54 protein-coding genes and 1 pseudogene (1 of these 55 cut by a window edge) are annotated in these 56959 nt (G+C 58.1%); 16 read left to right on the top strand and 39 right to left on the bottom strand.

Annotated features, from left to right (window positions below; genetic code table 11):
- The 6 genes from ASD46_RS23370 to ASD46_RS23345 form a co-directional block, all read right to left on the bottom strand.
- Positions 1-846, bottom strand: the 5' portion of a protein-coding gene (locus ASD46_RS23370) for an HAL/PAL/TAL family ammonia-lyase (RefSeq protein WP_060642832.1). The gene continues 645 nt to the left of window position 1, outside the view; 846 of the gene's 1491 nt are visible here — the first part of the coding sequence; its start codon is at positions 844-846; its stop codon lies off the left edge, out of view.
- A 79-nt stretch (positions 847-925) separates the two neighbouring features.
- Positions 926-1669, bottom strand: coding sequence for a histidine utilization repressor (hutC, locus tag ASD46_RS23365; protein ID WP_060642899.1), 744 nt, complete (start codon positions 1667-1669; stop codon positions 926-928).
- A gap of 104 nt (positions 1670-1773) precedes the next feature.
- Entirely contained in the window at positions 1774-2688 is a 915-nt protein-coding gene (locus ASD46_RS23360; RefSeq protein WP_003518329.1) for an ABC transporter substrate-binding protein, read from the bottom strand.
- A gap of 61 nt (positions 2689-2749) precedes the next feature.
- Positions 2750-3427, bottom strand: a complete 678-nt coding sequence (locus ASD46_RS23355; protein ID WP_035200037.1) for an ABC transporter permease — start codon at positions 3425-3427, stop codon at positions 2750-2752.
- Positions 3424-4074 (bottom strand): ABC transporter permease, encoded by a 651-nt coding sequence (locus ASD46_RS23350; protein WP_013762184.1) that lies wholly within the window; start codon positions 4072-4074, stop codon positions 3424-3426. Before ASD46_RS23350 ends, ASD46_RS23355 begins: the two co-directional genes overlap by 4 nt.
- Positions 4071-5183, bottom strand: coding sequence for an ABC transporter ATP-binding protein (locus ASD46_RS23345; protein WP_013762183.1), 1113 nt, complete (start codon positions 5181-5183; stop codon positions 4071-4073). The genes ASD46_RS23350 and ASD46_RS23345 overlap by 4 nt, the downstream gene beginning before the upstream one ends.
- Before the next feature lie 503 nt (positions 5184-5686).
- Between ASD46_RS23345 and ASD46_RS23340 the strand changes: the two genes are divergently transcribed.
- The gene (locus ASD46_RS23340; protein ID WP_003518333.1) at positions 5687-5890 is read left to right on the top strand and encodes a cold-shock protein; all 204 of its coding nucleotides are present in this window, start codon (positions 5687-5689) and stop codon (positions 5888-5890) included.
- 61 nt (positions 5891-5951) lie between these two features.
- Here ASD46_RS23340 and ASD46_RS23335 read toward each other — a convergent pair whose 3' ends face one another.
- The 16 genes from ASD46_RS23335 to ASD46_RS23260 form a co-directional block, all read right to left on the bottom strand.
- On the bottom strand, positions 5952-7709 hold the full coding sequence (locus ASD46_RS23335) for a putative bifunctional diguanylate cyclase/phosphodiesterase (RefSeq protein ID WP_236775900.1): 1758 nt from the start codon (positions 7707-7709) through the stop codon (positions 5952-5954).
- A gap of 66 nt (positions 7710-7775) precedes the next feature.
- Entirely contained in the window at positions 7776-8762 is a 987-nt protein-coding gene (locus ASD46_RS23330; protein ID WP_060642830.1) for a GlxA family transcriptional regulator, read from the bottom strand.
- A gap of 299 nt (positions 8763-9061) precedes the next feature.
- Entirely contained in the window at positions 9062-9367 is a 306-nt protein-coding gene (locus ASD46_RS23325) for a putative quinol monooxygenase (RefSeq protein WP_060642898.1), read from the bottom strand.
- A gap of 139 nt (positions 9368-9506) precedes the next feature.
- Entirely contained in the window at positions 9507-10112 is a 606-nt protein-coding gene (locus tag ASD46_RS23320; RefSeq protein WP_272434417.1) for an NTP transferase domain-containing protein, read from the bottom strand.
- A 32-nt stretch (positions 10113-10144) separates the two neighbouring features.
- Positions 10145-11104: an XdhC family protein gene (locus ASD46_RS23315; RefSeq protein ID WP_060642829.1), complete on the bottom strand. Its 960-nt coding sequence runs from the start codon at positions 11102-11104 to the stop codon at positions 10145-10147.
- Positions 11094-13292: an aldehyde oxidoreductase molybdenum-binding subunit PaoC gene (gene paoC, locus ASD46_RS23310; RefSeq protein WP_060642828.1), complete on the bottom strand. Its 2199-nt coding sequence runs from the start codon at positions 13290-13292 to the stop codon at positions 11094-11096. The genes ASD46_RS23315 and paoC overlap by 11 nt, the downstream gene beginning before the upstream one ends.
- A 5-nt stretch (positions 13293-13297) precedes the next feature.
- Positions 13298-14248: an FAD binding domain-containing protein gene (locus ASD46_RS23305; protein ID WP_060642827.1), complete on the bottom strand. Its 951-nt coding sequence runs from the start codon at positions 14246-14248 to the stop codon at positions 13298-13300.
- Positions 14245-14883, bottom strand: a complete 639-nt coding sequence (gene paoA / locus ASD46_RS23300; protein ID WP_035202503.1) for an aldehyde dehydrogenase iron-sulfur subunit PaoA — start codon at positions 14881-14883, stop codon at positions 14245-14247. The genes ASD46_RS23305 and paoA overlap by 4 nt, the downstream gene beginning before the upstream one ends.
- Before the next feature lie 216 nt (positions 14884-15099).
- Positions 15100-15276: a hypothetical protein gene (locus tag ASD46_RS27535; RefSeq protein WP_003518350.1), complete on the bottom strand. Its 177-nt coding sequence runs from the start codon at positions 15274-15276 to the stop codon at positions 15100-15102.
- Between the two features lie 549 nt (positions 15277-15825).
- A complete protein-coding gene (locus ASD46_RS23295) occupies positions 15826-17424 on the bottom strand; it encodes an MFS transporter (RefSeq protein WP_060642826.1) in 1599 nt (532 codons plus the stop codon).
- A complete protein-coding gene (locus ASD46_RS23290; RefSeq protein WP_019566826.1) occupies positions 17421-17864 on the bottom strand; it encodes a DoxX family protein in 444 nt (147 codons plus the stop codon). The genes ASD46_RS23295 and ASD46_RS23290 overlap by 4 nt, the downstream gene beginning before the upstream one ends.
- 173 nt (positions 17865-18037) lie before the next feature.
- Positions 18038-20020: an amidohydrolase gene (locus ASD46_RS23285; RefSeq protein ID WP_060642825.1), complete on the bottom strand. Its 1983-nt coding sequence runs from the start codon at positions 20018-20020 to the stop codon at positions 18038-18040.
- A complete protein-coding gene (locus ASD46_RS23280; protein WP_060642824.1) occupies positions 20020-20307 on the bottom strand; it encodes a XapX domain-containing protein in 288 nt (95 codons plus the stop codon). Before ASD46_RS23280 ends, ASD46_RS23285 begins: the two co-directional genes overlap by 1 nt.
- Positions 20308-20368: 61 nt before the next feature.
- Complete coding sequence (locus tag ASD46_RS23275; RefSeq protein WP_013762171.1) at positions 20369-21058, bottom strand: hydrolase; 690 nt, start codon at positions 21056-21058, stop codon at positions 20369-20371.
- Positions 21059-21778: 720 nt separating this feature from the next.
- The gene (locus tag ASD46_RS23265) at positions 21779-22699 is read right to left on the bottom strand and encodes a LysR family transcriptional regulator (RefSeq protein ID WP_035200020.1); all 921 of its coding nucleotides are present in this window, start codon (positions 22697-22699) and stop codon (positions 21779-21781) included.
- A 57-nt stretch (positions 22700-22756) separates the two neighbouring features.
- Complete coding sequence (locus tag ASD46_RS23260) at positions 22757-23689, bottom strand: VOC family protein (protein ID WP_060642822.1); 933 nt, start codon at positions 23687-23689, stop codon at positions 22757-22759.
- Between the two features lie 120 nt (positions 23690-23809).
- On the opposite strand from ASD46_RS23260, the gene ASD46_RS23255 reads away from it, so the two are divergent.
- Positions 23810-24709, top strand: a complete 900-nt coding sequence (locus ASD46_RS23255) for a LysR family transcriptional regulator (RefSeq protein WP_003519235.1) — start codon at positions 23810-23812, stop codon at positions 24707-24709.
- Here ASD46_RS23255 and ASD46_RS23250 read toward each other — a convergent pair.
- From ASD46_RS23250 to ASD46_RS23240, 3 genes are all read right to left on the bottom strand, one after another.
- Complete coding sequence (locus tag ASD46_RS23250) at positions 24696-25406, bottom strand: gamma-glutamylcyclotransferase (RefSeq protein ID WP_025595163.1); 711 nt, start codon at positions 25404-25406, stop codon at positions 24696-24698. The two genes, ASD46_RS23255 and ASD46_RS23250, sit on opposite strands and share 14 nt — an antisense overlap.
- Positions 25407-25481: 75 nt before the next feature.
- Positions 25482-26462: an alpha/beta fold hydrolase gene (locus ASD46_RS23245; RefSeq protein WP_019566822.1), complete on the bottom strand. Its 981-nt coding sequence runs from the start codon at positions 26460-26462 to the stop codon at positions 25482-25484.
- Positions 26463-26649: 187 nt separating this feature from the next.
- Positions 26650-27441 carry an alpha/beta fold hydrolase gene (locus ASD46_RS23240; RefSeq protein ID WP_013762166.1) on the bottom strand — a complete coding sequence of 264 codons (792 nt, stop codon included), beginning with the start codon at positions 27439-27441 and terminating at the stop codon, positions 26650-26652.
- A 144-nt stretch (positions 27442-27585) separates the two neighbouring features.
- Here ASD46_RS23240 and ASD46_RS23235 point away from each other — a divergent pair, with 144 nt between their 5' ends.
- The gene (locus ASD46_RS23235) at positions 27586-28053 is read left to right on the top strand and encodes a MarR family winged helix-turn-helix transcriptional regulator (protein WP_025595165.1); all 468 of its coding nucleotides are present in this window, start codon (positions 27586-27588) and stop codon (positions 28051-28053) included.
- A gap of 21 nt (positions 28054-28074) precedes the next feature.
- Here ASD46_RS23235 and ASD46_RS23230 read toward each other — a convergent pair whose 3' ends face one another.
- Positions 28075-28854 (bottom strand): SDR family oxidoreductase, encoded by a 780-nt coding sequence (locus ASD46_RS23230; protein ID WP_013762165.1) that lies wholly within the window; start codon positions 28852-28854, stop codon positions 28075-28077.
- A complete protein-coding gene (locus ASD46_RS23225; protein ID WP_013762164.1) occupies positions 28851-29174 on the bottom strand; it encodes a nuclear transport factor 2 family protein in 324 nt (107 codons plus the stop codon). The genes ASD46_RS23230 and ASD46_RS23225 overlap by 4 nt, the downstream gene beginning before the upstream one ends.
- A 47-nt stretch (positions 29175-29221) precedes the next feature.
- Here ASD46_RS23225 and ASD46_RS23220 point away from each other — a divergent pair, with 47 nt between their 5' ends.
- A complete protein-coding gene (locus ASD46_RS23220) occupies positions 29222-30175 on the top strand; it encodes a LysR family transcriptional regulator (RefSeq protein ID WP_156390103.1) in 954 nt (317 codons plus the stop codon).
- Between the two features lie 71 nt (positions 30176-30246).
- Here ASD46_RS23220 and ASD46_RS23215 read toward each other — a convergent pair whose 3' ends face one another.
- From ASD46_RS23215 to ASD46_RS23205, 3 genes are read right to left on the bottom strand one after another with little or no spacing between them, the layout of a single operon-like run.
- On the bottom strand, positions 30247-31218 hold the full coding sequence (locus ASD46_RS23215) for an alpha/beta fold hydrolase (protein WP_060642821.1): 972 nt from the start codon (positions 31216-31218) through the stop codon (positions 30247-30249).
- A gap of 24 nt (positions 31219-31242) precedes the next feature.
- Positions 31243-31761, bottom strand: coding sequence for a Dps family protein (locus tag ASD46_RS23210; protein ID WP_003519251.1), 519 nt, complete (start codon positions 31759-31761; stop codon positions 31243-31245).
- Positions 31762-31813: 52 nt separating this feature from the next.
- Positions 31814-32833: a cupin domain-containing protein gene (locus ASD46_RS23205; RefSeq protein ID WP_025595169.1), complete on the bottom strand. Its 1020-nt coding sequence runs from the start codon at positions 32831-32833 to the stop codon at positions 31814-31816.
- Between the two features lie 362 nt (positions 32834-33195).
- Here ASD46_RS23205 and ASD46_RS23200 point away from each other — a divergent pair, with 362 nt between their 5' ends.
- The 5 genes from ASD46_RS23200 to ASD46_RS23180 all read left to right on the top strand — a co-directional run bounded on the left by ASD46_RS23200 (position 33196) and on the right by ASD46_RS23180 (position 37935).
- On the top strand, positions 33196-34773 hold the full coding sequence (locus tag ASD46_RS23200) for an ATP-binding protein (RefSeq protein WP_060642820.1): 1578 nt from the start codon (positions 33196-33198) through the stop codon (positions 34771-34773).
- Positions 34766-35407, top strand: a complete 642-nt coding sequence (locus ASD46_RS23195; RefSeq protein WP_003519256.1) for a response regulator transcription factor — start codon at positions 34766-34768, stop codon at positions 35405-35407. The genes ASD46_RS23200 and ASD46_RS23195 overlap by 8 nt, the downstream gene beginning before the upstream one ends.
- 91 nt (positions 35408-35498) lie before the next feature.
- Positions 35499-35870, top strand: a complete 372-nt coding sequence (locus ASD46_RS23190) for a response regulator transcription factor (protein WP_025595171.1) — start codon at positions 35499-35501, stop codon at positions 35868-35870.
- A 28-nt stretch (positions 35871-35898) separates the two neighbouring features.
- On the top strand, positions 35899-36204 hold the full coding sequence (locus ASD46_RS23185) for a UBP-type zinc finger domain-containing protein (RefSeq protein WP_060642819.1): 306 nt from the start codon (positions 35899-35901) through the stop codon (positions 36202-36204).
- Positions 36205-36261: 57 nt separating this feature from the next.
- Complete coding sequence (locus tag ASD46_RS23180; RefSeq protein WP_060642818.1) at positions 36262-37935, top strand: FAD-dependent oxidoreductase; 1674 nt, start codon at positions 36262-36264, stop codon at positions 37933-37935.
- A gap of 96 nt (positions 37936-38031) precedes the next feature.
- Here the strand turns inward: ASD46_RS23180 and ASD46_RS23175 are convergent, their stop codons facing one another.
- Both ASD46_RS23175 and ASD46_RS23170 read right to left on the bottom strand, forming a co-directional pair.
- Positions 38032-39147: an FAD-dependent monooxygenase gene (locus tag ASD46_RS23175; RefSeq protein WP_060642817.1), complete on the bottom strand. Its 1116-nt coding sequence runs from the start codon at positions 39145-39147 to the stop codon at positions 38032-38034.
- Positions 39148-39157: 10 nt separating this feature from the next.
- Positions 39158-40381, bottom strand: coding sequence for an MFS transporter (locus ASD46_RS23170; RefSeq protein WP_060642816.1), 1224 nt, complete (start codon positions 40379-40381; stop codon positions 39158-39160).
- A gap of 156 nt (positions 40382-40537) precedes the next feature.
- Here ASD46_RS23170 and ASD46_RS23165 point away from each other — a divergent pair, with 156 nt between their 5' ends.
- A complete protein-coding gene (locus ASD46_RS23165) occupies positions 40538-42823 on the top strand; it encodes an FdhF/YdeP family oxidoreductase (RefSeq protein ID WP_060642815.1) in 2286 nt (761 codons plus the stop codon).
- A 219-nt stretch (positions 42824-43042) separates the two neighbouring features.
- Positions 43043-43624: a TetR/AcrR family transcriptional regulator gene (locus ASD46_RS23160; RefSeq protein ID WP_060642814.1), complete on the top strand. Its 582-nt coding sequence runs from the start codon at positions 43043-43045 to the stop codon at positions 43622-43624.
- Between the two features lie 40 nt (positions 43625-43664).
- Here ASD46_RS23160 and ASD46_RS23155 read toward each other — a convergent pair whose 3' ends face one another.
- The 4 genes from ASD46_RS23155 to ASD46_RS23140 form a co-directional block, all read right to left on the bottom strand.
- Complete coding sequence (locus ASD46_RS23155; RefSeq protein WP_060642813.1) at positions 43665-44669, bottom strand: NADP-dependent oxidoreductase; 1005 nt, start codon at positions 44667-44669, stop codon at positions 43665-43667.
- Between the two features lie 111 nt (positions 44670-44780).
- A complete protein-coding gene (locus ASD46_RS23150; protein ID WP_003519271.1) occupies positions 44781-45605 on the bottom strand; it encodes an oxidoreductase in 825 nt (274 codons plus the stop codon).
- Positions 45606-45859: 254 nt separating this feature from the next.
- Complete coding sequence (locus tag ASD46_RS23145; protein ID WP_060642812.1) at positions 45860-46954, bottom strand: alkene reductase; 1095 nt, start codon at positions 46952-46954, stop codon at positions 45860-45862.
- A 48-nt stretch (positions 46955-47002) separates the two neighbouring features.
- A complete protein-coding gene (locus ASD46_RS23140; protein ID WP_003519273.1) occupies positions 47003-47791 on the bottom strand; it encodes an SDR family NAD(P)-dependent oxidoreductase in 789 nt (262 codons plus the stop codon).
- Positions 47792-47903: 112 nt separating this feature from the next.
- Here ASD46_RS23140 and ASD46_RS23135 point away from each other — a divergent pair, with 112 nt between their 5' ends.
- Positions 47904-48452, top strand: coding sequence for a TetR/AcrR family transcriptional regulator (locus ASD46_RS23135; protein WP_003519274.1), 549 nt, complete (start codon positions 47904-47906; stop codon positions 48450-48452).
- Between the two features lie 48 nt (positions 48453-48500).
- Here the strand turns inward: ASD46_RS23135 and ASD46_RS27855 are convergent.
- The 3 genes and pseudogenes from ASD46_RS27855 to ASD46_RS23125 form a co-directional block, all read right to left on the bottom strand.
- Positions 48501-48671, bottom strand: a pseudogene (locus tag ASD46_RS27855) (IS3 family transposase); the annotation flags it as partial.
- Between the two features lie 151 nt (positions 48672-48822).
- Positions 48823-51933, bottom strand: a complete 3111-nt coding sequence (locus tag ASD46_RS23130; protein ID WP_060642811.1) for an efflux RND transporter permease subunit — start codon at positions 51931-51933, stop codon at positions 48823-48825.
- Entirely contained in the window at positions 51933-53045 is a 1113-nt protein-coding gene (locus tag ASD46_RS23125; protein ID WP_060642810.1) for an efflux RND transporter periplasmic adaptor subunit, read from the bottom strand. The genes ASD46_RS23130 and ASD46_RS23125 overlap by 1 nt, the downstream gene beginning before the upstream one ends.
- Before the next feature lie 98 nt (positions 53046-53143).
- Between ASD46_RS23125 and ASD46_RS23120 the strand changes: the two genes are divergently transcribed.
- The 4 genes from ASD46_RS23120 to ASD46_RS23105 all read left to right on the top strand — a co-directional run bounded on the left by ASD46_RS23120 (position 53144) and on the right by ASD46_RS23105 (position 56572).
- The gene (locus tag ASD46_RS23120; protein WP_003519277.1) at positions 53144-53731 is read left to right on the top strand and encodes a TetR/AcrR family transcriptional regulator; all 588 of its coding nucleotides are present in this window, start codon (positions 53144-53146) and stop codon (positions 53729-53731) included.
- Positions 53732-53904: 173 nt separating this feature from the next.
- Complete coding sequence (gene fabF / locus ASD46_RS23115; RefSeq protein WP_060642809.1) at positions 53905-55188, top strand: beta-ketoacyl-ACP synthase II; 1284 nt, start codon at positions 53905-53907, stop codon at positions 55186-55188.
- Positions 55189-55245: 57 nt separating this feature from the next.
- Positions 55246-56250, top strand: coding sequence for a cell division protein FtsZ (gene ftsZ, locus ASD46_RS23110; protein WP_060642808.1), 1005 nt, complete (start codon positions 55246-55248; stop codon positions 56248-56250).
- A 130-nt stretch (positions 56251-56380) separates the two neighbouring features.
- Positions 56381-56572 carry a hypothetical protein gene (locus tag ASD46_RS23105; RefSeq protein WP_060642807.1) on the top strand — a complete coding sequence of 64 codons (192 nt, stop codon included), beginning with the start codon at positions 56381-56383 and terminating at the stop codon, positions 56570-56572.
- The last annotated feature ends 387 nt before the right edge of the window (positions 56573-56959 follow it).

Raw genomic sequence — 56959 nt, 5'->3', positions numbered from 1 at the left:
ATGCGCATGCGGCACGGCACGCAGGCTTAGCGCGTCCTGCGTCCGCCTGCCATGAGCGGCGGCAACCAGCCCACTGCCTTCAAGCCGGGATCGCAGAGCAGCCCCGACGGCCGCGATTCCCTTCGAGGGACGCAGCGCGAGAACCGTCTCGTCAAAAGCGTCGATCTGGCAGCCTGCTGCTTCAAGCGTCAGCGCCGCTATGGCATCGGCCCAATCTAGCAGGTGATTGGCCCGCGCCAGTGCCATGCAGGAAAGACCGGTCGCACAGGCTGTACCATTGACGAGGCTCAGCCCTTCCTTGGCACCCAGCACGATGGGTTGAAGTCTCATTGCCGCCAGGGCATCCCGTCCACTCATAACGCGCCCGCCGAGCCGGGCCTGGCCCTCTCCGATCAGAACAAGCGCAACATGCGCGTTGTGCACCAGATAGCCCGCCGATCCGCGGGACGGCACGTCGGGAATACAATCCTGTTCCAGAAACGTCGACAGATGCGAGACGATCTCGCGTCGGACACCGGAGTGCCCATGGGCGAAATTGGCAATCTGCGCCGCCATGATTGCCCGAACTTCGCGAGGATCCAACAACGGGCCGACACCGCAGGCATGGCTGAGAATAATGGAGCGCGAAAGCCGACCCTGCGCGGTGCGATCCACCACAGTGTCCGACAGTGCACCGACCCCGGTATTGATGCCATAGGCACGCACACCGCTTTCGACGATGCTGTCAACGATCTGGCTCGCCCGGTCAATCCTCAGATAGGCCGCGTGTGACACACGCAGTGCCTCGCCCTTGCCGATATGGGCAACATCGCGCCAACTCAATCCATCATCCAGTAGAACAGTCATGACGTTTTCCTATGATGCAGAAACGGCTGCGAGGAGCGGAAATTTTCCATCTTGAATACTGCCGGCGTTGGCCCGTGTCTCAATTACTGCTGTAAAGACGATAGCGGCTGCCGGGATAAAGGAGGCGGACGGAAGATACGATTCCCTTTGTCGACCATGTGCGACGACGCACGAGCAGGCATGGTTCCGTCTTGGAAATCGCCAGCAGCTTGCACTCCCAGGGCTGTGCGCTGACCGCCTCGATATGCTGCTCGGCTTTCACGATCGGTGCCACTCGCGTGAGATAACTGTTGGGTGTTTCGAGGTTGAAATCCTGTTTGATGTAATCGGGCGCGCATTCCGAATTGACGAAACGATCCTCGATTTGCATCGGCACGCCGTCTTCCGCATGCACAATGATCGAGTGCGCAGCAAGGCTGCCAGCCGGAACAGCGAGCGCTTCGGCAAGATCTGGATCGCAGGTTTCGATTTGAAGAAGTATGACCCGCGCGCTGTGAACACCGCCGTTGCGTGTTATTTCTTCGGCAATGTTGGGTACGCTCTGGAACTGCGATGTGCGCTTCTTGGACGCAACGAACGAACCTTTGCCGCGTACACGCACCACAAGCCCTTCGTCGGCCAGCTCACGCAAAGCGCGGTTGGCCGTCATACGGCTGACACCGAGAATATCGACCAGTTCGTTTTCCGATGGAACACGTTGACCGATCTTCCACTCACCCGCCTCGACGCGACTGCGGACATAGTCCTTCAGCTTTACATAGAGTGGTGAACTCTGGTCTTCGGTGCCCTGCGCGTCATGAGCGTTCTCAGATATCGGTGACATCACTTCCCGGAAAATCTTTCTGTCGTGATCCATAGCTATGACGTCACCAATACGCAGGGTTGTCGGCAAAGGGCGGGGCAATGCCACGCCCTTTACCGATGGATTCAGTTCAATTTGTGTTCGGCCAGCCAGTCGCCCGCCACGACATCGAAACTGTCGTGATTGGCCAGACGACCGTTCATAACGACGAGATCTTTCGTCGTCAGGGCGGCAGAAACAGCATCGAGAGTGCTTGTCACAACGTCGCTAACTTTCGGTGTGGCAATCACTGGTACGATGTTCTGGGCGGGAAAGAGGTTCTTGACGTCTTCAAGCACGATGAGATCGTTTGCAGCGATGGCCGGATCGGTCGAGAACAGGTTTGCAGCATGGACCTGACCGTTGATGAGTGCCGAAAGGGTCAGCGGGCCACCGACGTCAAGCGATTTGAACGACTGGAACTCGAGGCCATAAAGTTCCTTCAGACCGATAATGCCTTCCTTGCGCGTTTTCCATTCCGGTGGGCCGCCAAGTACGAGCTGAGAGGCTACGGGTGCGAGATCGGCAATCGTCTTCAGCTTGTATTTGTCAGCGGTCGCGCGCGTCACAGCCACGCTATCGGAATCCTGTGCTGCGGAGGGTGTCAGCATCGAGACGCCTTTCGGCAGAGCCGCCTTGAGCGCTGCGGCCACATCGCTTGGCGAATGGGCCGTGGCGTTCTTGTCGAGATAGCTCAGCGTCGCACCAGCATACTCCGGCAACAGATCGATTGATCCGTCGAGCAACGCAGGGATATAGACTTCGCGGCTACCGATGCTCAACTTCGTTTCGACGGCAACACCCTTGGCGGCAAGGGCCTTGGCGTAGATCGTCGCCAGAAGCTGGCTTTCGGGGAAGTCGGCGGAACCGACGATGATTGTGGTCGTATCGGTTCGCGGAGTGGCTGGCGCGGCCAGCGGATTGCTTTGCGCCAATGCCGAAGCAGCGGAAAGTGCCATGAGCGCAAATGCGCTGGCGGCAGTGATGATCCTGAATGCCATGCGAGCTTCTCCTTTATGTTGAAACAGTCGTGGAATAGAAAACCGCGTTATTTTAGAACCTCTACCGCTTCGCTCGACGCGTCAGCCCTGGTGATACGGTGACCCTCGATATGACGCCGATGATCAGATCCACGGTCAGGGCCAACGCACCGACGAGAACGGCACCTGCGGCCATCTGATAATAATCGTTCTGCGCCCGCCCATCGATGATCAGGCGACCGAGACCACCAAGAGAAACATAAGCGGCGATGGTTGCGGTCGAGATGATCTGAAGCGTGGCGCTGCGCAGACCGGAAAAGATCAATGGCAGAGCGCAGGGCAGTTCCACATCGAACAGAATATCGAGCGGACGTTTCCCCATGCCTCTTGCAGCATCCACCGCAGCGGGATCCACCGCCGCGATACCGGCGTAACTGCCAGTCATGATCGGCGGCACGGCCAGAAGCACGAGCACGATAAGGCTGGGTACGATAAAAGCCATATCGGATGCGAAAACGGGGCCAAAAACAATCACAAGAAGTGCGATCAGGCCGAGGCTTGGAAGGGAGCGCAGCGCATTTGCAAGACCCGCGATGAAGACGACACCGCGTCCCGTGTGTCCCACATAAAGCCCAACCGGCAAGCCAATCAGACAGGCGAGGAAAAGGGCCGCAAAGCTATAAGCCAGATGCTGACCGACGAGAACGATGACACCATCACTCCCTGTCCAGTGAACTGGATCGCTAAACCATTCGATCATTGCGCCGCACTCCCAGGCTGCCACGGCGTCAGGCGGCGTGAAATGAACAGAACAAGCCCGTCCAGCAAGGCTGCGAGAAGCACGCAGAGTACGATGCCTGCTATGATCGGCGTCAGGAACCGCAGTTGAAGCCCCTGCGTGAAGAGCAGACCAAGTTGCGGCGTTCCAACCAGTGCCGCTACGGAAACGATGCTGACATTGGAAACCACGGCCACACGCAATCCGGCGGCAATCACAGGAACGGCGAGCGGTAGCTCCACCATCACCAGACGCGCAACCTCTCTGTAGCCCATGGCATTCGCCGCCTGGAGGACGTCTGGCGAAACCGATTCCAAACCATCGTTCACTGTTCGCACCAGAAGCGCCAACGCGTAGATCGTCAGCGCGACGACGACGTTTAGCGGATCGAGTATACGGGTGCCGAGCACCAGCGGCAGCAGTACGAACAGCGCAAGCGACGGAATTGTGTAAAGAAGTCCGGCAACCCCCAGCAGGGTCGACCGAAATAAACCGGCCCGCTGCGCAATCCAACCGAGCGGCAGGGCAAGAAGCAGGCCGATCACCACCGGGATGACCGAAAGGCCGAGATGCCAGATGAAAAGCTCGAAAATCCGCCCGGATTCCCGGTAGAGCCAATCAAACCTCATGGCTGACCTCCGAAGCGACCGACCCGCGCGGCTTCGATGGCTTTGGCGACATCAGAGAGTGTGACGGTGCCGACAAGCTGGCCCGTTGACCCTACGATGACCCCGCGGCCGGCGGGCGAACTCAACGCTGCATCGAGCACATGGCGCAAACTGCTGCCTTCCGGCGCCAGCGTACCGCTGAGATTGAGATCTCCCTCACGCAGTGGCTGCCTGAGACCCTGCGCATCGGCCCATCCGATGGGACGATGTTCGGCGTCAGTCACCAGAACCCAGCGATCCGTTGCAACGCCACGAAGGCTGTCCGGTGTTGCGCCGAGCAAGGCTGTCGGCTCCGCACCGAGAGGGACTGCTCCGTCAAATTCGGCGAAACTCAGGAAGCGATATCCTCTGTCCCGGCCGATAAAGTCCGCCACGAAGGCATCTGCCGGGCGCGCCAGCAATTCCTCTGGAGTGGCGATCTGCGCAAGCGTTCCGCCGGCACGCAAAACAGCAACCTGATCGCCAAGCTTCAACGCCTCGTCTATATCATGCGTCACCATGATGATGGTCTTGCCAATCTCACGCTGCAAGCGAAGAAATTCGTCCTGCAACTGTGTGCGAACGACGGGATCGACAGCGCTGAAGGGTTCGTCCATCAGCATGAACTTGGGATCGGAAGCGAGTGCACGTGCAACACCGACGCGTTGCTGCTGGCCACCCGAAAGCTGCCATGGATAACGATCGGCAAAGGCGGCGGTCAGCCCTACACGCTCAAGCAACTCATGCGCCGTGCGCAGTGCTTTTTCCTTTGGCGCTCCGTTTAGCCGCGCAGTGGTCGCAATGTTCTGAACAACGGTGCGATGGGGGAAAAGCCCGGCATGCTGTATGACATAACCGATACGACGGCGCAACAGTGCCACGTCCATGCCATCTGTCGGTTCGCCGTCAAGAAGGATAGAACCGGACGATTGTACGATCAACCTGTTGATCATCCGCAAGGATGTAGTTTTGCCGCAACCCGAAGGGCCGACGAACACGGTCAGCTTGCCGTTTGGCGCCGTCAGGGACAAACCGTTTACGGCAGTAGCCGCGCCCGCATATTGCTTGGTGACGTTGTCGAAGACGATCATGCAAATCTCTCCTGCGCTCTGTCTGCGCCTTCAGGCTGGGCAACTGTGATGACTGCCTAGGTTGTCTATACAAGCACGCAAATAGCGTATCCGCAAGATAGATCGATGAAAATATCCGCAACCCTGGAAATGACTAAACTTTAAGCATTTTGACCGCTATAGAGACGCTGTATGCACATAGAGCAAGCGATCTCGGCGGCCGCAACTCTCTACGCCTTCAAACTGCGCTGCTTTGCCGATCAAGATCAGGCCCGCTCAACGCGACAAATTTGTTCATAAGCAACTCGTTGCTTCGATTTTTGTGCGCGGGAGCAGAATGGAAATACGAATTAATTCGTGCTGAAATTCAACAGATCGCGTGCTGATCGTGACTGAGACCGCAAAACAGGCGTTTTTGAAAAGCACTCATCCACGGCGACTTGGCTCGAGAAGGCCATAAAGCCTTGTGGCCACCGCCATCGAACAATAGTATTACCGCGTCGTATTCAATTAACGAGGATAACATGGCAACAGGTACCGTCAAATTTTTCGCACAGGACAAGGGCTTCGGCTTCATCACACCGGACAACGGCGGCCCGGACGTCTTCGTCCACATCTCCGCCGTAGGGTTTGGTGGTTCTCTTCAGGATGGCCAGAAGGTCAGCTACGATGTGGGACAGGACCGCAAGACTGGAAAGTCCAAGGCCGAGAACGTCAGCCTCATCTGATCAGCGTCTCTTGGCTCCGCGATTACTCGCGGGGCCAAATCGGTCCTTACTCCCGCTGACCTTAGGCTGTTTCCACCCCGTCGCTCTCAATCCGTGCCAAGCTGGCTGCAAAAACTTCGGCGTCGATGGGACGGCCGAAAAGGTAGCCTTGGCCGACCGGACAGCCCATTTCGCGAAGCATTTTGCGCTGGGCCTCGGTCTCCACGCCTTCTGCAACCACAGTTAACCCAAGGGCGCGTCCAAGATCGATAACGGCCTGGACGATCACCCTTCTGGACGGCCTCGTTGCGAGTTCGCTGATAAAGGTGCGGTCTATCTTGATCTCGGTAACCGGAAAGGTTTCGAGCGAGCGCAGGTTCGAATAGCCTGTGCCGAAGTCATCGACGGAAAGGCCGACGCCGCTCTGTCGCAGCCGCTGAAATGCGTCCATCACGCCGGGTGTATCGCTGAGGAACATGCTTTCGGTGATCTCAAGCGTCAACCATGCCGGGTCGGCCTTGGTCAGGCACAGGACCCGATCCAGCATTTCGGCCATGTCATGCTGCAGGAACTCCCCGGCGGATACATTCACCGCAAAGCGCAAAGCCTTGTCGCGATGCGCGTTAATGCGCCGTGCATAAGCCGCGACGGTCGTCAGACTTCGTTCGGTCAGATCAAGCAGCAGACCTGATCGCTCGGCAGTCTCAACGAAACTTCCGGGGAGCTGGCTGCCAAACAGAGGATGATTCCAGCGTATCAGAGCTTCCGCACCCACCCACTCGCCGGTTGGAAGGTCTACCTGGGGTTGGAAGTGATACACAAATTCGTCATTCGCGACCGCGACCTTCAATTCGCGAGTCATTCGCACGCGTCGGCTTGCCTGTTCGTGATCCGAGTCTCGAAACCGTCGCGGACCACCCAGAGGGGCGGACTTGGCGGCCCACAGGGCGATGCCGGCATTGCGGATCAGCGAAATGGGTCTCGCCCGAGGCTGCCCCACCGCATAGCCGATGGCGAAACGCAGTGAGACACTTGCACCTGGCACGACGAAGTCAGCGGCAAGCGAAGCGGATACCGCTGCCACGATAGTATCCGCACTTGATCCATCCGTGAGCTCAAAAGCCAAAGCGAACTCATTGGCGCCCATGCGTCCCACTTGGGCAGCGCCCACGTCCCGCAGCCGCCGCCCGGTTTCATAAAGCAGGGCATCCCCGACTTCGAAACCGTATCCCGTGTTGAAATCGTGAAAACCGATCACATCCAGCTTCACGACCAAGGGCGTCGCTTTGGCATTGGTTGCGAAACGCTCCTCGGTAGCCAGGATAAATGCTTGACGGTTCAGGCAACCCGTGGTCGCGTCGAGGTTCGCGACACGATCCAGCGCGGTGTGCGCCTGGCGAATCGCCGAGACGTCGCGCAGTATGCCGACGTAGAATAGTTCTTCGCCCACCCAGGCAGGCCGGAGACTGAGACTGTTCCAGAACGCCGACCCGTCCTTTCGATAGTTTCGCAGCGTTGAGTCCAGAGGCTCCGCCGCCTCGATCGCAGCGCGAATGTGGACGACCTCTTGTTGGTCGCGCTCGTTGCCCTGCAAATAGCGGCAATCTTTCCCGACGACCTCGTTCCGAGGGTAGCCAGTCAGATGCTCGAAGGCCTTATTGACATAGAGCAAAGGCGAATTGGCGCCCAAACGCTGTGCGATCGCGATCCCATCGGTTAGTTCTTCGACCAGCGTCGCAAGAATTGGCCTGATAGCGTCGGAGCTGAGAAGCGCATTGTCCGACATGACCGGCGCGGGCTGCATGAGGTGCGACTGCATGCGTTTTTCGAATTCTTCCATGACAGGAACCATGGACGGCGAACACGGACGGGGCAACCCGCAGCAGAGGCGGTTCCAGGACAAGCGTCAGCCGTTTTCGGACAAACTGATTCTCGCGCCATCGCCAGACGTCCGAAAGCGATCACGGTAGTCGGACGGCGTCACTCCAACGTGCGAAACAAAGGCACGGCGCATCGCGCGTGTCGATCCAAAACCACTTCTCGCTGCCACCAATGCGATTGGCAGGCGGCTCCCTTCCAAAAGGAAGCGCGCAACGTCGATACGGGTCCTGTCGACATAGTCTGATGGCGATATACCGACCTCCTGCGAAAAAACACGCGTAAAGTTCCGCACACTCATGGCCGCGATCTTCGCCAAGGCGCTGACAGAGAGGTCCGCCGCCGGATGGTTCAGAACATATTGCTGGACGTTGTGTAGACGGCTGCGGTCGATAGCCTGTGCCGCCAGATGCACGCTGAACTGTGACTGATCGCCTGGTCGCTTCAGAAACACGACGAGGCGGCGAGCAACGTAGAGCGCAATCTCCCGGCCCAAGTCCTCCTCGACGAGGGAAAGGCCGAGATCTATAGCCGCGCTGGAACCGGCCGACGTGATCATCGCGCCATCACGGACAAAAACCCGGTCGCTTTCCACCCGCGTCTCGGGGAAGCGCTCGGCCAACAGTGACGCGAACTGCCAGTGCGTCGTAACACGACGGTCTTTTAGTAGACCTGCCTCGCCAAGCACGAATGCCCCTGTGCAGACGGAGCCATAGCGCCGCGCCTGAGCCGCAATTTTAACAATCCAGTCGACAACACGCCCGCCCGGACTTTGCGGAACTCCGACGCTCCCGGCTACAAGCAATGTATCGGGGCTACCAAGGTACGCATCGAAAGCGCAGTCGGTCAGGATTTTTAGCCCCGATGCACAGCGGATCGTGCCCTCGTGCCCTGCCAAGACAGCAACTTCGTAGAATAACTTTTCAACACGGGCATTTGCTTCGGCAAACACGTCCATTAGCCCTGCAAGCTCCAGAGAATGCACGTCCTTTGGAACGAAGATCACGATCCGCATGAGAGTATCTTTCCCTGCACAAAGGACTCAAAGCTCTCGACGAGGATCTAAGCGCCGACGCCGGTCTATGTGGCGACGGTTGCACAATGCTGAAGGTCCGTCAAAGTCAAAGGTATTAGGTCGAAGCGGCGGAAGAACTCTGCACGCGCTGACTTTGTTCGAACTGCCGACCACTAACGGATGTTTTTATGATTGCTACCGCAACCCCAGCCGCCCGCCATTGGTGAACGAGATATTATCTCATTTTGTTGCCGATCTGAGCCCATCTGTTCGACATTGTGAGGACCGAATAGTCTGGGCTATGAACGCTTTTCGGCGAGGATAGACAGCATGTGTATCTGCGGCGGCTTGGCGAACAGGTCCCCTGCCTCTGCCTTCGCCATCAAGGCTGCAGCGACTTGGCCATTTAAGTGCGCATCCCTACCGTCCTCATCGTCGAACGTATCGAAGATTGCAAACGAACTTGGGCCTCCCTGTATCGCATACCAGGAAATCGTGCCGGGCTCTGCATTGACCAGCGGTATGGCTGATCGCAGAAACTCGGCGACCTCCTGTTCCTTGCCGGGCATTGCCTCGAGCGGAACGTAAAGCGCGAATTTGGTCATGACCACCTCCATGGGCACATCATTGTGCCGCAACTGAAGGAACGCGTTAAGCACGACAAATGTTCGGTTATGGACAATAAAAAGGGGTGTCGATGTAAAAAAAGCGATCCACGCCTCTGCACACATGAGGTTTCGATGATCAGTCGATTTCTGGATGGCCACCTAAAGCAACGAGCTGCTCTGTGTTGTCTATGTCCACCTTGGCGCTTTCGCCGATCTCTATGTCGATGACGTCGAGACCAGATTGGGTGATTATCTTGCGCGCGCCGCTGTCGCCTATAAGCTCCATGAGCTGCGGGAATGCGGCGCGAGGAAAGACAACCGGGTTTCCCGGATCTCCATCGCACACCGCGCGAATAATCGCCTTTCCGTTTCTCTCCGCAAAAGCGTCGATGAGTGCGTCAATATCCGCAGGTTCAAGCAACGGCATATCCGCAAGCATGATCATAATCCCGTCGGGAGCTTGCAACGCGGCGCGCTGGACGCCGAGCACGATCGAGCTTGCCATTCCGTCACTGAAGTTGGAGTTTCTCGCGATGATCAGGTCGAGCCCTGCAATTTCGGCCTCGACGTCCGAGCTTCGGTATCCGGTCACAACAACCACAGAACGACTGCCGGCCCCAAGCGCTGCCAATGCGGCCCGACGAACGAGGCTGGTTTCCCGAAAACGCGCGAGAAGCTTGTGCCCGGCACCCGCCATCCTGCTCGATCGTCCAGCGGCCAGGACAACCACGTCAACTGACACTCGTCTATCTCCTGCCGCTTCCACACCGAACCTCACGCATAGAGGGACAAGCGGCTCGCCGCGATGTCGGCAAGGATGGACAGGGCAAGAGAGTTCGCATCGCGGGTTGGCCCGAAAAGCCCGATCGGTGCCCTTATCCGATCAGTATCTGCCCGGGAGAAACCGGAGCTGACAAGAAAATCGACCCGTCTACGGTGTGTACGGGTGCTCCCCAAGGCGCCGATGTAGAATGCGGGTGACCGTAACGCGGCTTGCAGAACGGCCTGCTCCGCATCAAGGTCGTGATGGAGAAGAACAACAGCGGTGTACTGATCGATATCGGGCACAACTTTTTCGTTCGCTGTGCAGGCCACCACCTCGAAGCCGGAGGATTGGGCTATATCAGCGGCCCTCTCGGCCTCTATACTTTGACCGGAAATCACGACACGCGTGCGCGGCCGATAGACCGTGAAAAAGCGGTCGTCGGCGTAACCGGCCCGCGATTGCGGCTCGACGATCTCGAGCTGTTGGGTCTGCCTCGTGTAGCACAGGCCCGTGGTCCGGCGCTGATAAAGCTGTTCAAGAACGCCGCTCAACATCTCGGTATTTTGCAGCACGTGGATCGACACGGTAATCCCACCGCCGCACGGCAGGGCAATGTCGAAAAAGGGGGAGCCTGATCCGAACTTCACTTCCCTATCTCTGTTTTCGCCTATTGCGTCGAGCGCCTCGGAAGCGACCGCTGCCTCGATGCAGCCCCCCGACATATAGCCACAAAAACGACCATCGGCCGCAATGGCGACATGGGAGCCAAGCGCGCGCGCCGCTCCCCCGCGAATTTCGACGAGGGTGGCAAGTGCCACCCTGCCCTTTGCAAGCTCCCTTATCGCAAAGCCAAATATTTCTTCCGTATCATCGGTGAGCAACGACCTGACCGGCGTCGGCTTTGTCTCAGCTTGGATATCCTCCTGAGGACATATATCCGTAAGGGCGGCGATGTCGTCATGCAACATCCGGCAGCCCGCCTATGATCTTGTCGAGCGTCACAGGATAGTGACGCACCCTCACCCCGGTGGCATTGTAGATTGCGTTGGCGACAGCTGCAGAAACCCCGCAGAGACCAAGCTCGCCAACGCCCTTGGCCTTCATCGGCGACGACATGGGGTCTGCTTCGTCCATGAAAATCACTTCCTGATGAGGAATGTCGGCATGCACCGGGACTTCGTAGCCAGCCAGATCGTGGTTGACGAAGAAGCCTTGCTTCGTATCGACCGCCAACTCCTCTGACAGCGCTCCACCCACACCCATTGTCATGGCACCAATCACCTGGCTGCGCGCTGTTATCGGGTTCAGGATCCGTCCGGCCGCGCAGACGGCCAGCATGCGTCGAATGCGCGTTTCACCCGTGGCCACGTCAACACCGACTTCCACGAAGTGGGCACCGAACGTTGACTGTTGATGGGCTTCGGAAAGATCGCCCCATTCCATTCCATCCTCGCCAACAAGGCCGTTTGGCGCAGCTGCCTCCGTAAGCGCTACCGAACGGTTTCCTGATCGAACCTGTCCGTTTTCGAACACGACGTCATCAGTGTTAAAGCCGAGTTTCTGCGCCACCGCCTCACGAAGCTTCACGCAGGCTGCGTAGACGCCGGAGGTAGAACAGTTCGCGCCGAACTGCCCGCCCGACCCCGCCGAAACCGGAAAGCGGGAATCGCCCAGCTGGACGGCTACTCGATCGACCGGCAAGCCCAGCATCTCAGCTGCTGTTTGTGCGATGATGGTATAGCTGCCGGTCCCGATATCGGTCATATCTGTTTCAACCGTTGCAATGCCGTCCACGCCGAGCCGAACCCTTGCTGCGGATGGGAGGAGAAGATTGTTTCGCAAAGCGGCTGCGACACCAGATCCGATCAGCCAGTTTCCTTCTCGTCGGGAACCCGGCTTGCCGCGCTGGTTCCAGCCAAACCGTTCCGCGCCGAGTTTGAGACAGCCGACCAGGTTCCTTTGGGTAAAAGCGCGCTCGGGCTTCTCAGGGTCGACCTGAGTGTCGTTGAGTATCCGAAACTCGACCGGATCGACGCCCACCTTTTCGGCTATCTCGTCTATGGCGATCTCGAGGGCCATCAACCCCGGCGCTTCGCCGGGCGCCCGCATCGCATTGCCTTCTGGCAAGTGAAGCGTGGCCAGTCTCATGGCAGTCATCCGGTTCTCACCCGCGTAGAGCAGTCGTGTCTGATTGACAGCCGTTTCCAGCTGGCCCCCAGGCTGGTCACCCGACCAGCTTTCGTGAGCAATCGCGGTGATTTTGCCGTCCTGTGTCGCTCCAATGCGAATACGCTGGATCGTCGCCGGCCGATGCGTCGTGTTGTTGGCTATGAACGGACGGGGAAGCGCGACCTTGACCGGACGTCCAGTAGCCTTTGCTGCAAAGGCAGCGAGCACCGCGTCGGCCCGCAAGAAAAGCTTACCCCCGAAACCCCCACCTATGAATGGCGACATCAAATGGATATTGTCCTTGTCGATACCAAGTGTAGTCGCCAGATCGGATCGCCACCAATCAATCATCTGGCTGGACGTCCAAACGGTCAGTTTATCGCCATGCCACGCAGCGATGGACGCATGGGGCTCCATCATGGAATGTGACTGATCTGGAGTGGTATAACTTTCGTCGAGAGTGACCGGTGCGCTCTTGAAGGCTCCCTCGAAGTCACCGACTGCCGTGTCGGGCTGCTGCTTCTCGTCGGGCTTGACCGCACTGTCCTTGGCCTTCTTGAGATCGAAGCTCCCGAGCGCGGTTTCATATTCTACTGTCACAAGCGAAGCTGCGGCGCGCGCCTGCTCGAAGGTTTCTGCGACGACTACTGCCACCGCCTGGTGATAGTGCTGGACTTCATCGCCACCAAAAAGATTGGCTGTGTTGAATTTACCCTTCTCGCGCTTGCCCACGTCCAAGGTGGTGACAACCGTCAAAACGCCGGGGGACCGCTTTGCGGCGTCGGTCGATATCGACCGGATACGGCCCTTCGCAATCGCGGCACCGACCGGATACCCGTAGGCGTAAGGAATATTCGGATCATGCCATTCGTAGGCATACATTGCTCGGCCCGTCGTTTTCTCTTGGCCGTCAATGCGGGGGATAGGCTGACCGACGACTTTCATCCGGTCGATGGGATTGTTGATTGCAGGTGTGTCGAATTTCATGGTCGTTATCCCCTTGCCTCTGCGATCACCGCACCGATCGTTCGTTCCACGAGGGTTATCTTGAAGCGATTTTGCTCCGTCGGGCGAGCGTCGCCGAGAAGTGCCGCGCTTGCGGCTTTTGCACCGCTCTTCAGCTCCCGGTCACCTGAGCCTGTTCGCCAGGGTTTGTGAGCTACGCCACCGACAGCCACGCGGCCGGTGCCATCCGGCTGGATCACCGCAGCGACGGATACGAGCGCAAACGCGTAGGAGGCCCGATCGCGCACCTTGCGATAGATATGCTTGCCCCCAATTGGCTTCGGCAGCGTGACCGCAGTTATGAACTCGCCCGGCTCCAGGGCCGTCTCGATGTGTGGAGTATCGCCGGGAAGCCTGTGAAAGTCTGCGATCGGGATTGGGCGGCTACGGCCGTCGCCATTGATCGTTTCGACGGTTGCGTCGAGCGCCCTCATCGCAACAGCCATGTCGCTGGGATGAGTGGCGATACAGGATTCGCTGCTTCCGACGACTGCATGCTGTCGCGAAAAACCGCCAATAGCCGAACATCCGCTTCCCGGCTGCCGCTTGTTGCACGGTTGGTTGGTGTCATAGAAATACGGACAGCGCGTGCGCTGGAGGAGATTGCCCGCGGTGGTGGCCTTGTTTCGCAGTTGACCAGACGCCCCGGCGACCAGGGCGCGGGTAAGCAAACCATAGTCGCGACGGACAGTCTCGTCGCTTGCCAGATCGGTATTGCGGACCAGAGCCCCTATGCGCAGACCGCCATCAGAGGTGGTTTCGATCTTGTCGAGACCAACTCCGTTGATGTCGATGAGATGCGCCGGGTGCTCGATCTCCAGCTTCATCAAGTCCAGGATATTTGTCCCGCCGGCGATGAATTTGGCTTCCGGATTGGCTGCTGCCGCTTTCGCTGCCGCCTGAGCCGTTGTGGCTCGCTCGTATGTGAAGGCTCTCATGCTTCGATCCCCCCGACTTCGGCAATTGCATCGAGAATGTTCGAGTAGGCGCCGCATCGACAGATGTTTCCGCTCATTCGTTCCCGAACTTCTGCCGCGGTGACTTCCACCTTTGCGGAAATGTCTGCAGTGGCGTGGCTTGGGATATTCGACTTGATTTCCTCCAAGACCGCCACGGAGGAACAGATTTGTCCGGGAGTACAGTAACCACACTGAAAACCGTCGTGTTTGATGAATGCGGCTTGCATGGGATGCAGGTTTCCAGGTTGCCCGAGGCCCTCGATGGTGGTGACCTCGTCACCGTCGTGCATCACAGCCAACGTCAGGCACGAATTGATCCGGCGTCCATCCACCATCACGGTACAAGCGCCGCACTGTCCGTGATCGCAGCCTTTCTTTGTGCCGGTTAGATGAAGGTGCTCGCGCAAGGCGTCGAGCAAGCTCGTGCGATTGTCGAGTTCGAGATCATGCATCTCGCCGTTCACTTTGAAGGAAACACTCGTCTTGAAATTCATTTCTTCCCCCGAGGACTTTGCTGCGGCTCCTTTTGCCGCAACTCCCGTGACAGCAATTGCCGCCGCCGAGGAAACAAGTAAGTCCCGCCGCGAAAGTTCCAAATGTGAGTGATCTCTCATCTCCAGCTCCATTCGTTGTTGATGGCCTGGCGCATTCGGAGAAACGCCATATCTCAACATAGGGAAGCAAAAGAAGATGATTAGATGCGCCTTTTCGCTAACACTTATTAGCGAGGCTCATAAATCGGCATAAGCGATCCATGGGGCAGCCACAGTAAGCCGCCCACTGTCACCCAGGCTCTCTTTCGAGAGAGAGTAGACCACGCGATCATAAAACTAACGCATCTGGCAGAGTTGCGACAATTGCGACCCCGTCCAGCGCCTCGCGAGTTCGCTGGCATCCACCGTGCCGGGCAGGAGGCTTCCCAGCTCACCGCCGATCTGAATTTGAGCATCGGTGATTTTGCATGCTCTTTCGTTGACTGAAACGATCACCGCAATCTCCGACTGCATCGGTGGCATCTCGAAAAGCGCGTCGGGAGGGCTTCCGCAAGTAACTATGGCCGTAGCTCTGAGAGTGGAGTTTTGATCCACGCCACGGCAAAGTTCTGCGGATTGCACGCGGAAACTGCGAGTTTGGTTGGGTCCGGCTGGGAGCTGCTCACAAACCTGTGCTGAGGAAACTGCCCCTGCAATGAGCGGCCATTCAGGCCGCCCAACCAGAGAAAAGCAATTTGCGAAAACGGGGGCGGTTGAGGCGACGAGCGACGCCATACATACAAACAGCGCTGGGATAGGATGTTTCACGGTACCACGCTCCTCCACGTCTTTCAGACAGTTGTAAAGCTGGATTGCGGCTTTTTCGCTTCGAATGCAGCAACAGCCGGTTAATCGATCCGTATATGCGCCGTTTGGTCGCGCCTTTCTGGCGGGGAGGATGGCCGACATCCATCTGGTACCTTCTCACGACAACGGATGAATGAGAAAAGTTTAGTCGGCTCCAAGTTTCCTGCGTCAAATGGCATAAAAAGGGCGGCCAGAGCCGCCCTTTTTATGGAATGTTTACGCCGCCCCTGGCCGATTGATCGTCAGGAAGTGACGAACGACGGGTTTGTCCGGACCAACATGGTAGGTCAGAACCTTTCCCTGCACGTCTGCATCGGCGTTGGAAACCCGCTTGTGCTGGCGGAGGTGCTCAGCCCAGGATTCCACCATGAACCACTCGACGATCTTTTCCGGATCGGCGGAGTCTTCCGTCACACCCCACCCATAGGCACCATCGCGGCGGCGTTCTTGAGACAGGTGGTCGAGAGCACGCAGGAAGGCTGAACGATGCTGTTTCTCGACCTTGTACTCGATGAGGATCAGGACAGGACCACGGTCATGAGCAACAGGCTCGGCGACCAGCGGTTCCGGCCAGTGGTTGGACGGCACCATGTCGGCGTCACCAGCCGGGAGCTTTACGCGGTGCATGATGAACCCCGCAACGAGCAAGCCAGCTGCACCGATAAGCAATGTGGTCTGAATTCCAACGGCTTCGCCCACAGCACCCCAGCCGAGGCTGCCCGCCGTCATGGCTCCGTTGAATACGGTCAGATAGACAGCAAGGCCACGCCCACGCACCCAGTTGGGCAGAACAGCCTGGGCTGCGCCGTTCAGGGTCGTAAGGGCGGTGATCCAAGCACCACCGAGGAACAGAAGAGCGATAATGGCGACGAGCTTCGGCGGGGCGAGCGAAAGGACACCCATGACAACTGCGGTGATCACCGCTGCGCCAAGAAGCAGACCATCCGAGCTCAGGCGTTCGCGTAGCCTCGGCATGACCAATGCTCCACCGATCGCACCGGCGCCGACCGCACCAAGCAGAATACCGTAGAAGCTGGCATCACCACCCAGCAGTTGACGGGCAACCAGCGGAAGAAGTGCCCAGACGGCACTGGCGAATGCGAAGAAGATGGCAGCACGAAGAAGGACGACATGCAGGGGGCGGCTTGAGCGAGTGTAACGTAGGCCAGCCCTGAACGCGCCGAAGAAGTTCTCTTGTAGAGCGTCGTTGGCGTTTTTGGCACGTGGCCACCACACCAGAGCCGCGATAACGAAGATGTAGCTTGCAACGTCTGCGCCATAGGTGATCCCCGCCCCGAACGCTGCCAGAAGCAAACCGCCAGCAGCTGGGCCGATGGAACGAGCGATATTGATGCCGAGGGAGTTGAGAGCGACAGCGCTCTTCACTTCCTCGCGTTTCACCAGTTCAGGAACAATCGCCTGCCAGGTCGGGCCCATCAATGCGGCACCAATGCCGCCGAGGAAGGTCAGGCCGATCAGTGCGCTCACGGAAAGCATGCCTGTCTGCGAGAGGACCATCAGCGAGATACTTACGAAGGCCAGCAGGAGCTGGACCGCAATCAGGAACTTGCGGCGATCCAGAATGTCGGTGAGAACGCCTGCCGGAATGGCAAGCAGGAAGATCGGCAATGTTCCGGCCGCCTGAACCATGGCGACTGCAGCAGGCGTTGCCGAGAGGTCCGTCATCAGCCATGAGCTTGCGACGTCGCGCATGAAGCTTCCGGTATTGCCGAGAACCGTTGCAATCCACAGGACCGCGAATACGGGCTGTGCGAGAGGAGCAAAAGTGCCCCCGGATGTTTTCGCGGCGCTCATTTACCCGCTCCCTTTGCAAGGTCGGCCGCTGCAACGAAGATGAATGCACCGGCCAGACCGATGTGTTCGAAGAAGGCGTTCGTTGCCATCATGCGGTCCATGCCGGGCGCCATTTCCCAGAAGCGAAGAGCAATGAACGTTGCGAGAAGCGTAAAGCCTGCAAGTGCGAGTGCGCCTGCCCAGCGCAGGAAGCCCGAGACCACCATCGCGGAGGCCGTAAGCTCGAACACGATGACGACGACGGCAAAGAGAGCGGCAGGGTGCAGACCGAAATGATTCATCTCAGCAAGCGCGCCATTGAAATCGAAAATCTTGGTGAGTGGACCCTGGATGTAGGCAGCGCAGAGAGCAAGCAGCGATACAGTTCTCGTAATGGGAGAGCCGACGACGCGTGCAAGTCCGCTCAAGGCCGAATTCGATATAGGGGATTGGTAGGTCATATCCTGCTCCTTTTTGGTCGCTGACGGGATCGAGCGGCCGCGTTTGATGGAGCGATATTGGCCGGTGATCGCACTGCCAACAATTGCAGCAATAGTTTCGATTTAATTGCCAATATTGCAATTATGGGGTCGGATCGCTTGGGCGAACAAAAGTCGCCCAAGCGAGGACACGATCAGACTGCCCAGCAAGAGCAGCCAAGAGCGCCGAAGAAACCCTTGAGGTCGGCGATCGGCAGTTTCGAGGTCCAGGCTCCTGCATGGTCGTGACCATGCACGCCGCAATCGCTGGCGCAGCCACAGGTCGAGATAGCCGTGCGCCTTAGAGACCGCGCGCCAGCTCCTTCCGGCTCACCCCATGCAGCATATCCGCCGAACTTGCGGACTGGAGACCAGTCGGGCATTGCAGGTGGCACGTCATTCTCGTCGAGCGTTTTGAAGTCACCTGCTCCATAGACGATTTTGCCGCCAACCATGGTCAGCTCCGATACCAGGAACGAGATCTCGTCTTCGGCGCAGGAGAAGAAGTCCTTGTCGGGAACGACAAGGTCGGCGAACTGGCCTTTCTCGATACGGCCTTTCTTGCCTTCTTCATTCGAAAACCAGGTGACTTTTTCAGTCCACATCCGCAGAGCCGTCTCGCGATCAAGGCAGTTGGCACGCGGATAGAGTTGCATGCCACCAACCGTCTTGCCGGTCACCATCCAGGACAACGAGACCCAGGGGTTGTAGGAGGCGACGCGGGTCGCATCCGTGCCGGCGGAAACGTTGACGCCCTTGTCGAGCATCTTTCGGATCGGTGGGGTCGCTTCGGCAACGCCTTGGCCATATCGCTCGACAAAATATTCGCCCTGATAGGCCATGCGATGCTGGGTTGCGATGCCGCCACCAAGGGCCGCAATGCGGTCGATGGACCGGTCCGAGATGGTTTCGGCATGGTCGAAGAACCAGTTCAGACCTTCAAGCGGAATGTCCTTGTTGACCTTCTCGAAGACATCAAGCGAACGGGAGATTGTCTCGTCATACGTGGCGTGCATGCGCCATGGCCAACGGTTCTCGGCCAGAACGCGCACCACTTCTTCGAGTTCGCCTTCCATTTCCGGCGCCATTTCCGGACGTGGCTGGCGAAAGTCCTCGAAGTCCGCCGCGGAGAAGACCAGCATTTCTCCGGCACCGTTGTGACGGAAATAGTCGTTGCCCTGCTTGTATTTGACCGAAGACGTCCAGTTGAGAAAGTCTTGCTTTTCTTCCTTGGGCTTCTGGGTGAAGAGATTGTAGGCCAGACGCACCGTCATCTGGTTCTCGTCAGAGAGTTTTTGAATGACCTCGTAGTCATCAGGGTAGTTCTGGAAGCCACCGCCTGCATCAATCACACCCGTTACGCCAAGACGATTGAGCTCACGCATGAAATGGCGGGTGGAGTTGACCTGATAGTCGAGAGGCAGTTTGGGGCCCTTGGCAAGGGTGGAGTAGAGAATGCCGGCATTAGGCTTGGCCAGCAACAGGCCAGTCGGATTGCCGTTGGCATCACGGGTGATTTCGCCACCGGGTGGATTGGGCGTATCGCGGGTGTAACCGACGGCGCGCAGTGCAGCGCCGTTCAAGAGCGCGCGGTCATAAAGGTGCAGCAGAAATACTGGGGTATCTGGCGCGACCGCGTTGATCTCCTCGATCGTCGGCAGACGCTTCTCCGCAAACTGGTGTTCGGTGAACCCGCCGACAACACGCACCCATTGCGGGGCTGGCGTTATCGCCACCTGGCGCTTGAGCATGTCCATTGCATCTGCCAGCGAGCGCACGCCGTCCCAGCGCAATTCCATATTGTAGTTTAGCCCGCCACGCACAACGTGGGTATGGTTATCGATGAGGCCGGGCAGGACGCGCTTGCCCTTGAGATCGACGATCTTGGTGTTGGAACCAGCAAGGGACATGACCTCGCTGTCCGAACCGACTTCAAGAAACAGTCCATCCTTGATGGCGACCGCGGTCGCGTTTGGATTGGTGCGGTCAAGGGTCGTGAAACGACCGTTATGGAGGATCAGGTCTGGGTGCATGGTATCTATTCCGGTCTGGTTGGGATCGGCGGCATTGGCCTTTGAGAAGAGGTTCGAAAACGCCAGGCTCGAGGCCGCTCCAAGGAAGGTTCGGCGCGTCGTCATCAGCTCCGCTCCTCCAAATTGGTTTGCGAACGATGGGCAATCTCCGGAGAATTTCCGCCCTCCGGCATGTGACCGAACATGTGCGGCTTCACCTGCTGGAGCCAGGAAACCGCTGCCGGCTCCTTGCTCCAGAGCGATTTGGCGAGCGGGATGATCTGCTCACCGACGAGAATGCCGAGCAGGCCGACAAGCGCGATAACCGGCGGAGCAGGCGAACGCACGTTGAGCAGGCTGTAGACGATGCCGACCAGCAAACCCGCGCCAAGAGACAGAAGATAGATTTTCATGAGAGTCATCCTCGTTAAAACGGACAACCGCTCCGATGCGTCACCGGAGCGGTTGATTGGCTTACTTCGCGGGGTTCGGCCCGATGCGCTTGCCATGGCTGACGCGTTCGGCACCGCCGTGGACGTGAGTGACCGCGTAATCGATGCCCATGCCGTAAGCGCCGGAATGCTCCTTCACCAGTGTGGTGACCGCATCGTAGGTTTCCTTGCGAGCCCAGTCGCGCTGCCATTCGAGCAAGACCTGCTGCCAGGTGACGGGTATGACGCCAGCCTGCACCATGCGGTCCATTGCATATTTGTGCGCATCGGAAGAGGTGCCGCCGGAAGCGTCGGCGACCATGTAGATTTCGTACTCCGGAACGTCATGCAAAGCAGAGAGTGCAAAGGTCGTGTTGCAGACTTCGGTCCACAGACCGGAGACGACAATCTTCTTGCGGCCGTTTGCAGCATTCTTTGCCAGCGCATCGCGTACGTTCTGATCATCCCAGGAGTTCATCGAGGTGCGTTCAAGGATGTCATTCTGCGGATAGACCGCCAAAAGTTCGGGGAAGGTGTTGCCGGAGAAGCTCTCGGTCTCAACCGTGGTAATCGTGGTTGGCACGTTGAAAATCTTGGCAGCCTTGGCCAAGCCAACAACGTTGTTCTTCAGGGTCTGGCGGTCGATAGACTGAACGCCGAATGCCATCTGCGGCTGCTGATCGATGAAAATGAGCTGGCTGTTGGCGGGGGTAAGAACTTCAAGCTTGGACATGTCAATTCCTCTTCGGTTGTTTTGGACCGCGAATGCGGCCGGTTATGAAATGAGCAGGACCTTTCGGTCGGATGCCGTGCCCAGGGACACAGCTTCCAAGACCGTCGGGAGGTTGAAACCGATGCTTTCTTTCGCTTGCTGCCTCGGCTGCTGAAAGAAAAGGTAGCGCGACTTGCGACCCCGTAGAATTGCAATATTAATTGCGAATGAATTGCTTTTATCGCAATAATAATCTCGCGATCCGGCTGAGCTGCGGACTTCGCACGGGGCTGCGATACGCGGCCACGCGTTCCGAAAACTTCTGAAGGAAATTTGATGCGCAGAGTAGGCCTTGAAGACCTCTGCAGCGTCCTTGATTTCGCTGTTCGGTGGGAAGCGATTTGGCTGAATTTGCCCTGCGCGGCACTGCCAGTGAACAACGGTTGCGCGGTGTGTGAGCCGCGTAATGCTTGGCAGTCTGCCGTTGGGTATTGACACGACAAGATGACGGGTCACCGTTGGCATTGACGCCCCATATCGCGATCACGTCGCCTTATACTTGATCTGAACAACCGTTATTCCAAATTGCAGGTGGGTTCGTGCGACCAAGGAGCCAAGCCTGTCACAGCATACTCCCATTCGGGATAGAGCCACGGGCTCACATCAGCCGTGGGATATCGTCAAAGGAGAACGTGGAGAAGCCCGCCGTTGTGGAGTAACTATCCATGGATATGGATAAAGCTATCCGGACGTGGCGGTACCCTCGTCGTAGGCAGAAAACACGCCCGCAACCCAGTCTGCAAATACCCGATACTTCACGCTCGGAAACCGGCCCGCTGGCCTAACTATGTGAACAGGATAACGTGGTGGCGCCCAATCTTGCAGGATGGGGACCAGTGCGCCGCGAGCGATATGGGCGCGTGCCAAGAATTCAAATGTCTGTCCAATACCCAGCCCCGCCAATATTCCATGCAAATGCGCAGTCGCATCACTGGTGGAGAGCTTGATCGGGCTATAGATTTCTATTTTCTCGTCACCATTCATCAATCGCACTGGTGCGGCCTTCAGGCTGCGCGCGAAAAAGTACTGAACGAAAACATGATCACGCCGCAGATCCGATGGCGAAGCTGGCACGCCGTATTTTTCGAGGTACGCCGGGGTGGCGCAGGTTACTATCTCGACGCTGCATAGTTTCTTCGCAACAAGAGATGCGCTGGGCAGATCTCCGGCACGAATGACGCAATCTATTCCCTCTTCAACGATGTCGGCCTGACGTTCTGTCACACCAAGGTGCAACTCGATCTCTGGATAGAGCGCGTAAAACTCTGGCAACCGAGGGATCAGAATCGTATTGGCGAAGGTCCCTCCTACGTCAACACGAAGTTTTCCCCTGGTGGCAAGGCGCCCGCGGGTCGCCTCGTTGTTCATTTCATCGAAATCGGCGATCAGCCGGAGGGCGCGCTCGTAATAAGCAACGCCCTCGGGTGTCACCGTGAGTGAACGTGTCGTTCGTTCCAGCAATTTGAGGCTCAAGCTGGCCTCAAGATCCTGAACAAGCTTGCTCACGGTGGACCGTGGCGCACCCATCGTGCTGGCAGCCTTTGCAAAGGATCCGGCCTCGACGACGCGAACAAAGGCTCTGATTGCTCCCAATTGATCCATTGGCATTTCTCCATAGAAGCCCGATCAGTTGCCACAGACACCAGTGAGCGGGGGTTGTTAGGCAGTCAGCGGCTCGAGATTTGCCTGGATCTGGTCACGGAACGCTTCATACCGGCTCGGCAACTTAAGCGCCTCGCCCAGATGTGCCGTGTCCTCGTCCCGGTCAAACCCCGGCTCGTTCGTGGCAATCTCGAACAACACGCCGCCTGGTGTGCGGAAGTAGATTGCCCAGAAATAATCGCGGTCAATGACGGGCGTAACCTGATAACCCGTGTCCATCAGTGCCTTGCGAACTTCGAGTTGCTTTTCGCGGTTTTCGACGGCAAAGGCGATATGGTGAACCGAACCGGCGCCCTGACGGGCAAACCACGTTTTCGGCAGTGCTGCGACATCAATCGTATCGGCGCCGTTTCCATTGGGAATGATAAAGCGGGTCACGTCACCTTCCTTCTCGGCGCGTTGATACCCCATGAAACCCAGAAGCTCTTCTGTCGCGGCAGTATCGTGCAGGCTGAACCGGGCGCCGGCAAAACCGCGGATAGCTGCATCGCCCGGAATGCCGTCCGCCAGCCACGGAGCGCGGTTGTCATCGGCAGATTCAATCAGCGCCAGACTGTCACCGTCCGGACCCATGAATTGAAGTCTGTTGGCGCCAAAGACGGTGTCAGTTTTCAAGCCATCGACACCGTGCGCGGTAAACCGATCCTGCCAGAATTTCAATGCGCCCTTTGGCACAGAGAACTGGGTTTCCCCGACCTCACCAACACCGGGACGACCCAGCATCATGTTCGGGAACGGGAAGTAGGTCATGACGGTGCCTGCGGAGCCGTTCTCGTCACCATAATAAAGGTGGTAGACGTTCGGGTCGTCGAAGTTAACGGTCTGCTTGACGCGACGCAGGCCCAGTGTGTCGGTGAAGAAGCGATTGTTCTGACGCGCATCCGAAGCCATTGAGGTTACGTGATGCAGTCCCTTGATATCCTTGATCATGTCCTTGCCTTTCAATGTCGCCGTTAGTGTTTGGCTGTTGACGAATATCTAGGCCGATTGATCACGCCAGAGAATTGCAATATTCATTTCGAGTGCGTTGCTCTTTTTGAAACAATCCCAATGAACGATTACAAAGCTCTGCGAACCTTCCTCCTTGCGGCCGAAAAGCGAAATTTCGCCCAGGTTGCCCGCGAACTCGACATGACGCCGGCTGCAGTCACAAGGGCTATTGCGGCACTTGAAGCCGAACTCGGCGTTCAGCTGTTTGTCCGTACGACCCGGCAAGTGTCGCTGACAACAGACGGTGCGATCTTCGCCGCCCAGATTCAGCCGGCGGTGAAGACGCTTGAAGAAGCGCGCCGCGACGTGATGAACGCTCACAAAGCCGACGAAGGGCGTCTCAGGATCAGTGCGCCAACGTGGTTTGGCAAGGCGGTGCTCCCACCGATCCTCTCCGGCTTCAAAGAGCGGTACCCGAAGATGGGCTTCGAGATATCACTGTCCGACGGACTGGTGAATATCGTTGATGATGACTACGATCTGGCGATCCGCATCTCGTCTCAGCCATCGGACAAGTTCACGATATGGAGGAAAATCCGCGTCGTGCCGCGCATTCTGGTTGCGGCACCGGGAAGCCGGTTTGTCGAGATGCAGCATCCGAACGAGCTGACGCCAGACGATTGCCTCGCCTATAGCGGCGAAAGCCGGCGAGAGAACTGGGTGCTCTCGGACGGCGGCTCGAGCATGACGATATCGGCAGGGCGCGCCTTCAGCGCCAATAATGGTGAGGTTCTGGCCGACATGGCCGCAGATGGAGCAGGCGTTGCCATGCTGCCGAACTTTCATGTCTCGGAACACCTCAAGAGTGGGCGCCTCGTGCACGTCTTCAAGGGCTGGGCCCCACCCGATCTGTGGTTGACCCTCTACTACCCGCCCTATCAGGCTCTGCCTCCCCGCATTGCATCCTTCTCCAAATTCTTCGAGGAGCAGGTTGCGGCGCAGATGGTCATGCTTGATTGATATCCCGGACTGTCCCGCCACAGCGTCCTTGCTGTGCGGAGATCTCGGCCGCGACCCGCGCCTGTAACTGCCAGAGGTTTCGATCGCGAATGCCCTCTGCCTGAAGATCGACGATCGTGTTGTGCAGATACTGGGCGCAGGAACCGCCCTCTCCGCAGGCGCTGGCGATCAGTTTTGCCGTCGTTTCCACCGGTAGCGGCGCCGTCAGACCCGCGCGCTTTGTGCTCGCCCAGAATGTCAGAGCCTTCTGGATGCCGTCAGGCGTTTTGACCTTTACCCAGCGCACCATGTCGATGACTTCCCGATACCTGATTTCGCGGGCGACGAGAGCTCGAAGGTCGTCACGCCGCCGCTCGGACGAGAGTTGCAGGATGACGCCGTCGCACTGTCCACCACGCTCAAGTGCCATCATCAGACCTGGCTGCGCGCTCGTTGCCCGCCAGCGCTCGATTTTCAGGGAAAACGAACGATGCCAGCCATGGGCGGTGGCGCGTCGCCTGCCGGCTGGCTTGAACTCAGGATTCCAGATTAGGGAACCGTATGCAAACACCCAGATCGGATCGCTATCGGCTTCACGCTCGATAGCGGCAACCAGAGCGTCAAGTTCTGTTTCAGATAACGGCGTCCAGCCCGGCTCCGGGCCGTCGTCACGGACGTCTCTGATGGTCAGGGCTACAAGCTCGGGCGTCAACTGCATCGTCGTCTCGATCGGTAGTGCGGCAAGGATTGCATCAGTGGCCGTGGCAGGTTCCGCCACGGCCACCTCTTATCGTCAGGATCGAATGAATGCCAGAAGATCGGCGTTCAGGACATCGGCATTCACGGTCAGCATGCCATGCGAGAAGCCGGGATAGGTCTTCAGCGAACCATTCTTCAGCAGCTTGGCGGACTTCAGTGCAGAATCCGCGATTGGAACGATCTGATCGTCTTCGCCGTGGAGAACGAGCGTCGGCACCGTGATTGCCTTCAGATCTTCCGTCTGGTCGGTTTCGGAGAAGGCCTTGATGCCATCATAGTGCGCCTTTGCACCGCCCATCATGCCCTGGCGCCACCAATTCTGGATTACGCCTTCCTGAACCTTGGCGCCATCGCGGTTAAAACCGTAGAACGGGCCGGCCGGGACATCGCGGAAGAATTGCGCCCGATTGGCCGCCAGCGCCGAACGGAAGCCGTCGAACACTTCGATCGGCAGGCCTTCGGGATTGGCTGCGGTCTTCAGCATCAGCGGCGGGACTGCCGATACCAGAACGGCCTTGGCGACACGACCGGCCGGCTGACCAAACTTCGCCACATAGCGCGCCACTTCGCCACCGCCGGTGGAATGGCCGATATGCACGGCATTTTTCAGATCCAGCGCTTCGACGACAGCGAAAGCGTCGGCGGCATAGTGGTCCATATCATGCCCTTCGGAAACCTGGGCAGAGCGTCCGTGGCCACGGCGATCATGGGCAACGACCCGGTAACCGTTCGCAAGGAAGAACAGCATCTGGGCATCCCAGTCGTCAGACGATAACGGCCAGCCGTGATGGAAGACGATGGGCTGAGCATCCTTGGAGCCCCAATCCTTGTAGAATATTTCGACGCCGTCCTTGGTGGTGATAGTACCCATGGTCTTGTTTCCTTCGATTGATGTGTTGGTGGGGGCAGCGTTTGCTGCGAAGGTGAATACGGGTGAAATGGCCATCGCCGCTGCGGCTGCACCAACTGAAAGCAGTGCGCCACGGCGCGTTATGGAAAAGTCGTTCTGGGTCATTTCACGTCCTGCAAGTGTATGGTTTCGTGTTTCAGGCGACGCCGTTGCTCGTCTGATGCGTGGATATTGCTACCAAGTCGCGGGCACAACAATTGAACTAATAATTCATAGTTTGTTGTGAAATCCGAAATAATACGTTCCGGTCGTTATCGGGACAGTGCGGATTGTCCCGATAACGCGAAATCTATCATTTCTGCTTTGCCGAGACGGCCTTGGCGGCAGCATCGATGGTATCAGCGACGACCGTCGGCTGCGTCATGAACAGGGCGTGGCTTGCTGAGACCTTGGTGATCTTGGCTTTGATGCGTTCGGCCATATGGATCAGCATTGCCTGGTCGAATGCCTTGTCCTCGGTAGCGATCACAGCCCAGCTGGGCTTGGTGCGCCAGGCAGCATGTTCGAGCTTCGTGCCGAACGCCGACATGTTGATCGGGACCTGAGCGTCCCTCATGAACGCAACATCGGCATCGCTAACGTCATGAGCAAAACCAGCCTTGAACTTTGCCGGGCTGACATATCCAAAACCATCCTTCGTGGTTTCGATGACGAATTCCGATGCGGGAGCAAACCCCTGATATTGCTGGGCTGTCGTTTCGCCGGCATCTGGTGAGAGCGCAGAGACATAGACGAGGCCAGCAACCTTTTCATCAACGCCCGCTTCTGTAATGACCGTGCCGCCCCAGGAATGTCCGACCAGAATGACCGGACCATCCTGCCGCTCGAGAGCACGCTTTGTGGCGGCAACGTCGTCTGCGAGAGAAGTCAGGGGATTCTGGACGATGGTCACGCGGTAACCACGCTTTGTGAGATTGTCGTAGACACCCTTCCAGCCAGAGCCGTCAGCAAAAGCGCCATGGACGAGCACGACGTTTTTTACGGACTGGTTCTGGGAAATGGTGTCGGCAGCGTTTGCCGGCAGTGCGGCAGACAATGCGGCGGCAGCAATTGCAGAAAGGGCGGTTGCGGACTTGCGTGTCATGGCTTCTTCCTTTTTTGTTTTGCGATAACTGTTATCGCGATATACGTAAGCTGACAGATGCCGATGCTTCCGTCAAGATAATTCTTATCGCGATATTTATTTTTGCCGTATGATTGACTATATGTATGTGTGAAGGAGCCTAGAATGACCATACGCCACAACAATCCACCGCCCTTGCACGACCAACTGTGCTACGCAATTTATACTGCCGGCATTGCCATCCAGCGCGCTTACAAGCCCCTTCTGGATGAGCTGGGGCTGACGTACCCGCAATATCTCGTGCTAAACGTGCTTTGGAGCGGAGATGAGCAAACCGTTGGCGCCATTGCAAACGCCCTCGCATTGGAATCGAGCACACTGACGCCGCTCTTGAAGCGCCTTGAGACAGCCGGCTTGTTGCGCAGGACCAGAAACCTCAGCAATGAGCGGCAGGTGGTGATCGCGTTGACCGAGGAAGGCCGCGCATTGCAGCACAAGGCGGGCTGCCTCAGCGACACCTTGCTTGCAGCTTCAATGCAAACTCCAAAGGAGCTGGCCGATCTGAACCACGACGTCCGCCATCTCCGCGACGCGATCTATTCACAGATCGGCGGGTGGGACGCGCCCGCCTGATCTGCGGGCGCATCTCGGAACCTACGCTGTCGGCACCGTCCCCCCATCAATTGTGTATTCGGTACCAGTAATCGAAGCCGCGCGGTCGGAAGCGAGGAAGGCGATCAGGTTTGCGACCTCTTCCGGTTTTGCCGGGCGGCCGAGCGGAATGCCGCCCAGTCCATCCATGATGATCTTCTTGCCACCCTCAAGGTCAGTTCCGGCCTGCTTCGCCAGGCGCTCTGCAAGGTGGACGGAGGCTTCCGTTTCGATCCAGCCCGGCGAAACCCGAACCACGCGCACACCTTTGGGCGACACTTCTTTCGACATCGCCTTGCTATAGGTCGAAAGTGCCGCTTTCGCTGCGGCATAGGCTGTTGTCGATTCCGGAAGTGGCAGGACTCTCTGGATGGATGTCACATGCACGACGACGCCGCTTCCCCGGGCGACCATATCCGGGACCAGTTGCCGATCCAGTCGGACAGCCGGATAAAGGTTAAGCGACATTTCCTTGTGCCAGTCATCCTCCGACAGGGCAGAAAAGCCGCCCCCCGATGCTGAGGAGCCACCCAGCATATGGACGATGACATCGACGCCGCCAAGCCGCCGCCGCGTGGCCTCTGCGACGATTTCACATCCCTCTTCGGTGCTCAGGTCCGCATCGACGAACAATTCTTCCGGCATGTTTTCCGGACGGGCACGCGCTGTCGTCAGCACCTTTGCGCCGAGTTCGCGAAACAGGCTGACGGTCGCAGCGCCAGCACCCTTGGTTCCAGCCGTAATGAGTGCGCGTTTGCCTTTCAGATTGAGAAAGTCGATCATGACCGGATCTCCAGCCTGACGATCCTGTCGTCCTTGATCGTGAAGGCATGGATTAGCATCACCGGACTACCGGGAAACTTGCCACTCACCCTCGCCCGCACGAGTGTCTTGTCACCGTCAATCGTGGTTTCCACAGGTTCGGCAACGTATTGAGCCGACCTCTTGGCGGCCACCCACCATTGACGGATGGCGGCAGTGCCCTGATAGCGGGCATTCTCGTCCTCGACCACCGCATCGACATCAAGCGTTTGCAACAGCCCGTCGGCATCGTTGCGGGTGTCAGCGTCAAAATACATATTCACAACTTGGGGCATATCCATCTTATTTCTCCTTGTGAGGTGCCCCTAAGTTAGTGCTCTACCATTGCATGGATAAGTGGGATAAATATGCACGTGATGTTGAACAGATCGGGATAATGGAACAGTTAAACCTTAGGGAACTCGAAGCAGTCATCGCGATCGCCAGGCGCGGGACGTTTCGCGCAGCGGCTATCGATCTCGGTATGTCCACAACTGCGCTCAGCCACACCATCGGCAGGCTTGAGGCGGGGCTCGGCGTACGATTGTTCAATCGCACCACGCGCAGCGTCTCGCTGACAGATGCCGGCAGGCTCTTTGTACAGCAGGTTGCGCCTTCGCTTCAGGACCTTCATGCCGCTCTGGAAACGGTGCGCTCTCAACGCGAGACACCGTCTGGAACGTTACGCATCAATGCGGCACCGTTTGCAGCACGCGCCATCATCTCACCGCTCGTGCTTGAGTTCCTGCGTCGCTATCCCGAGATGAATGTTGATCTGGTCACGGAAGGAAAAATGGTTGATATCGTCAATGACGGTTTTGATCTGGGCGTCAGGGTGGCAGGTCTCGTTCCCAGCGACATGATTGCCGTTTCGCTCGGCCGGCCCCAGCGACACGCTGTTGTTGGTTCTCCGGACTATTTCGCGCAACATCCCAAACCCGTGGTTCCTCCGGATCTTCTCAATCACAGATGCATTCGCGTTCGCTTGCCGGACGGCTCACTGTTTCGATGGCGGTTTGAAAAAGACGACGAGCCGGTGCAAATCGATGTGCGAGGCCCGATCACACTTGATGAAGCGGGCCTTGTGAGGACTTCGGTGCTGGAAGGTACCGGCCTGGGCTATACCATGGAAGAGGAAGTGCTCCCCGACATCAAAGCGGGGCGCCTTGTCCGGGTGCTGGAGGACTGGACACCACCGTATCCGGGGCTCTGCCTGTATTATCCCGGACGCCGAAATCTGTCGGCTGGAGTGAAAGCGTTTCTTGATCTGGCCCGCGAGCTTTCGCGACGAGCGGCTGACTGACCCGCTGACCCCGCATTTGTAGTGGCGGCCCTTTGGGGAGCCGCCACACACGTCTTGGGATAGGGAAACAATCAAGCCTTGATGAAGGCCAACAGGTCTGGATTGATCACGTCGGCATGCGTGGTCAGCATCCCGTGCGGGAAGCCCTTGTAGATCTTCATCGTGCTGTTCTTGATCAGCTTGGCCTGAAGCTCTACGGCGGCCTTGTAGGGAACGACCTGGTCGTCATCACCCTGGGTCACCAGCGTGGGAACGGTAATCGCCTTCAAGTCTTCGGTCTGATCTGTCTCCGAAAACGCCTTGATACCTTCATAGTGCGCCACGGCGCTGCCCATCATCCCCTGGCGCCACCAATTGTCGATCACACCCTGCGAAACTTTCGCATCCGGCCGGTTGAAACCATAAAATGGGCCCGACGCAACATCGAGGAAGAACTGCGCGCGATTGGCTGCCAGGGCGCTACGGAACCCATCGAAGACTTCCATCGGCGTGCCATCAGGATTGGCTGCGGTTTTCAGCATCAGCGGCGGAACGGCGCTGACGAGGATAGCCTTTGCCACGCGTCCCTGTGGCTGACCATGCCGTGCGACGTACCGAGCGACTTCGCCGCCGCCTGTGGAGTGACCGATATGAACGGCATTGCGCAGGTCAAGATATTCGGCGACGGCGGAGGCATCGGCAGCGTAATGATCCATGTCGTGACCATTGCTCACCTGGCTGGAGCGTCCATGGCCGCGGCGGTCGTGGGCCACAACACGATATCCCTTGCTGAGGAAGAACAGCATCTGGGCATCCCAGTCGTCTGACGACAGCGGCCAGCCATGGTGGAAGACGATCGGCTGTGCATCCTTCGGACCCCAGTCCTTGAAGAAGATCTCTACGCAGTCTTTGGTGGTGACGAAATTCGTGGTCATCGATGCAATTCCTTCTGGGTTACGGGAAATTTTCTTTTCGGAAGCCATCGCCGGCATGGCCAAGGCCAGAGAAACCGTGGTGTCGGCCAACAGGACCTGCCGACGGGACAGTGAAAGTTCGTTGATCATGGGCCTCTCCGAAATTTCGCGCGCTCATTCGGCGCCGCGGGTGCTTTCGAACAGGAACCAGGCACGGCGCTCTGCCTCATCCACCCAGTTTTCGATCAGGCTGGCGGTTGCGATGTCGCCATGGTCTTCACAAAGATTGTGTGTCGCCTTCATCAGCGAGACGAGTGTGAGGTTATCGTCGCGAAGCTCGGCCAGCATATCCGCCGGGGTCACGAAATCGGCGTCGTTGTCGAGAAGCCGCTGCAACCTGGAAATATGGCTGATCGAACGAAGTGTGGTGCCGCCGATCTTGCGGGCTCGCTCGGCAATGTCATCCGTCATGGCGAAGATCTGCTCGCCCTGCTCGTCCAGCATCAGGTGGTAATCACGGAAATGCGGACCGCTCATATGCCAGTGAAAATTCTTCGTCTTGAGATAAAGCGCGAAGACATCGGCCAGCAGCGCCGTCAACGCGCCGGAAATATCGGCGGTTGCGTTCGTGCCAAGGGCAGTCGGTGTTGCAAGAGGCGACTTGCGATGTTTTTCAGCGAGGGTGCGGTTCATGGTAATCTCCATTGGGTTTGGGCTTGGGTTTGGGTTTCAGGGATTCAGGGCTTCAGAGCCGTGCAACGATCAGCGGATCGTCGATATCGACAGGAAGAGGCAGGAGGGCTTGCTCGGAAAGGCCCAACTGGCTAGCGATCACATTGCGTGAATAACCGGCCGCCGCTGCTCGGTAACCGATATCTTGTGGCGCGCTGCGACTGAAGAAAATCAGGATATGCAGCGTGCCACTGCCGGTGTTTTCGATGTGATGCGGGTAAGCCGGCGGCACGAAATAGGCGTCACCCGGATGGATCGAATAAGTGTCAGCGCTTCCATCGGGATCAAGGACTGTCATCTGACCGGTCCCTTCGAGCACATAGCCCATTTCGGCGGTCTCGGGGTGCCAGTGCGGTTCGCGCAGGCCAATCTCGCTGATGCGGACAGAAAACATCGAAAGACCATCGAGAACAGACCAAGCCGGAGCCTGCGCGGTCCTTGCAGAGCCCGCCGGCGACGATACGTGCGGCGCTGACTCCTCGACACGGAATTTGAGCCTGTTTGGATGAAGCGCCTGCTTTTCAATGGCTGGCTGGGCCTGCAGGTCGAATATCTCTGTGTTTGCGTTCAGCCTGCCAAAACTCGGCGGCTTTTGCGGTTGCCACTCGAAGGTGCTCAGCAGCACGGCGTCGGACATCACGTCGAAGGCGCCAGACAGGCTGAAATCTTCCGGATCCTCGTTCGAAAAGGCAAGGATGAACTCCGCCTCCGTCTCACCGGTATTTTCAATTGCGTGAACCGTGCCTGACGGAACGAAGAACATTTCGCCAATGCCGATAAGAAAGACGTCGCGGCTGCCATGATTGCCGACGACAGTCACCAGTGCCTGGCCGCGGACACAGTAGCCCAGTTCATTGGCATTCGCATGCCAGTGAGGCTCCCTGATCGCGTGTGCCGTGAGCACCAGCCTGCGTATTGAAAGGCCTTTGAGGATTGGCAGTTGATCGCGACCAAGGCGCATGATCGATCCCGCCGGGCTTTCGAAGGCTGCAGGCCGGTCCTTGAGAGAAAGAACATGTTTTGAAATCTGCATCTTCAGCTCCTGCCCACATCGTTTGTTTGACGAGATGGTTGTAGGCGAGGATCTGGTTGCGCGGTATCCAATGCTTGGTTAGTCGGACTGACACCTAAGTATAGTGGCTCACCTGCCGAACCGAGGCTACAAATTCAGGCCCTCCACTGAAGAGATGCTGCATGCCAATGCACCCTGAATGTTCAAGCGCGCCCTTTCACATGGATGTCGCGATCCATCTGAGGCCATCCCAGTCCTGGAATGGCCTTTCTTTTTTGCGCGGTTATGAGATTGAGTTTGCATAGGAATATTGGAATTGCCATTTGCGTTTTGGCAGCAGGGATGGCTTGATAATGCGGTCGATCTCAACGTGGGAAATCTCCTTGCATTCGCTGGTCCTGGTAAACCCGGAAAGACGGCTGCCGGCGCGCTTTGAACTTGGCGTGCTCGTCTGCGCATTTTTACTCGCAGCGCTGATCTTCTATCTCGATACCTATACCGACATTCACAGCGCGCTTGCCACGCTCTATGTCATCACCTTGCTTCTGTCGGCAGAAACCCTGACAGAAAAAGGAACGATGCTGGTGACCGGTATCTGTATCAGTCTGGCGGCAGTCTCGTATCTTGCAGCTCATGGGCTGCAAACCGACCTCGCCGCAACCCTACGCCTGGCGGTCGCGGTTGCTGCAATGTTGATCACCTGCGCCTTGATCATCCGCAATCAGCGCGCGCGCCTCAATCTTGTGAAATTCAATGCCGCCCTGCAGAGCAGCGAAGAGCGCTACCGGACGATTTTCGAGCAAAGCCGCGTTGCACTTTGGGAGCGCGACTATTCGCAGGTCCGCGCAATGCTGATGGCGTTGAAAGCAGATGGTGTCAAAGACCTTAGTGCTCACGCTCGGGAGAACCCGGATTTTCTGGAGCGATGCATCGTCAGCGTCCCTACCGTTGCCGCCAACGCGGCGGCACTTGAATTGCTGGGCCATGTGGGCAACAACAATCCCGGTTCCATGCGCCGCTATATTGCCCAGGACGACGCCACCTTTCTCGATCTCATCGCGGCAATTTTCAACAACGAGACGCATTTCGAAGGCAAGGGCAGCATCATTACCAGCGATGGCACCAGCAAATTTGTGCTGCTGACCGTTGGCTTTCCTGAAGATCCTGCCAATTTCAACCGTGTCATTGTCGGTATGTTCGACATTACGGAGCGGGAACTCGCCCAGAAAGCACTGTTCGAGGCCCAAGCGGAATTGGCATTGGCGTCGCGCGCGGCAACAGTCGGCGCATTATCGGCTTCGCTCGCGCACGAACTCAATCAGCCGCTCGGCGCCTTGGTGGTCAACGCCCAGACCCTGCAGCGCTGGCTGGATCGCGACCCGCCGGATCTGGCAGCCGTTTCCCGCTCAGCTGAGCGCATCGCTCGTGACAGCCAGCGTGCCAGCGACATCATTCAGAGCGCACGATCAATGCTTGGTAACCGCCCGCCCGATATCGAGTCGGTTTCGCTGGCCGATCTCGTCACGGAGACACGCGCGCTGATGGAGAGCGAGCTGGTCAGAAACGGGGTCATTGTTGAAATAGCTGAAGCAAGCGATGTGCCCACCGTCAACGCTGTGCGGATAGAGCTGCAGCAAGTCTTGATCAACCTGATCACCAATTCCCTTCACGCAATGGCCGAAACCCCGGAAGCGATGCGGCGGATATCGGTAACGATCGAGCCTGGGGATGATCAAAGCGTGATCATCAAGGTTCTCGACACAGGTCCCGGGCTCAGTCCGGACGTTCTCAAAAACCTGTTCAAACCATTCTGCACGACCAAACCAACCGGGCTTGGCATGGGCCTTGCCATCTGCCGCAGCATGCTCGAAGCCCGCGGCGGCACGCTGTCTGCCAGCAATCACATCGATGGTGGCGCATTGTTCGAAATGATCGTCCCGATGGAGGCAACCCATGAATGATGCGAGAAAGTCCGGCAAACCGCCGAACGGCGATACGCCGGTTGTCTACGTCGTCGATGACGATACTGCGATACGCGAGGCTTTGGTCGATCTGTTCCTGTCAATTCGAACAGAAGCAAAATCCTTTGAAAGCGCCCAGGACCTGCTCGAAAATGCCGATCTGGACCGACCTGGCTGCATTCTTCTCGACGTTCGCCTGCCGGGTGCGAACGGCCTTGATTTTCAGCTCCACCTGGAAAAACTCGGCAACCGAATGCCTATCATCTTCATGACCGGTCACGGTGATATACCAATGACAGTCCGTGCCATGAAAGCAGGCGCCATCGACTTCCTGACCAAACCTTTTCGGGACCAGGACATCCTCGACGCCGTCTCGGTCGCTTTTCAGAAAGATCGGGAAATGCGCCAGCAATCTGCTGCAAATGGCGCCGTCGTGGAGCTGGCCAAGACATTGACCCGCCGCGAGCATGAGGTCATGACGGCTGTCGTGCAAGGCCTGATGAACAAGCAGATTGCGTTCAACCTCGGGATCAGTGAGATCACGGTCAAGCTGCATCGCGGCAATGTCATGCGCAAAATGGAGGCGCGCTCCGTAGCCGAACTGGTGCGCAAGGCGGAACTGCTGGGCCTTTGAGGCCAAAACCTAGACCCTTGTATGGTGCAATGTTGTGTCTCGATGGCGCATATAGAAGCCAGTTGATTTTAAGACGCAAGGCCCAATCAAATTGTCCAGAACACCTGTCATAGCCATCGTTGACGACGATCGGTCGATCCGCGAAGCCCTTGACGATCTCGTTTTGTCCTGCGGTTACGAGAGCCGGCTGTTTTCGTCTGCGGAAGACTTTCTGGCCCGCGGTGATCGCGTTGCGATCGACTGCATGCTGGTCGACGTTAAAATGCCAGGCTTGAGCGGCATCCAGATGCAGGACGTGTTAAACTCGCGTGGTGATCAAAAGCCGCCGATGATCTTCATGACATCCTATTGCGACGAGCGAACGAGAGCAGCGGCAATGGATGGCGGTGCATTCGCATTCCTTGGGAAACCAGTCGATTTCAACCAGCTTATACTGTGTCTTGAAGAAGCACTGAAGCACTGAAATTTCCAACACGTTCAGGAGTGGAACCATGTCTGATCAATGCTCGCACCTGCCGACGATCCGATCGGTCAAGCCCATGACACTTGGCTGCGAGGAATGTCTCGAAACTGGCCAGATATGGCTTCATTTGAGGCTCTGCCGCGAATGTGGTCATGTCGGCTGCTGCGATCAGTCCCCCGGCCGCCACGCGACCGCGCATTTCCACACCACCCGCCACCCCATCATCGAGGGCTATGACCCGCCGGAAGGCTGGGGCTGGTGTTATGTGGACGAAACCATGGTGAACCTGCCTGATCAGACACCGCAACGCGGGCCGATACCGCGATATTACTGAACTTCGCCGAAAAATCGGCGGTGACCTGCGGACGACATTTCCAGCTGGAGGTAACAGATGGCAGATCTCAGCGCGCGCCTGGACCAGATGTTTCCGGTGCTCAACCCCCATCAGGTCGAGACGGCCAAGCGTTTTGCCAGCGGCGAGCCAAAAGATTTCGCCCGTGGTGACTTCGTCTACAAGGTAGGAGACCACGCAGCGCCCGCCTGGCTGGTGCTGAAGGGATCGATGGACGTGTTTCGCCACGAAGGTCTTTCCGGCGAGGCGCCGATCACGACGCATGGAGCAGGCCAGTTGTCTGGCGAAGTCAACCAGCTGTCTGGTCGACCGACACTTGCCGGGGCCCGCGCCGGGTCCGAGGGCTGCACGGCCATTCCCTTTGATGCCGCCCATTTGCGGGCCTTGGTGATCGGATCGGCCGATGTCGGCGAAATCATCATGCGCGCCTTCATCCTGCGCCGCGTCGGTCTGATCGATGCAGGCGCAGGTTCTGTTCTGATTGGAACCGCTGGCAATGCCGCGCTCTCGCGCCTGCAAGGATTTCTAGCCCGCAATGCCTTTCCCCACATCGTGCTTGATGCTGCCATGGAGGGTGAAGGTAAGGCGCTGATCGAACGTCTGGGTATTCTCGCCTCCGACCTTCCGCTAATGGTCTGCCCCAACGGCACCGTGCTCAAGAAACCGACCGATGCGGAGGCCGCAGCATGTCTCGGCATGACGCCGGACCTCAAGCCCGGAAAGCTCTATGACGTCGCTGTTGTCGGCGCTGGACCCGCGGGCCTTGCCACCGCCGTCTATGCCGCTTCGGAAGGGCTCGACGTCCTTGTCATCGATGAACACTCGATTGGGGGGCAGGCCGGCGCTTCGTCTCGGATCGAAAACTATCTCGGCTTCCCGACGGGCATATCCGGACAGGCGCTGGCGGGACGTGCCTACAATCAGGCCCTCAAGTTCGGGGCGGAAATGGTTCTTCCCGTCGCTGTCAAAAATCTGATCCCTCCGAAAGATGACGCCGGTGTGCTGGCGCTCGAACTCGACGGTGGAAAATCGGTGACGGCCCGCAGTGTCGTCATCGCATCCGGCGCTCGCTACAGGCGACCGGACATCACCAACATTGACGGTTTCGAGGGCAACGGCGTTTCCTATTGGGCCTCGCCGATCGAGGCAAAACTTTGCGCCGGCGAAGAGATCGTCCTGGTTGGCGGCGGCAATTCGGCAGGCCAGGCCATCGTCTTTCTGGCGCCTCAGGTCAAGACACTTCATCTGGTCGTGCGGCGCGCACTCGATGATACGATGTCGCAATATCTGATCGACCGTATCAAGGCCCTGCCGAACGTCCAACTGCACATGCATTGCGAAGTGGACGCGATCAATGGCGATAACGCCACTGGCATTTCCTCCGCAAGACTGCGCAACCGCCTGGATGGAAGCGTGAACACCTTGCCGCTTCATCATCTCTTCCTTTTTATCGGCGCGGATCCGAACGCTGGCTGGATCAGCAGCCGGGTGCAAACCGATGACAAGGGCTTCATCGTCACTGGGCAATCCTTCGATGAGCATTGTCGTTTTTCCCGCAAGCCATTGCCTCTCGAAACCAGCCTGCCAAATGTCTTTGCCATCGGGGATGTCCGTGCCGGATCGACCAAGCGGGTCGCGGCAGCAGTTGGGGAAGGTGCCGCCGTCGTCTCGCAAATCCACGCCGCACTAAGCCTGATGAAGCCCCCAAACTGAAGCATCCGACCTTTCTCAAAATCAAAAACCCGCTGGCAGAAGCCAGCGGGTTAAAAATATCGTTCTTGAGTACCGTGACAGACAGCCGGTCGATACTCAGATAGCCGACGCACCGAGTTGCCGGCCATAAGCAACGATTTCTCGGCCAACCGCGATGCGATCATCCTCGAACCGCTGCAAGGCACTGGGAAGGTCAACCTCGGACTCCAGGCAGTTGCTCAACGCCATGACATCGCCCGCTGCCTTCGACACGCCCATCGCGGTGTGCGGACGCGCGACAAAGGCGGCGTCGCCGATGAGGACGACCGAACGGCCCGTCATGCGCGGCGACTCGTAGTCGAAAATGCCCTGGATAGAGGGGCTTGGCTCCGCCTCGACCGCCTGTGCGAATTGCGGCGGAAGCATCTGCAGAGCATCGACGCGCAACGCCTCCAGACGGTCGCTCGACAAGCCACCACGCGGCAGCGAAAATGCATGCGTTCGCCCATCCAGATCGGTGAACGTGTGGGCAAGTTCGCTTGCTGGCACTTTGCGATACCAGACCCAGTTATATCGGCGATTGCCGATGTCCATTTCGCCCTTCGAGCCCGGGACAAGATAACCGAGCGCATGTACGCCCGGCCTGACATGAAAGGCAAACCGGTCGAGAAGCAGATTAGCTGCCGTTGGAAGCCTCGTTTCCGGGATCAATCCACGCCATGCGACATAGCCGGAATAGCGGTTTTGATTGTCTCCGGGATTTACCGCTGCGCGCACCACGGAACCAAGGCCATCGGCACCGATAACCAGATCGGCATTCACGCGCGTGCCGTCACCAAAAATCAGCTCCGCGCCACTCTCGCCATCCAGCACTTTGACGACATCCCGACCCAGCACATAGCTTCCTGAAGCGATGCGAGAAGCGACAGTTTCGAACAGGTAATCCCAGGAAATCTGGGTCTGGGGCGCCTTAACGGTCTGGGCGATACGGCCGTCCTGATCGAGATAGATGCGCTCCCTAGCCACCACGCCGATACGGGCGACATGCTCGCAGCCAATCAGCCGGAGAATGTGCAGCAGGTCCCTCTGACCGACGAGGCCAGCTCCCCGACCTGCAAGACCGCTCTTCGATCGCTCGTAGATGCGGACATCGTGGCCAGCCTGTTGTAACATGATGCCAGCGAAGAGGCCGGCAAGCGAACCGCCGACGATTCCTATGCGTAGTTTTTCCATCGTTCCGCCCTCAGTTTCCGACAACCGTCAGCGAATGCCGGCGATGATGAAATATTTTAACCGCGAAGGCTGCGAGGCCAAACGCCGCGCCGAGAAGGCTGACGACAAGCCAGCCGCCCTGCCCCCAGGCCAGTGTCGCCATCGCCGAACCTGTGGCACCCCCCAGAAACATGCCAGTCATGAAGACCGTGTTGAGACGGCTACGCGCATCGGCATCCAGGGCATAAATGATGTGCTGGTTAGAAATCAGCGCGCTCTGTATGCCGAAATCAAGTACGATGACGCCTACAACCAAGGAAGCGATCGATGCCCAGAGGCCGAAGATAAGCCAGGCGGCGATCGTCAATCCGGCGCCCATCCAGACCACGAAATGCGGTCCCCGTCTGTCGGCAACAACTCCTGCCAGAGGCGCTGCAAATATGCCGACCGCACCGACGATCCCAAACAGACCCGCGACATCCGCACCGAGCTGAAATTCTGGCCCCGCCAGATAGAGAGCGAGGATGGTCCAGAAGGCCGTGAACGACGCGAACAGAAACGCCTGGATGATAGTCGCTGCCCTCAAGGCCGGGTGGCGTTTCCATAGCTGGCCGAGCGACCGGAGCGCCTGATGATATCGCAAAGTCGAGGTTGGGCGATGATGCGGCAGGACCGCAAACATGAGGCCCGCGGCGAGCAGGGCGAGCGGTACGCCGATCCAGAACATTTCCCGCCAGCCGGCGTGTTCGCCCACAAAGCCCGACAGGGTGCGGCTGAATAATATGCCCGACAATACGCCTGCCATGACGGTGCCGATTGTGGCGCCGCGCTTTTCGGGCGCGGCCAGCGATGCCGCAAAGGGCACGATCTGCTGGGCGACTGTCGAGCATGCTCCAACCATGACCGATGCTGCAACCAGCATCCAGGCCGTCGGCGCTAGTGCAGCCAGCGCGAGCGCGGCGGCAAGCACCACGAATTGCCCGATGATCATCCGACGGCGATTAACGAGGTCGCCGAGCGGCAGTAAAAGGAATAACCCCAGTGCGTAACCGAGTTGCGTTGCGGTGGGCACCATGCCGGTAACTGGCTGCCAACTGAAATCCGCCTCGATAAGCCCGAGCATCGGCTGATTGTAGTAGATGTTTGCGACGGCAATACCGCCCGCGACGGCCATGGCCAGAAGCGCCACTTGTCCGATCGCATCATTGTGGGTGGCGCTTGCCGCCCCGGCTTGCATCTGTCCTGTCTTTTCCATGATACTGTTCCACCGCCAATCTTGATCTGGGCAAAATATGCTCAATCTCGTTGGCCGCACATTCGATAGACGTCTACCTGGACCTATACATCGGTCTAGGTTCGTACTGATGCGTTCGATGCTAGATTTATTCAAACACGCTGAAGGGAGACTGTGATGAGCGAGAAGCGGCCAGATGGGATAGAGCATTATACAGCGCCAGCAGGTGGCTGGGGCGCACTAAAAGCCGTTGCCAAAACCCTTGCTCACCAGCAGATCATCGCCGAGGGCGCGGCGACATTGTTAAAGGCAAACCAGCCCGAAGGCTTCGATTGTCCCGGCTGCGCCTGGCCCGATCCGAAGCACACAAGTTCGTTTGAGTTCTGCGAGAACGGAGCAAAAGCGATCACCTGGGAATCGACGGCTAAGCGCGTTGGCCCCGATTTCTTTACCGCTCATTCGGTGACTGATCTCTGGCAATGGACCGACCACAAGCTTGAAGATCAGGGGCGCCTCACGCATCCGCTGATCTATGATCATGCCAGTGACCGCTACGTGCCGATCGAATGGGATGCCGCATTCGCGCGTATTGCCTCGGAGTTGAACGCCCTTCCCAGCCCTCATATGGCCGAGTTCTACACGTCCGGTCGTGCCTCCAACGAAGCGGCGTTTCTCTTTCAGCTCTTCGTTCGCGCCTATGGCACCAACAATTTCCCCGACTGTTCCAACATGTGCCACGAAGCCACCAGCGTCGGTCTGCCCCTGTCGATCGGTGTCGGCAAGGGCACTGTAACGCTGGAGGATTTCGATCATGCCGACGCGATCTTTTCGTTCGGGCACAATCCCGGCACCAACCATCCGCGCATGATGACGACATTACATGAGGCCTCCCGTAGGGGTGTGCCGATCGTCGTCTTCAATCCACTCAAGGAGCGGGCGCTGGAGCGGTTTGCAGCCCCGCAGGATCCGATCGAAATGGCGACGATGTCATCCACGCCGATCGCGTCTGCCTATCATCAGGTTCGTACCGGCGGCGATCTTGCCGCACTCAAGGGCATGATGAAGCGCATCTTCGAGCGGGACGCGGCCGATATCGAAGCTGGCGGACCCGGCGTCATCGACCGCGATTTCATCGCGGCGCATACGATTGGCCTCGAAGCCCTGCAAGCCGATATCGACCAGACGCAATGGCCGGAGATTATCGAGAAATCCGGCCTGTCACTGGAAGCGCTCGATAGCGCCGTGGATGTCTATCTCAACGCGAAAAACGTCATTCTCTGTTATGGCATGGGCATCACACAGCATGCCCACGGCACGGCCAATGTGCAGCAACTCGCCAATTTCCTGATGCTGCGCGGCAATATAGGCCGGCCAGGCGCCGGTATCTGTCCCCTGCGCGGCCATTCCAACGTTCAGGGTGACCGGACCGTCGGCATCACTGAAATTCCCAACGAGGCTCTTCTTGCTGGCATGGAGAAAGCCTTCGGTTTCCGCCCGTCTGGTGAAAAGGGCCATAATGCCGTGGAGGCAATCGAGGCCATCATTGAGGGCAGGTCGAAAGCGTTGGTGTGTCTTGGTGGCAATCTTGCTGTCGCCATGTCCGATCCTGAAGCGACGTTCGCGGGCATGCGGAAACTCGATCTGGCCGTTCATCTTGCGACAAAGCTCAATCGCTCGCATCTGCTGCTGGCAAAGACATCGATCCTCCTGCCGGTTCTGGGCCGAACGGATCTGGATATTCAGGCGACAGGGCGCCAATCCGTCACGGTAGAGGATTCGATGTCGATGGTGCACGCGTCGCGCGGTTTCCTCAAACCGCCAAGCGATGAGTTGCGCTCGGAACCCTGGATCGTTGCCGGCATGGCCAAGGCGACGCTTGGTAATCGACACGACATCGACTGGGACGGCATGGCCGGCGACTATGAGCAGATCCGCGACAAGATCGAAATCGTATTTCCCGATTTTCATGATTTCAATACGCGCGTGAAAACGCCCGGAGGCTTCCGGCTCACGGTCGCGGCTTCTGATCGTGTGTGGAATACGCCGTCCGGCAAGGCCGAATTTCTCGTCGCACCGGGCCTTGATGAGGACACACGCTTGCACGACCCCGAAGCCCTTGTGCTGACCACCTTGCGCAGTCATGACCAGTACAACACCACCATATACAGCCTCGACGACCGCTACCGTGGTGTCTACGGCCGCCGCGACGTCATCTTCATGAACCAGCGGGACCTTGAAACGCGGGGACTAAGAGACGGAGACCTCATCGATGTCGAAGCAATTTGCGGGAGTGGCGCCAAAACCGCTACCGGATTTACCGCCGTTGCCTACAATATTCCGCCCGGCTCGGTAGCAGGTTATTACCCCGAAATGAACCAGGTCATTGCGCTCGCAGACTACGACAGGAAATCCGGGACCCCAGCATATAAGGGCGTTCCAGTGAGGATACGCCGATCCACGTAACCGAGCTTTATTTTACTAACAATCCGGGCCAGCTTCCCAGAAACAGAAGTCTTCGTTGCAGCAAGCGACAAGATGTCGGCGGCGAAGGACGGAAAATTAGGTAGCCGATACGACGTGTTCCTTGTGTTGAGCGCATTATTAATGATAAGCGTCAGCAATGCTCTCAATCCATGATGATATCCAACTTCATGGAGACGGCGCCGTCGAAAGGGTTCGGACATGCGGATCACCAAGGAAAAGAAGCAGGAAAATCATGACCGGATTGTTGCGATTGCATCCGGGATGTTTCGCGAACGAGGGTTCGATGGCGTTGGCGTGGCTGACCTGATGGAGGGTGCGGGCCTGACCCATGGTGGATTTTACAACCACTTCGTCTCGAAGGAGGCGCTCATAGCAGAAGCCTCCGCCAAAGGGTTTTCCGAAACGTTGGCACGCTATGCCGGGTATGATTTGGGCGAGATGATCGACGCCTACATCTCGCGCACGCATCGTGATGCGCGTGGCCAAGGCTGCACGGCCGCTGCACTGAGCGGGGAAGCAGCGCGGCTGCCAAATGAAACCAGAGCTGTTTTCGGCGAAGGCATCGAGCGCCTTGTTGACGCGCTGGAGAGCAATCTTGCGGCGAACCAGCCCGCCGGCTCAAATGCCCGCACGCAAGCCATCAGCATTATGGCGCAAGCTGTCGGGGCCATCGTGCTATCGCGGGCCTGCCCGGACGCATCGGCCCTGGCAGATGAAATTCTTGATATTTGCCGCGCAGATTGCCGGGCATCTGTCGAAAATGGCGGGCGGGAGCAATAGGGCCGCAGCCATGCGACCCCATCTCCTGCAAACTACGAACTCAGTCTGCGACCTTCACAACGACCTTGCCCTTGGCGCGCCCGGTCTCGACATGGGCCAAGGCCTCCGCCGTCTGAGCAAAGGGAAATACCTTGTCCACGACCGGACGGATCACGCCGGCGTCGATCAGCTTGGCGATCTGGGCAAGTTGTTGCCCTTCCGCGCGCATAAACAGGAAGGAATACAAGACACCCCGGCTTTTCGCCTTCTTCAGCACGCCCCGGCTCAGCATCCGTACCACCAAGCGCAGGAACAGGTTCAGCCCCAGAGATCTGGCAAAGGGAACATCCGGCGGCCCCGAGATCGATATCAACCGACCACCCGGTTTCAGAACATTCAGCGACTTGGCCAGCGTCTTGGCATCCTGACTGTTCAGCACCAGATCATAACCGGATAGCACCTGTTCGAAATCCTGCGTCCTGTAGTCGATCACCACATCGGCGCCGAGACTTTTGACCAGGTCAATATTCGCGGCACTGGTCGTGGTGGCCACCGTGGCGCCGAGATGCTTGGCAAGCTGGATGGCAAAGGTCCCAACCCCACCGGAACCAGCCTGAATGAACACTTTCTGGCCGGGCTTGACCTTGCCGACCTCCACCAGCGCCTGCCAGGCAGTCAGTCCAACCAGCGGTATCGATGCGGCCTGCTCCATCGAAAGGCTCGCGGGCTTCAGCGCTACATCGGCGGCGTCAATTGCGATGAACTCTGCAAAGGTACCGGCCCGGTGATCCCTCGGGCGGGCGTAAACCTCGTCCCCAGCCTTGAATTGCCGCACATTCGCGCCCACGCTTACAACCGTTCCGGCTAGATCGTGACCCAGAATAAAGGGCGGGCGATAGGGCAGGAACAGCTTGAACTCGCCGTCCCTCACCTTGGAATCCAGAAGGTTGATCGCCGTGGCCTGAATGCGAACCAGAACATCATTCGCGCCCATCCGGGGCTCGGGCATGTCTGCCAGACGCAAGGCGCCCTTCTTTTTGTATTTGTCGACGACGAAGGCTTTCACGGACGTTCTCCAGTGTAAAAATATTATCGGCTCAGATGGCTAAAAAAGCCAGGGCTTTCAGCGCGAACTGAGCATGTTGTTGGAAGGCCCTGCCGTGGCCGTCATTCTCGCTCACGCGATGTTGAATTGCTTGCGCAAGGTTCGATCAAACAGCGCGCGCGGCAGGAAACGCCGGGCAAACGAGGTCTGCCGGGCCGCCTTGCCGGAAGGGTAGCGCAACCGCGGCGCCTTGTCCTGCGCCGCCATCAGGATGGTGGCCGCAACATCATCCGCCGTGTCGCCGGTCGCCATGGCCAAGTCAAACGCCGTGCGGTATCTGGCCAGTGTCTGGCCATAGGCTGCAACCGGACGGTCGCCTTGCGGAGAATTGGCCTCGATCGAGGTTTTCGTTGCCCAAGGCTCGATCACGGCGACACGGATGCCGAACTGGCGAACCTCATGGTCCAGCGATTCCGAATAGCCCTCAATGGCGTGCTTGCTGGCCGAGTAATAGGCTCCAAAAGGACCGGGTATTAAGCCCAGGACAGAGCCGATGTTCAATATCCTGCCATAGCCCTGTTGGCGCATCATCGGCAACACGGCATTGGTCACCCGAACGACACCCAGAAAATTGGTTTCGAACAGCGAACGAACCTGATCCACCGAGCTTTCTTCGGCCGCCCCGGACAGGGCGTAACCGGCATTGTTGACCAGAAGGTCGATACGGCCAAGTTCCTGATGCGCCAGCGCCACGGCATCCGAGACAGACAAATCGGAAGTCACGTCACAAGCAATCATCCGAATGCCATCACGTATCTCGCCAGGTGCGGCCTTACGACTCGTGCCAATCACCCGGTAGCCTGCCCGGGCCAGAGCCGTGGCGGCCGCCTTGCCAATCCCACTGGAAGCCCCGGTCACAAAGGCAGTCTTCTGTCTCTTGGTTGCAAACGTCGCCATAGCGTCTTTCTCTCTTTTCGGTATCACCATGGATTGCCGCCAAGGCATATGGTTTTACGACACTAATTTAATGATGATCATTATCATCATTGATGATTTTTAATGATATATATCATCATTAAAGTCAAGCGTGACTTTCATGTGGTGAGGGAAAGGGTAACCCTTCAGTGTCGGGACCCGGCACCAATCCGCAAAGGATCAGGCACAGCAAACTGATTTGATGGGGCCGCACCAGCGAGCGACCCCAAAAGTAGTCAACGCCCGGCAGCTGCCGCCAAAGAGGGGTAATCGATATAACCCGCAGCACCGCCACCGTAGAGCGTAGCCGGGTTTATCTCTGCCAACGGCGCATCGCTTTTCAATCGCTCAACCAAATCGGGATTGGCAATGAACGGCCGGCCGAAGGCGATCAGATCCGCCCGACCCTCGGCAAGATGCGAACTCGCCAGCTCGAAGTCATAGCCGTTGTTGGCGATATAGGTCTTGCTGAAGCGACGGCGCAATGATCCGAAGTCGAATGGCGCGACATCGCGCGGCCCACCTGTGGCACCCTCGACGACATGAATGTACACGATGCCAAGGGCTTCGAGCTGATCGACGATGTAATCGAACTGCGCCTGCGGATCAGTACTCGAAATGCCATTGGCGGGCGAGACCGGCGAGATGCGGATGCCGGTGCGTGCAGCGCCGATTTCCTGGACAACCGCGGCCGTGACTTCCAGCATGAGGCGCGCACGGTTTTCGACAGAGCCGCCATAGGCGTCTGTGCGAACATTGGCACCGTCCTTGGCGAACTGATCAAGCAGATAGCCGTTGGCCCCGTGGATCTCGACACCATCGAAACCAGCCTCGATGGCGTTGGCTGCTGCCTGACGGAAATCCTTGACGATCCCAGGAAGCTCTTCCAGTTCAAGGGCACGGGGTTGCGAAACGTCCACGAAGGCGTTGTTGACGAACGTCTTTGTCTCGGCGCGGATGGCTGAAGGGGCAACCGGCGCTGCGCCGTTCGGCTGGAGATCAACATGGCTGATGCGACCGACGTGCCAGAGCTGGAGGAATATATGGCCACCCTTCTCGTGGACCGCACTGGTGACCTTGCGCCAGCCTTCGATCTGCGCCTGGGTATAGATACCGGGCGTATCCTGGTATCCCTGCCCCTGCTGTGATATTTGCGTGGCCTCGGAAATGATGAGCCCGGCAGAAGCACGCTGGCCGTAATATTCAGCCGTCAGGTCACCTGCGACAAAGCCCGAACCGGCGCGATTGCGCGTCAGGGGCGCCATGACGATCCGGTTGGAAAGCGTCAAGGAGCCGAGCGTATAGGGTTCGAAAAGCGTCTTTTTAGTCATGATTTACCTATGTGTTGCCGCCGCAGCGGTATGGGTTGCGCGGTCTGCTCAAGCGACGGTGCGGTACCGTTCGGCTGGCAGCGCATTGCCGAAGTTGGCCAGCATGGTCTTGCGCGCAGCTTCAAAGGCTTCCCACTGACCGGCATCGGGAAGCGGCGGGATGGTCACCGGCTCGCGACGGTCGAAGCCGACCAGAGCCGCATCCACAAGATCGCCCACCTCCATGACGTTGTTCAGTGCATTGACGTCGGCGCCGACATGGTCCCAGATTTCGGTTCGAGTCGTGGCGGGAAGAACAGCCTGAACGTAGACGCCCTTCGGTCCAAGCTCGAGGCTAAGCCCCTGAGACAGGAAGAGGACAAAGGCCTTGGTTGCGCCGTAGACCGTCATGCCGAACTCCGGCGCCAGACCAACCACGGAGCCGATGTTGACGATTGCACCCTCACCTTTCTTGACGAGTCGAGGAGCAATTGCGCTGGCAAGGCGAACGAGTGCAGTCGAGTTGAGTGCAACAAGCCGGGCCATGTCGTCGGTGCTCTGCTCGATGAACGTTCCACCGATGGCCGTTCCGGCATTATTGACGAGGATGCCGATGCTGTCATCGTCGCGCAGTCTCGTCTCTACTTTCGCAAGATCGGCGAGTTGCGTGAGATCCGCCTGGACGATGTCTATGGCCACGCCGGTTTCCTGTCGCAGACGGCTTGCAACGGCCTCCATTCGCGCCACGTCACGGGCGACCAGCACGAGATCGTGGCCGCGCCGCGCAAACCGATCGGCATAGGTTGCACCAATACCGGTGGAGGCGCCGGTGATGAGGACTGCAGGATTTGTGCTCATAGGATTGCTCTTTTCTGTGATGGAACCTATATTCATGACAATCATCATGATTGGATTTAAATATGATAGCCATCATGTAAATGTCAACGACCATGTTGGGAGAATTGTGAAAATGAAGGTCAGCCGAGAACAGATGGCGGAAAACCGTCGCCGGATTCTGGATGTCGCTAGCCGGCTGTTTCGCGACAAGGGGTTCGATGCCGTCAGCGTTGCGGAGGTGATGAAGGCAGCCGGTCTTACTCACGGCGGCTTTTATGGACATTTCAGTTCAAAAGACGATCTGGTCGCGGAGACCCTTGCCCATGCCCTTGCTTCAGATAGCGTCGGAGGAGGCAATTTCAGCGATTTCGTCAAATCCTATCTTGCGCCTCGCCATCGCGACAACGCTGCCGGTGGCTGCCCAACCGCCGGTCTCGCTGCAGCAATTCGCCACCAGACGCCGCCGGCGCGCTCCGCCATGACAGAAGGCCTTCGTGCGCAGATCAGCCGGATCGAAAGGGCACTCCCGCAACTGGACCCGGCAGATCGCCGGCGCACAGCGATAGGAAGCTGGGCGGCCATGGTTGGGGCGGTCATACTCGCCCGGGCAATCGACGATCCGGAACTATCGGACGAGATTCTGGAACAGACGCACGCATGGATCGATAACAGCATCAGTTAGTCCGCAAAAAACGACGAAGCGTACCGGCATGACCCTCCCACGGAACCTTCATCCAAATGCGATTGGAGGCTCTGCGTTTTTCAACATTCCAGTTGGCGCGGTGTGGGCAATCGGTAGCAAAGCGAAGCTTTGATCTCCCGCAGCATTGGAGCCGGGCGCTGTGATGATCCCGGCATAGGCTGCCGGGGTCTGGTATCCGCGTGATGAGTCCGGGCGGAAGATCGGTCCGGATGTGGATGAGATGGAAAACCATAGCCTTTCGACCGTGCCCGGCCAGATGGTGTGCGGCCACGCATTGTTCAGCTCCTGCTGCCCTTAAATGCCGCCGTCACATCACGCTTCAGGTTTGAGCCGGCACGCATGGACGCCCCTACTCTGCCGCGAGCGCCAGTGGCTGCCCTACGTGCTCGACCGTCTCTTTTTCGGCACCCGCCTTGGGTGGCTTGATCCGGAACCAGACAGCATAGAGAGCCGGAAGGAAGAGCAGGATCATCACCGTGCCTGCTGCCGTTCCACCGATCAGGGTATAGGCCATCGACCCCCAAAATACTGAGTGGGTCAGAGGTATGAACGCCAGGATCGCCGCGAGAGCCGTCAGGATCACGGGTCGTGTCCGCTGCACTGTCGCTTCGATAACGGCATGATAGTCATCGAGCCCTGCCGCCTGGTTCTCCTTGATTTGCTCTGTCAGGATAAGCGTGTTGCGCATCAGGATACCCGCCAGTCCGATCAAGCCGAGAATGGCGTTGAAGCCGAAAGGCTGATTGAACAGGAGCAGGGTCGGAACCACCCCGGCAAGACCAAGCGGCGCTGTCAGCATCACCATTGTCATTGTCGAGAGACTGCGAACCTGCAGAATGATGACGATCAGCATGGCAGCAATCATCACCGGGAAAACCTGAGCGAGTGCCGTATTGGCCTTGAGAGACTCCTCGATGTTGCCGCCCATCTCGATACGATATCCAACGGGAAGCGACGCGATGAGTGGCTGCAGAGCTTTCATAACCTGTTGGGAAACCTCCGGAGGCTGCGTCGCCTCGTTGATATCAGACCTGATCGTGATGACAGGCGTGCGGTCACGACGCTTCAGGATAGGTTCTTCAAACCGGATTTCGGAGTGCCCGAGTTGATCCAGCGGAACCTGACGGCCATCCCTGCTCATCAGAGAGAAATCGGCAAGACGTGACGGATCGAGGCGGTTTTCGCCAGCACTGCGAGCGACGACGGGCACGTTGCGGATATTGTCGCGCACCTGCGTAACGGGGATGCCGGAGAGCAGCATCTGCAACTGCTGGGCTGCCTCCGATGGAGAAAGACCAATCAGATTGAGCCGCTCCTGGTCGGGCACAAATCGCAGAACGGGTGTTCGGTTGCCCCAGTCACGGTTGGCTTGGCGAACATCGGGGATAGTCTTCATGATCGCCAGAGCCTGCTCAGAAATCCTGTAGAGTTCATCCTGATCGGGACCCATGATCCGGAACTCGACCGGGAACGGCGTGTAAGGACCAAACACAAGCTGGGTGACGCGGACGGACGCTTCAGGAACAAGACCCTCCGAAATAGCTGCACGAAGGCGATGCTTCAGTTCTTCACGTGCGTGGGCATCGGGTGTGAGCACGACGACCTTGGCGAAGGCAGGGTCAGGTAGTTCCGGTGCCATGGCAAAGAAGAACCGGGGTGCGCCCTGCCCTACGTAGGACGTGACGATATTGGTCTCAGGCTGAGTTTGCAGCCAGTCCTCGACTTTCTTCACCGCAGATGTCGTCGCCTCGATGCTCGTACCCTCGGGCATGCGCACCTCGACCAGCACCTCAGGCCGATCCGATGTCGGGAAAAACTGTTGTTTCACGCCGCCCATTCCAACGACCGAAACGGCCATGGAAATGCCGACCACGGCGCAGACCATGAACTTATGGCGGACAGCGAACTCGATGACGGAGCGCAGACGGCGGTAATTCGGCGTGTCATAGATGGCGTGATGACCGCCCTCGACCGGCTTGATGTTGGGCAACATCTTGACGCCGAGATAGGGCGTGAAGGTGACGGCGACGATCCAGGATACGATGAGCGCAAAGCCCACCACCCAAAAGATGTTGCCGGCATATTCACCTGCGGTCGACTTGGCAAAACCCACGGGCATCAGGCCGATGATCGTGACCAGCGTGCCGGACAGCATCGGCGCTGCCGTATGGCTCCAGGCATAGGCGGCCGCCTTGATGCGGTCCATGCCCTCCTCCATCTTCACCACCATCACTTCGATGGCAATGATGGCATCGTCAACTAGAAGGCCAAGCGCGAGGATCAAAGCGCCAAGCGTGATGCGGTCGAAGAAGCGCCCGGTCTCCAGCATGATGAGAAAGACCACCGCAAGGGTGAGTGGCACAGCAAGTGCGACAACAATACCAACGCGCCAGCCAAGTGCCACCAGACTGACAAACAGAACCACGCCAAGCGCCATCGCGAACTTGAGCATGAACTCGCCGACGGCTTCATCGATGTTGACGGCCTGGTCGCTGACTTTGGTAAGCGTCATCCCCAGCGGCAATGTTTGCGCAATGGCGGCAGAGCGAGCCTCAAGCGCCTTGCCGAGATCAAGACCGTTCCATCCCGCCTGCATCACCGCACCCAGCATGATTGTCGGTTCACCCTCGTGGCGGATGATATACGTGGCGGGATCCTGATAACCGCGTCGCACCTCTGCAAGATCGGAGAGCTTCAGGGTTCGTCCAGCAGCAACGATCGGCGTGTCTGCAATCGCCTGCACACTGTTGTAAGCTCCGTCGAAGCGGATAAAGACCTGTGGGCCTCGTGTGTCGATTGAACCCGCAGGCGTGACCGTGTTCTGTCGCTGCAACGCAGAAGCGATATCCTGCGCGGATATGCCGAGAGTCGCGAGCTTCGCATAGGAGAACTCGACGAAAATCTGCTCGGGGCGCTCGCCGACGATGTTGATTTTCTTGACGCCAGGCACGTGCAGGAGGTCCTGGCGGATGACTTCCGCTTGCCGAACGAGATCGCGCATCGGCATTCCCTTTGCCTTCAGGGCATAGAGGCCGAAACTCACGTCAGAATATTCGTCGTTGACGAATGGGCCCATCACGCCCGGGGGGAGATTGCGGGCTTCGTCGCCAAGCTTCTTGCGCGCCTGATAGAACTCTTCTGCAACCGCACTTGCCGGCGTGTTATCCTTGAGGGTGACGGTCAGGAAAGCGTAACCTGGCCTCGTTGTGGTCTCGACGCGGTCGTACCAGGTCAGTTCCTGAATACGTTTCTCAAGCGGCTCGGCGACCAGGTCCTGCATTTCTCGCGCTGTTGCACCCGGCCAGACTGACGTGACCGTCAATGTCTTGATGGTAAAGGACGGATCCTCGGCGCGCCCCAGCTTGACGAAAGCGTAGACGCCGGCTGCGGCCAGCAGCACGATAAAGAACAGGGTGATAGCGCGTTCGCGAACCGCGATGGCTGACAGGTTGAAGCGCATTAGTTTTTCACCTCTTGGCTCGAGGCAATCCTGACGGTCGCACCATCGTCGAGAAGATGCGCGCCGAGGGCAACGACCTGCTCCCCGGTGCCGATCCCCGTGACAAATGCCGTCTCCTCGCCAATCTGCTGAACTTTAATCGGGGTGAACTTCACCTTTGACGTTGCGCCGTCGACGATCCACACACCTGTGCGATTACCGTCGTCCAGAATGGCGCCGACGGGCACGGTGACTTCCGACTGGCGTTCGGCATCCGGTGTTCTGATTGTTACAGTGGCGCCAAGCGGTGCTGAGGCCGCATCACCCTCAAGAATGTAACGCGCTTCATAGGTTCTCGTTTGAGGATCAGCCGAATCGGAGATTTGTCGCAGTCTGGCGTTTCCACTAAGCCCGTCGCTTCCATAAACACTGGCCTGTGCTTCCGATCCCACCTTAGGTCGCAGTGTCTCAGGCAGCCAGACGACCGCCTCGCGAGGGCCGGCCTTTGCGAGTTGAACAACCGTCTGGCCGGCGGCGACCACTTGTCCCGGATCACCGAGAGTTTCGACGACCGTTCCATCCGAGTCAGCAACAAGAGTGGTGTAGGTTGCCGCATTCTCGGCAACCTCCGCTTCCGCCTCGGCCGCCGCAAGCTGTGCCGTCGCTGTATCGAGAGCCGCCTTTGCCTGTTCGTAACGCTGGGGCGTGGCCGCCAGGCCATTCTTGACCAGTGCCGCATAGCGCTTCTCATCGGCTTGCGCCTGAAGCAGAATAGCACGCGCTGATATGACCGAATTCCGCTTTGCTGTCAGTGCAAGCTGAAGATCGGTCTCATCAATGCGCATCAGCGGTTGGCCCTGTTTGACCTGCTGACCGACATCGACCAGCCGCTCCACGATTTTACCGGGAACGCGAAATCCGAGATTGCTTTGAACGCGCGATGCGACCGTCCCGGTGAATGACCGGTCGGCCCTGCCTGTCCTTTTCGCCTCCGCAATCCTTACCAGTGGTGAAGCCGTCCTTGGGTCTGCGGCCTCGGCTTCCCGTTTTGGGGTTTCAGAAACGAGGAAAAAGGCGGCGGCCCCAGCCGCTGCGACAAGACCCACGACAGTCAGGACATGTTTGCGTTTCATTGTAAGTTCTCTTCTTGACCAGCGGTGCAAATGATTTAGATTGCGATCTAAATCTATGTGCGATATAAATGTCAAACGAAATCTAACCGGAGGTCGATATGAGAGTGAGCCGGGCACAAGCCGAGGAAAATCGGGAGACGGTGATCAACGTTGCCAGCCGTCTGTTTCGCGAGCACGGATTCGATGGCATTGGCCTGAAAGATTTGATGAAGGGTGCAGGACTCACTCAAGGCGGGTTCTACAAGCAGTTTGCATCGAAGGACGATCTTGCAGCCCAGGCTTCGAGGCGCGCGATGGAAAGCGCTACACGCAGATGGTCTGAAGCGGCTGCGGACAGTTCCGATCCTCTCGAAGCAGTGATGGCGTTCTATCTGTCAAAGGACCACCGTGGAGAAAAGGCAGAAGGTTGCCCCCTGGTGGCACTGGGGTCGGACGCTACTCGGCAGAGTGAAGAAGTCAGGCGTCCATTCGAGGATGGGATACGCGCTCACTTCGAGGTGCTCAATGAACTGCTTGATGACACCAGAAGCTCCAATCCCAGCGGCAAGGCGATGGCGATCCTGTCTCTCATGGTCGGCGCCGTTACCCTGTCGCGGATCATGGAAGACGAGAATACGTCTCAAGGAATCCTCGACGCAGCGGCGGAGGAAATCAGGCGCATCGCAGGCGCTGATCATGCGGCCTGAGGATCGCGCTCGGTAGCTAGGGAAAACAAAAGCCAAACGCAGTCGCCGCGTCGGGTTCGGGCGGATGCGATTTAGGCACTGAAGAAACTGGATATCCAGAGAACAGGCCCTGACCGCACCGTCGGTCGGGATGCCGAAGGCATGCCAATTTAAACGAAGAACAGGTGTAAAACATGCGTCGTATCGTTGTCACAGGAATGGGAGCTGTCAGTCCCCTTGGAGCGAATGTCGGTATCTCCTGGTCGCGCCTGCTCGCGGGTCGAAGTGGCATTCGACGGCTGGGTGACGACGTGGTGGCGGACCTTCCATCGAAAATCGGGGGCGTTGTCCCCTCATTGATGGAAGATCCCGAGGGCGGCTTCGATCCCGACACCATTGTGGCTCCGAAGGACCAACGCAAGGTCGACCGTTTTATCATATTTGCACTGGCAGCCGCGGAAGAAGCGCTTGCACAAGCAAACTGGAAGCCGACCTCGAATGAGGAACGGCTGAGGACCGCGACGATTATCGCGTCCGGTATCGGCGGCTTTCCTGCGATAACCGAAGCGGTCCGCACCGTCGATCAACGCGGTGTCCGTCGCCTTTCGCCCTTCACCATACCGTCGTTTCTGGTCAATCTCGCAGCCGGGCATGTCTCAATCCGTCATGGCTTCAAAGGCCCTCTCGGTGCACCGGTAACCGCGTGCGCCGCCGGCGTTCAGGCAATTGGCGATGCTGCGAGGCTTATTCGGTCAAATGAAGCCGAAATTGCGATATGCGGCGGAACAGAAGCCTGCATGAACATCGTCAGCCTCGGAGGTTTTGCAGCCGCCAGATCTCTGTCGACTGCTTTCAACGAAACGCCGGACAAGGCATCGCGCCCCTTCGACACATCACGCGATGGCTTTGTCATGGGCGAAGGAGCGGGCATGCTTGTCATTGAATCCCTGAGCCACGCAATTGCTCGCGGCGCTACACCAATTGCCGAACTCGTCGGCTACGGCACGACAGCCGACGCTCATCACATCACGTCAGGACCAGAAGACGGGAACGGTGCCAAAAGAGCCATGGAGATCGCCATTGCGCAGGCAGGCATTTCCCCCCGCGAAATTGGTCATCTGAATGCCCACGCCACCTCGACCCCGGTCGGAGACCTCGGCGAAATCAGGGCCATCAAAAGTATCTTTGGTTCCGAGAAGACTGTCGCTGTAAGCGGGACGAAGTCAGCGACAGGACACCTACTTGGCGCGGCTGGAGGATTGGAAGCAATCTTCACCATTCTGGCACTCCAGCACCAGATTGCGCCGCCAACTCTCAACCTGAATGCTCCGGATCCGGAAGCCGAAGGCATCGATTTTGTGGCGAACCACGCGCGCCAATTAGACGCTGAATTCGCAATATCCAATGGTTTCGGTTTTGGCGGTGTCAATGCGAGCGCAGTGTTCCGGCGGTGGCCGAAGGCAAACGGCGCTGGCTGAGGATCACCGTCGCGCCACCACACGCTGAAACTGTTTTCGCTTGGGACTTGAACGTCAATGAACCAAACCTTGGGCACGACACCGGACATACTGCACCTCAAACCGAGGATTGCCGTTATAGGCGTCGGCGGCGGTGGTGGTAATGCGGTCAACAACATGATGGCGCAGAAGCTGCAAGGGGTAGAATTCATTGCAGCAAACACCGATGCACAAGCTCTCTCCATGTCTAAAGCCCCACGAGTTGTGCAACTCGGCCTGATCGCGACTGGCGGGCTTGGGGCCGGATCACTCGCCGAGGTCGGACAAGCGGCGGCCGAAGAAACGATCGACGAAATCATGGACCATCTGACCGGGATGCATATGTGTTTCGTGACCGCGGGCATGGGGGGCGGCACTGGAACGGGCGCCGCGCCTGTTATAGCTCGAGCTGCGCGGAAGGCCGGAATACTGACGGTCGGCGTGGTAACCATGCCATTCGCATTTGAGGGCATACATCGAATGCGAATGGCCCGACACGGGGTAGAGTGTTTAGCCGAAAGCGCGGATGCCGTGATCGTGATCCCAAATCAGAACCTCTTCCGGGTGGCAGATGCCACAACGACGTTTGCTGAGGCTTTCGAAATGGCGGATCGGGTTCTTTATGCAGGCGTCAGCTCCGTCGTCGATCTGATTGTCAGGGAAGGGCTTATCAATCTCGATTTCGCCGACCTAAGGTCAGTGATGCGCGGTATGGGCCGAGCTGTGATGGGCACGGGAGAAGCGGCAGGCGAAGGACGTGCAAGAGCTGCCGCCGAAGCAGCGATTGCTAATCCGCTTTTTGACGACACATCGGTCAAAGGTGCCAAAGGGCTCCTCGTCTCGATTTCCGGTGGACCGGACATGACGCTGTTCGATGTGGACGAAGCAGCCACGCGCGTGCGCGAAGAGGTCGACGCTAACGCCGATGTCGTGATCGGCGCGACGTTCGACGATGCGCTTGCGGGTCGACTGAAAGTGTCCGTTGTCGCAAGCGGATTGCGGCAACCGGCAGAGGTGATCTTTCTTGCGGAGCGCACGGGGTGAGCCTGCTCCTTCGCACCCTCGAGCGAGCATGTCCTTGCAGACTTGAGAGTGCCTGTGTGTCCGCTACCGCCCGGCCCAAGATAGGGCGACATAGAAAATTCCAGTGAAATCGATCGAGAGGAAACAGCACATGCTGAAGCACTTCTTAGAAAAATGGCGTCTATGGGAAGAAGCATTCCTCGGTATAGATGATTTGCAGGGGGACTATCTCTTCTCCTTGGAAAAGCGCGTGGCTCGGCTCGAGGCAGCTACGGAGGCGTTAGATAGAAAACGCCTGCCTGTGACCTTGCCCGAATCTGCCGAAACAACGCCACGTCGGTGACGCGGAAACCCTGATCACAAAGTGAATGCCGCTCTGAGCGCTTGAAGTGCTTGTTCCGGGTCGTGTTTTACAAAGGCCTTCATACCCGCTGCACCGCGATACCCCCAGGCCCATGAGCGCCTTGGCGGTAACGCGATAGTTGATCTCTCCCTTGCCCGTTTCGCATCGACCCGGCGCGTCAGCAATTTGCACGCCCCGATCCATGGCAGGCATACGCGTGTAGCGCGGCAATCAGGATGAGACGCTGGCGACAATCTGGATGAGATTCTTAGGTCGCGGTCGAGATCAAGTTATCACGCTGATTGTCGCTGACAAGTTCTTCTTCGTTTTCTGATTGCCGCTCCGCGACAGCCTGCGCCGAGGTTTTGATTGTCGCGAAGGAAGCTG

The organism is Rhizobium sp. Root491 (assembly GCF_001427205.1).
GTDB lineage: Bacteria > Pseudomonadota > Alphaproteobacteria > Rhizobiales > Rhizobiaceae > Agrobacterium > Agrobacterium tumefaciens.
Note: the sequence above shows the minus strand (reverse complement) of the source record. Positions and strands in the feature narration are given on the sequence as shown.

Excerpts from the sequence above, each read along its gene's own strand:
- ASD46_RS23180 (WP_060642818.1), top strand. The coding sequence starts at position 36,262 with ATGGCAGATCTCAGCGCGCGCCTGGACCAGATGTTTCCGGTGCTCAAC.
- ASD46_RS23260 (WP_060642822.1), bottom strand. The coding sequence starts at position 23,689 with ATGATCAAGGATATCAAGGGACTGCATCACGTAACCTCAATGGCTTCG.
- ASD46_RS23305 (WP_060642827.1), bottom strand. The coding sequence starts at position 14,248 with ATGAGAGCCTTCACATACGAGCGAGCCACAACGGCTCAGGCGGCAGCG.
- ASD46_RS23210 (WP_003519251.1), bottom strand. The coding sequence starts at position 31,761 with ATGAACCGCACCCTCGCTGAAAAACATCGCAAGTCGCCTCTTGCAACA.
- ASD46_RS23185 (WP_060642819.1), top strand. The coding sequence starts at position 35,899 with ATGTCTGATCAATGCTCGCACCTGCCGACGATCCGATCGGTCAAGCCC.
- ASD46_RS23240 (WP_013762166.1), bottom strand. The coding sequence starts at position 27,441 with ATGACACGCAAGTCCGCAACCGCCCTTTCTGCAATTGCTGCCGCCGCA.
- ASD46_RS23245 (WP_019566822.1), bottom strand. The coding sequence starts at position 26,462 with ATGACCCAGAACGACTTTTCCATAACGCGCCGTGGCGCACTGCTTTCA.
- ASD46_RS23250 (WP_025595163.1), bottom strand. The coding sequence starts at position 25,406 with ATGCAGTTGACGCCCGAGCTTGTAGCCCTGACCATCAGAGACGTCCGT.
- ASD46_RS23350 (WP_013762184.1), bottom strand. The coding sequence starts at position 4,074 with ATGAGGTTTGATTGGCTCTACCGGGAATCCGGGCGGATTTTCGAGCTT.
- ASD46_RS23120 (WP_003519277.1), top strand. The coding sequence starts at position 53,144 with ATGAGAGTGAGCCGGGCACAAGCCGAGGAAAATCGGGAGACGGTGATC.
- ASD46_RS23340 (WP_003518333.1), top strand. The coding sequence starts at position 5,687 with ATGGCAACAGGTACCGTCAAATTTTTCGCACAGGACAAGGGCTTCGGC.
- paoC (WP_060642828.1), bottom strand. The coding sequence starts at position 13,292 with ATGAAATTCGACACACCTGCAATCAACAATCCCATCGACCGGATGAAA.
- ASD46_RS23175 (WP_060642817.1), bottom strand. The coding sequence starts at position 39,147 with ATGGAAAAACTACGCATAGGAATCGTCGGCGGTTCGCTTGCCGGCCTC.
- ASD46_RS23330 (WP_060642830.1), bottom strand. The coding sequence starts at position 8,762 with ATGCGGATCGTGATCTTCGTTCCAAAGGACGTGCATTCTCTGGAGCTT.
- ASD46_RS23345 (WP_013762183.1), bottom strand. The coding sequence starts at position 5,183 with ATGATCGTCTTCGACAACGTCACCAAGCAATATGCGGGCGCGGCTACT.
- ASD46_RS23290 (WP_019566826.1), bottom strand. The coding sequence starts at position 17,864 with ATGACCTACCAATCCCCTATATCGAATTCGGCCTTGAGCGGACTTGCA.
- paoA (WP_035202503.1), bottom strand. The coding sequence starts at position 14,883 with ATGAGAGATCACTCACATTTGGAACTTTCGCGGCGGGACTTACTTGTT.
- ASD46_RS23170 (WP_060642816.1), bottom strand. The coding sequence starts at position 40,381 with ATGGAAAAGACAGGACAGATGCAAGCCGGGGCGGCAAGCGCCACCCAC.
- ASD46_RS23315 (WP_060642829.1), bottom strand. The coding sequence starts at position 11,104 with ATGTTGCATGACGACATCGCCGCCCTTACGGATATATGTCCTCAGGAG.
- ASD46_RS23195 (WP_003519256.1), top strand. The coding sequence starts at position 34,766 with ATGAATGATGCGAGAAAGTCCGGCAAACCGCCGAACGGCGATACGCCG.
- hutC (WP_060642899.1), bottom strand. The coding sequence starts at position 1,669 with ATGTCACCGATATCTGAGAACGCTCATGACGCGCAGGGCACCGAAGAC.
- ASD46_RS23225 (WP_013762164.1), bottom strand. The coding sequence starts at position 29,174 with ATGGATATGCCCCAAGTTGTGAATATGTATTTTGACGCTGACACCCGC.
- ASD46_RS23235 (WP_025595165.1), top strand. The coding sequence starts at position 27,586 with ATGACCATACGCCACAACAATCCACCGCCCTTGCACGACCAACTGTGC.
- fabF (WP_060642809.1), top strand. The coding sequence starts at position 53,905 with ATGCGTCGTATCGTTGTCACAGGAATGGGAGCTGTCAGTCCCCTTGGA.
- ASD46_RS23205 (WP_025595169.1), bottom strand. The coding sequence starts at position 32,833 with ATGCAGATTTCAAAACATGTTCTTTCTCTCAAGGACCGGCCTGCAGCC.
- ASD46_RS23145 (WP_060642812.1), bottom strand. The coding sequence starts at position 46,954 with ATGACTAAAAAGACGCTTTTCGAACCCTATACGCTCGGCTCCTTGACG.
- ASD46_RS23360 (WP_003518329.1), bottom strand. The coding sequence starts at position 2,688 with ATGGCATTCAGGATCATCACTGCCGCCAGCGCATTTGCGCTCATGGCA.
- ASD46_RS23335 (WP_236775900.1), bottom strand. The coding sequence starts at position 7,709 with ATGGAAGAATTCGAAAAACGCATGCAGTCGCACCTCATGCAGCCCGCG.
- ASD46_RS27535 (WP_003518350.1), bottom strand. The coding sequence starts at position 15,276 with ATGCAGTCGGAGATTGCGGTGATCGTTTCAGTCAACGAAAGAGCATGC.
- ftsZ (WP_060642808.1), top strand. The coding sequence starts at position 55,246 with ATGAACCAAACCTTGGGCACGACACCGGACATACTGCACCTCAAACCG.
- ASD46_RS23280 (WP_060642824.1), bottom strand. The coding sequence starts at position 20,307 with ATGAAAATCTATCTTCTGTCTCTTGGCGCGGGTTTGCTGGTCGGCATC.
- ASD46_RS23165 (WP_060642815.1), top strand. The coding sequence starts at position 40,538 with ATGAGCGAGAAGCGGCCAGATGGGATAGAGCATTATACAGCGCCAGCA.
- ASD46_RS23275 (WP_013762171.1), bottom strand. The coding sequence starts at position 21,058 with ATGTCCAAGCTTGAAGTTCTTACCCCCGCCAACAGCCAGCTCATTTTC.
- ASD46_RS23325 (WP_060642898.1), bottom strand. The coding sequence starts at position 9,367 with ATGACCAAATTCGCGCTTTACGTTCCGCTCGAGGCAATGCCCGGCAAG.
- ASD46_RS23150 (WP_003519271.1), bottom strand. The coding sequence starts at position 45,605 with ATGGCGACGTTTGCAACCAAGAGACAGAAGACTGCCTTTGTGACCGGG.
- ASD46_RS23160 (WP_060642814.1), top strand. The coding sequence starts at position 43,043 with ATGCGGATCACCAAGGAAAAGAAGCAGGAAAATCATGACCGGATTGTT.
- ASD46_RS23220 (WP_156390103.1), top strand. The coding sequence starts at position 29,222 with ATGGATAAGTGGGATAAATATGCACGTGATGTTGAACAGATCGGGATA.
- ASD46_RS23125 (WP_060642810.1), bottom strand. The coding sequence starts at position 53,045 with ATGAAACGCAAACATGTCCTGACTGTCGTGGGTCTTGTCGCAGCGGCT.
- ASD46_RS23215 (WP_060642821.1), bottom strand. The coding sequence starts at position 31,218 with ATGATCAACGAACTTTCACTGTCCCGTCGGCAGGTCCTGTTGGCCGAC.
- ASD46_RS23135 (WP_003519274.1), top strand. The coding sequence starts at position 47,904 with ATGAAGGTCAGCCGAGAACAGATGGCGGAAAACCGTCGCCGGATTCTG.
- ASD46_RS23230 (WP_013762165.1), bottom strand. The coding sequence starts at position 28,854 with ATGATCGACTTTCTCAATCTGAAAGGCAAACGCGCACTCATTACGGCT.
- ASD46_RS23265 (WP_035200020.1), bottom strand. The coding sequence starts at position 22,699 with ATGGATCAATTGGGAGCAATCAGAGCCTTTGTTCGCGTCGTCGAGGCC.
- ASD46_RS23255 (WP_003519235.1), top strand. The coding sequence starts at position 23,810 with ATGAACGATTACAAAGCTCTGCGAACCTTCCTCCTTGCGGCCGAAAAG.
- ASD46_RS23140 (WP_003519273.1), bottom strand. The coding sequence starts at position 47,791 with ATGAGCACAAATCCTGCAGTCCTCATCACCGGCGCCTCCACCGGTATT.
- ASD46_RS23105 (WP_060642807.1), top strand. The coding sequence starts at position 56,381 with ATGCTGAAGCACTTCTTAGAAAAATGGCGTCTATGGGAAGAAGCATTC.
- ASD46_RS23130 (WP_060642811.1), bottom strand. The coding sequence starts at position 51,933 with ATGCGCTTCAACCTGTCAGCCATCGCGGTTCGCGAACGCGCTATCACC.
- ASD46_RS23285 (WP_060642825.1), bottom strand. The coding sequence starts at position 20,020 with ATGACGACGCGCCGAACCTTCCTTGGAGCGGCCTCGAGCCTGGCGTTT.
- ASD46_RS23295 (WP_060642826.1), bottom strand. The coding sequence starts at position 17,424 with ATGAGCGCCGCGAAAACATCCGGGGGCACTTTTGCTCCTCTCGCACAG.
- ASD46_RS23355 (WP_035200037.1), bottom strand. The coding sequence starts at position 3,427 with ATGATCGAATGGTTTAGCGATCCAGTTCACTGGACAGGGAGTGATGGT.